Below are 55,870 nucleotides of genomic sequence, written 5' to 3'. Positions count from 1 at the left end.
TGGCCGCGGGCGCAGCGCGCAGGCCGAGCGCGATACGTATCTGCGCGGCCTCATCGAACAGCTGCTGTTCACCGTGCCCGGCGAGCGCGTGAACCGGCCCGACTTTGGCTGCGGCCTCATGCAGCTCGTGTTCGCGCCGAACAGCCCCGAGCTGGCCGTGACCGTGCAGGCGCTGGTGCACGCCTCGCTGCAGCAGTGGCTGGGGCATTTGCTGCAGATCGACGAGGTGAGTGCGCGCAGCGAGGACGCGACGCTGTCGGTGCTGGTGCGCTACACGGTGCTGGAGACGCAGGAGGCGGGGAGTGCGGAGTTCACGCGGGAGGTGGGGCCATGAACAACGTGATCGCTTCTGTGCTCCCTCTCCCTCTGGAAGAGGGCTGGGGTGAGGGCTCCCCCCAGGAGGCTTGCCATGGCCGCTGACCAATACCTCTGCCAGAACCCCGGCCGCGTCGCCGCCGTGCGCGCCGCCGCGCTGGCCTCGCCGCCGCGCCTGTTCAACGGCATCGAATACCTCGAAGTCGTGCACGGCCAGCCGCGGCTGCTGCTGCATTGCGTGCACGACCTGGCGACCGTGCCGCTGGTGCCGCTCACGCCCTCCAACGTCGAGATCCGCGGCGGCGTGCGCGTGCGCGATCCGCAGGTCGTCAACGTGTCGGCCGCGGGCGACGTGCTGACGGTTGAGGTCGACCGCATCGGCGACTTCTCGCGCTACACACTGCGCCTCGTGGCCTCGGCCGGCTCGGACGCGCCGCCCGACGGCATCGACCCGGCGCTGGCGCAGATCGACTTCGGCTTCAAGGTCGATTGCCCGAGCGACTTCGACTGCCGCACCGACACTGCCTGCGCGCCCGCGCCCGAGCCGCACCCCGACATCGACTACCTGGCGCGCGACTACCAAAGCTTTCGCCGCCTGGTGCTGGACCGCCTGTCGGTGCTGATGCCCGACTGGCGCAACCGCAACCCGGCCGACCTGATGGTCACGCTGGCCGAGGCCCTGGCCTTGCGCGCCGACGAGATCGCCTACTACCAGGACGCGGTCGCCACCGAAGCCTACCTGGGCACGGCGCGCCAGCGCGTGTCGGTGCGCCGGCACACGCGGCTGCTCAATTTCACGCTGCACGAGGGCTGCAACGCGCGCGCCTGGGTCGCGTTCGAGGTCGACGCCGCGGCCGACAACCAGACGCTGCCGGCCTGCGACCCCGCGACCGGCCTGGACGGCACGCTGCTGCTCACGCGTGCCAGCGGCGTGCCCACGCGCCTGGGCTCGCCCGAGACCGCGCAGGACCTGATCGCGGCCGGCGCCCAGCCCTTCGAGCTGCTCGCGCCCGTCACGCTGTTCAGCGCGCACAACCGCATCGGCCTGCACACCTGGAGCGACGAGGCCTGCTGCCTGCCGCGCGGCGCCACGCGGGCCTTCCTGCGCGACGACGCGACCAGCCGGTTGCGCCTGCGCGTGGGCGACCTGCTGCTGCTGGAGTCGCGCGCCAGCACCACGACCGGCCTGGCGCAGGACGCCGACGCGCAGCAGCGCTGGGTGGTGCGCCTGACGCGCGTGGACCCTGAGGCCAGCCCCACGCGCGCCGTGCCCGCGCCGCGCAGCGACCCGGTCACCGAGGCCTTGTTCGTCGAGGTGCACTGGCATGCAGACGACGCGCTGCCGTTCGACCTGTGCCTGTCCAAGGTCATCGGCGGCGTGCTGGTCGACGGCATGGCCAGTGCCTGCGCCAACGTGACGCTGGCCGACCATGGCGCCAGCGCGCCGCGGCCCGACCCGCTGCAGCCCGTGCCCGGCGGCCGCGTGCCGCGCTACCGGCCCACGCAAGGCCTGACCACGCCACTCACGCGCCAGGGCCTGGTGCGCGGCGCGGGCGGCCAGCCGCTGCTGGTCGATGCCACGGCCCCGGCCACGGCCGCGCTGCAGCGCGACCTGGCCGACACGCGCGAGGCCATGGACGTGACGAGCCAGGGCGACCGACGGCGCTGGAGCGCGCGGCGCGACCTCCTGGCCAGCGGCGCGCAGGCGGCCGAGTTCGTGGTGGAGACCGACAACGACGGCCAGGTGCAGCTGCGCTTCGGCGACGGCGTGAACGGCCTGTCGCCCGGGGCCGGCGAGAGCCTGCAGGCGCGCATGCGCCGCGGCAACGGCAACGCGGGCAACGTGGGCGCCGAGGCCATCGCCCACGTGCTCGCCGGCTTCGACGGAATCGTGCGCGTGCGCAACCCCCTTCCCGCGCAAGGCGGCGTGGAGCCCATGCCCGTGGCCCGCGCGCGCATGGACGCGCCCCAGGCCTTTCGCCGCCAGGAGCGCGCCGTGACGGCGGCCGACTACGCCGAGGTCACGATGCGCGACGCGCGCGTGCAGCGCGCCGTGGCCACGCGGCGCTGGACGGGCAGCTGGTACACGATGTTCATCACCGTGGACCGGCGCGGCGAGGAGGGCATCGACCCGGTGTTCGAGGACAGCATCACCGCCTTCATCGACCGCTATCGCCTGGCCGGGCATGACGTGGAGATCGACGCGCCGGCCTATGTGCCGCTGGACGTGGCGCTGCACGTGTGCGCCAGGCCGGGCTACTTCCCGGCCGACGTGCAGCGCCGGCTGCTGGCGGTGTTCGCCACGTCCGCGCGCGGCTTCTTCCACCCGGACCGGTTCAGCTTCGGCGAGCCCGTGTACCTGAGCGCATTGGTCGCCGCGGCCATGGCCGTGCCCGGGGTGTCGCATGTGGAGCCGCTGCGCTTCCAGCGGCTGGGGCGGTCGGCGGCGGGCGAGATCGAGGCCGGCAGGATCGCGATGGCACGGCTGGAGATCGCGCGGCTGGACAACGACCCGAATGCGCCGGAGAACGGGCGGATCGCGTTCGAGGTGCATGCGGCGCAGGAGGCGCGATGAGCCACGTCAACGATCAAGGCTGCCGCCCCTCACCCCAACCCTCTCCCCAGGGGGGCGAGGGAGCCAGGCCGCGCTCTTCGCTCCCTCTCCCCCTGGGAGAGGGTTGGGGTGAGGGCCCGCCCGGCCCCGTTGGAGACACACCATGAGCGACACCCCCCTCGACGGCTGCCACTGCTGCGAACCCCTCGCCGCGCCCGACGTCATCCACAACGACGCCGGCCTCGACACCCTCGCCTGGCGCATCGACACCCACCCCGGCTTTTACCAGCGCATGCTGTCCAGCCTGCCGCTGTGGCGCGCGCCGGGCTCGCCGACGACCGCACCGCGCCCGCTCGCCGCGCTGCTCACGCGCGACCCGCAGGACCCCGCCGTCGCACTCACCGACGCCGCGGCCTGCGTGGCCGACGTGCTGACCTTCTACCAGGAGCGCATCGCCAACGAGGGCTTCCTGCGCACCGCCACCGAGCGCCGCTCCATCCTGGAACTGGCGCGCGCCGTGGGCTACGAGCTGCGGCCCGGCGTGGCGGCCAGCGTGCACCTGGTGTTCACGGTGGAGGACGCACCCGGCGCGCCCGGCGTCTGCACGCTGGCGGCGGGCTCACCCGTGCAGAGCGTGCCGCCGCAGGGCAAGCTGCCGCAGGTGTTCGAGACCAGCGAGGAGTTCGTCGCGCGCGCCGAGTGGAACGCGCTGGTGCCGCGCCAGACGCGGCCGGCCGACCTGGCCCTGGTCGAGGTGGCCGGCACGCCGCGCCTGTCGCTGCTGTACCCCGAGGGCAGCGTCGCGCCCGGCACCACCGGCTTGCATGCGGGGCTGGCGAGTGCCGGCCTGTTCCGGCTCGACCCCGGCCTGGCCGTGGACACCACGGTCGACGCACTCGACGTCGCGCGCGTGTACTTCAGCGACCAGGTCACGGGCGTGCAGGCCGGCGACCTGCTGCTGTTCGTCGGCAAGAACGGCAGCACGCTCAAGCACCTGGTGCTGCGCGCCGTGGCCGTGGAGGAAGAGACCGCGCTGCGCCGCGTGCGCGTGGAGCTGGAGCCGCTGCCCGACCCCGTGACGCCGGCCGCGCCGCCGCTGCTGTATTGGCAGGTGCCGTTCATGACGCTGTCGTTCAGCGGCTTCGCGCAAGCGCAGATCACGAGCGTGCCGTTCACGGCCAGCGCCATCGGCAACACGGTGGCCAGCCAGACCTGGCAGGAGACCGAGCTGCAGGCCATGATCTCCATGCAGGGCTGGAGCGCCGTGCAGCTCGTGCAGGCCATCGCCGCGTCGGTGCAGCCCGGCGCGACGCCGGTCGCGCCCGAGGCCGGCGCGTTCACGTTCGGCGCGAAGCTGGGCTTCTTCGGCCACAACGCGCCCAGGTGGGCCTCGCTGCCGACCAGCAACCTCAAGGGCAACGCCTACCCGCAGGGCTGGGACGAGGGCGACATCGGCCCGGTCACCAGCCCGATCCCCGACACGCTGGACGACCCGCGCACGGTCTGGACCGATTCGCAGGGCAACGCCAACATCGCCGCCCGGCTGCGCTGCCATGCCGTGCTCGAACGCCCGGTGCCCAGGCTGTCGCCCGGCAGCTGGATGGTGTTCGATGCGCCGAACGAGGAGGCGACCACCTATGCGCTGTTCGACGCGCGCGAGATCGCCCGCGCCGACTACGGCCTATCCGGCCGCGCGATGGCGCTGCGCCTGGCCGGCAGCAACGGCCTGCCCTTGAGCGGCACGCCGGCCGAAGTCTTCCGCTTCCGCGACAGCACGGCCTATGTGGCGAGCCGGCGCCAGCCTCTGGCCGAGCTGCCGATCGAGGCGCCCGTCGCGGCCGGCAGCACGCGCATCGAGCTGGCCGCCATGGTGCTGGGCCTGGTGGCCGGCCAGCGCCTGGCCTTCGCCGGCCAGCGTGCCGACCTGCCCGGCGTGGACGCGGCCGAGATCGCCGTGCTCGACGAGGTGCTGCACATCGGCGGGCGCAGCGTGCTCGTGCTGCGCGCGCCGCTGTCGCACGGCTACCGGCGCGAGAGCCTGAAGATCCACGCCAACGTGGTCCACGCCACGCACGGCGAGAGCGTGCGCGAGGTGCTGGGCAACGGTGACGCGACGCTGCAGCACCAGCGCTTCGTGCTCAAGAAGCCGCCCTCCACCCATGTGTCGGCCGCCACGGCCAGCGGCGTGGCCAGCACGCTGGAGCTGCGCGTGAACGGCCTGCTGTGGGACGAGCTGCCTTCGCTCCACGGCGCTGCGCCCGACCGGCACGCTTACGCCACGCGTATCGACGACGACGCGCGCATGCACGCGCTGTTCGGCGACGGCCGCCAGGGCGCGCGCCTGCCCAGCGGCACGATGAACGTGTCTGCGCGCTACCGCAGCGGCATCGGCCCGGACGGCGAGGTGGCGGCCCACACGCTGACCATGCTGCGCGCCATGCCGCTGGGCTTGCGCGGCGTGGACAACGTGCTGCCGGCCAGCGGCGCGCAGGGCCCCGAGAAGCTGGCCGACGCGCGGCGCAACGCGCCGCTGACCCTTCTGGCCTTCGAGCGCGTGGTCTCGCTGCCCGACTACCAGGACTTCGCGCGCGCCTTCCCCGGCATCGGCAAGGCGCGCGCCGACCTGGCCTGGGTCGATGGCGCCTCGCGCGTGCTGCTGTCGGTGGCCGGCGCGACCGGCGGTGCGCCGGGCGACGAGGTGCTGGCCAACCTGCGCCAGGCGATCGCGGACCTGAGCGACCCGTCGCAGCCGTTCGTGGTGAAGGCATCCGTGCTGCGCTACTTCCGCTGCGTGGCGCGGGTGCAGGTGGAGGGGCGTTACATCGCCGCCGACGTGCTGGCGGCGGCCTCGGCTCGCGTGCAGCAGGCCTTCGGCTTCGAGGCGCGCGACCTGGGGCAGTCGGTGACGGCGGCGGAGCTGCTGGCGCTGCTGCACCAGGTGCCGGGCGTGGTCGCGGTGGATCTGGAGGTGTTGCAGCCCTTTGGCGAGGGGGCTGCGGCGGCTGCTGCGGCGCAGGCCGTGCCGGCGTTCGGTGGGCGGTGGAATGTGGCGGGCCGCAGCATGTTGCCGGCGGAGTGGTTGCTTGTGAACCCGGCGGCGCTGGATTTGGTGGAGGCCACGCTATGAACAAGCACGCGCTGGACTTTCTCCCTCTCCTTTCGGGAGAGGGCAGGGGTGAGGGACGTGTCTTGCTCCCTCTCCCTCTGGGAGAGGGCAGGGGTGAGGGCGAGCGGCGATCGATGAACCGCGGCCCATGCACAGGCCCGAGCCCCTCACCCCAACCCTCTCCCCAGAGGGGCGAGGGAGCCAGGCCGCGCTTTTCACTCCCTCTCCCCCTGGGAGAGGGCAGGGGTGAGGGCTCCCCATGCCGAGCGCGGCGATGGCCCGTCCATGCCCATTCCCAACCCCGCGCAGCCCCCGCCACCGTTCCAGGAGACACCCCATGAGCCTCCTCACCCCCGAACGCCTCTACCACCTCCTGCCCTCCCTGCACCGCCTGCGCGACGCCGAGCAAGGCGCCCCGCTGCGCGCGCTGCTCGCGGTCATCGAGTCCGAACTCGAAGCCGTCGAGGCCGACACTGCCCGCCTCTACGACAACTGGTTCATCGAGACCTGCGACGAGTGGACCGTGCCCTACATCGGCGATCTGCTGGGCGTGCGGCCGATCCGGCCCGTGCCGTCTGCCGGCGTCAGCATGCGCGGCTTCACGGCCAATGCGCTGGCGTACCGCGCAGGCAAGGGCACGGCGCGCGTGCTCGAACGCCTGGCGCGCGACGTGACCGGCTGGCCGGCCGTGGCCGTGGAGTTCTTCCAGCGCCTGGGCACCACCCAGCACATGAACCACGTGCGCGCGCGCCCGACCGCCACGGCCTCGGTGCGCGACGCGGCCCTGGCCGAGCTGGCCCAGGCTTCGGCCGGCGCCTTCGACCCCTTCGCCCACACGCTGGAAGTGCGGCGCGCCGCCACGCGCGGCGGCCGCTTCAACATTCCCCACGTCGGCATCTACCTGTGGCGCCTGCGCGCACAGCCGCTGGGCAGCGGCAACCCGGCCGACCTGGCGGCCGACTTCATCAGCGCGCGCCCGCAGCCAGGCTACTGGGCCATGCACCCGGCCGGCGTCGATGCGCCCGTGTTCAACCGCCCACGCACGCTCACCGCCCCCACACAGGCCGCGCGCGAGGAGCACGTGCCTGCGCCGCTGCGCCGCCTGGCCCTGCATGCCGAGCTAGAGCGCGCGCGGCTGGGCATCGCCGAGCCCGCGCCGCGCTTCATGACCGAGGCCGACCCGGTGCTGCGCTGCTTCGTGCAGCTCACCGGCGAGACGGTGCCCGTGGAGGTGCCGCGCGAGGACATCTGCATCTGCGACATCCCCGACACCGTGGAGCTGGCCCTGCCCACACCGCGCGTGCTGGCGCTGGACCTGGCGCGCGGGCGCATCGGCTTCCCGGCCGCGCTGCAAGTCGAGCGCGTGTGGCTGCACGCGGCGCATGGCAGCGTGGCCGACATCGGCGGCGGCCCCTACGACCGCGGCGATGCGCTGCGCGCGGCCAGCCGCGGCATCGCCAGCGGCACGGCGGTGGACGAGGACATCGGCGGCTTCTTCGACCCCGGCGTCTGGCAGGTCGGCGTCACGCATCTGCTGCCCACCGACGGCGTGACGCTGTTCCCCACGCTGCGCGCGGCCGCCTCCGCCTGGAACGCAGAGCCTGCCGGCCGCACGGGCGTGATCGTGGTGATGGACAGCCTGTCGGACATCGACACCGCCACGCCGCTGCGCATCGAGGTGGCCGAGGCGTCCAGCCTGCTCGTCGTGGCCGGCCAATGGCCGCTGCTGCCCATCCCGGGCGCGCCGCCGGGCTCCGTCGAACGCGTGCCGGGCCGCGTCGAGGCGCGGCAGGTGCGCGCGCACTGGGCCGGCAGCCTGGAAGTGGTGGGCACGGCCGACGACGATGCGCCGAACGCGGGCGCGCTGTTCCTGCACGGCCTGCTGCTCGAAGGCGCGCTCGACGTGCTGGACGGCAACCTGGGCCAGCTGGAGCTGGCGCACTGCACGCTGCTGCCGGCCGCCAGCGGCACGGGCGCGCTGACCGTGCAGGCGGGCGGCAACACCCGTCTCGCGCTGCGCGTTCTGCAGAGCATCTGCGCGCCCATCGCCGTGAACGGCCCGGTGCGCGGCGTGGCGGTGGCCGACAGCCTGGTCGGCCAGGCGCAGGAGGCCGCGACCCTGCCCGCGCTGGACGCGCCCGACGCCGCGCTGGACCTGCTGCGCAGCAGCTTCTTCGGCGAGGTGCACGCCCTGTCGCTGAACGCCAGCGACTGCATCTTCGACGCGCCTGTGCTGGCCGAACGCCGGCAAATCGGCTGCGTGCGCTTTTGCTACGTGCCGCCCGCCTCGCAGGTGCCGCGCCGCTACCGCTGCCAGCCGCAGCTGGAGACCGAGACGCGCATCGCCGCGCTGCGCGCGCAGGCCCTGGCCGCGGGCAGTGTGGCCACCGCCGCCGAGGAAGACACCGTGCGCGCCGAGGTCGAGGCCGTGGTCCGGCCCATGTTCGTCTCGCGCGTGTACGGCGACCCGGCGCTGGGCCAGCTGGAGCAGCGCTGCGCGGTGCAGATCCGCACGGGCGCGGCGAGCGGCGCCGAGATGGGCGTGTACGCGCACCTGCAACAGCCGCAGCGCGAGGCCAACCTGCGCGACGCGCTCGATGAGTATTTGCGCCTGGGCCTGGAGGCCGGCGTGTTCCTCGTGAATTGATCACCACTGAACGAAAGGAAGGACGACCATGAAAGGCGACCTCTCCCGCGAGACCTTCGACCCCGCGGCGCGCTACAGCGCGGTGCGCATGCAGCAGGGCCGCGTGATCACCGATGCGGACTTCAACGAGCAGGGCGACATCACGCGCCACAAAGCCGAGCGGCTGGCCGAGGACACGATCGGCCCTTGCGGCGCGCCGGCCGAGCACCCGGGCTATGCGCTGACGGCCGGCACACGCGCGCTGGCCGTGCAGGCTTTCGACGCGACCAATGCCTGGGTGGCCGGCGAGGACGGCGTGCTGCTGCGCACGGCCAACAACGGCACGGCGTGGACGCTGGCGCCCACCGGCAGCACGCGCCACCTGCGCGCGCTGGGCCGCGTGGGCAACGTGGGCTGGGCCGTGGGCGACGGCGGCACCGTGCTGCGCACCAACAACGGCGGCGCGGGCTGGACGGCGCAGAGCACCGGCCACCTGGCCCACCTGCGCGGCGTGCACGTGCTGGACGCGAACCGCGCCTGGGCCGTGGGTGACGGCGGCCTGGTGCTGGCCACCACCGACGCCGGCGCAACCTGGGCCGCGCACACCAGCGGCGTGGCGCGCCTGCACGGCGTGGTGTTCGCCGATGCGCTGCGCGGCCTGGCCGTCGGCCCTGGCGGCGCCATCGTGCAGAGCGCCGACGGCGGCCAGAGCTGGACCGCCGTGGACAGCGGCAGCACCGCACACCTGCGCAGCGTGGCCCTGCTCGGCAGCAGCGCCTGGGCCGTGGGCGACACCGGCACCGCGCTGCGCAGCACCGACGGCGGCGCGACCTGGGCCACGGTGGCGACGGGCACGGGCGCCACGCTGCGTGCCGTGCGCTTTCGCGACGCGAACGAGGGCTGGGCCGTGGGCGACGGCGGCACCGTGCTCCACAGCGCCGATGGCGGCGCGAGCTGGGCCGTGTTCAGCACCGGCACCGGCCAGGACCTGGCCAACCTGTCGGTCACGGGCACCGAGCCGGCCTGGGCCGTGGGCGGCGAGGGCCCGGTCTGGCGCCTGACCAACGCGGCGCCCACGGCCGCGCAGAGCGTGGCGCTGCCTTCCACCAGCCTGCTGGTGCAACCGGGCCGCTACTACGTGCAGGGCCAGCTGTGCGAACTGGACGCACCGGCCTCGCTGGCCAACCAGCCCGACGGCGGCGTGCCCGAGCGCCTGCCGGCCGGCACGCACCTGGTCTACCTGCGCGCCTGGCAGCGCCACATCAGCGCGCTGGAGGCGCCCGCCATCCGCGAGCAGGCGCTGGGCGGCCCGGACACGGCCACGCGCGCGCGCCAGATCGCGCAGGTGCGTGCGCTCGCGCTGCCGGCGCCGGGCGAGGGCGAGGCGCCGTGGCACTGCGGCTCGGCCATCGACCCCTGGGACGCGCTGACCAGGGCGCCGCGCCCGCGCCTGGCCGCGCGCTCGGAGCCGCAGCTGGCCACCACTGGCCTGTGCGACATCGCCGCCAGCGCCGGCTACCGGCGGCTGGAGAACCAGCTCTACCGCGTGGAGATCCACAGCGGCGGCGCCACGCCCAGCTTCAAGTGGTCGCGCGAGAACGGCTCAGTGGCCTATGCCGTGCAGGAGGTGCGCATCGACACCGCCACCTCGCGCACCGTGGTGCGTGTGGCCGCGCGCGGGCGCGATGCGAACCTGGACCTGGCACTGCACGACCGCGTGGAGCTGGTGGACGACGACGCCGAGCTGCAGGGCCGCGCCGGCCAGCTGTTCGAGTACCTGAACGACGGCGACGACGCGCTGGAACTGGTGCTGGCCGGCGTGCCCCCCGGCACGCTGGGACAGGACGCCGCGCGCCACCCCGTGCTGCGCCGCTGGGACCACCGCCCCGCCGTGGCCGGCGAGAACGCGCTGCCCATCGTCGAGGGCGTGTGGACCACGCTGGAGGACGGCGTGCAGGTGCGCTTCGAGGCCGGCGGCAGCTACCGGGCCGGCGACTACTGGCAGATCCCGGCGCGCACCGTCAGCGCCGACGTGGAATGGCCGCGCGACGCAGACGGCGAGCCCGTGGCGCGCGAAGCCGCCGGCATCGTCGATGGCTGGTGCCGGCTGGGGTTGGTGGAGGTCGATGCCGGCGGCTTGGTCAGCGTCACCAGCGACTGCCGCGACATCTTCCCGCCGCTCACGCAGATGACGCAGCTGCTCTACGTGGGCGGCGACGGCCAGGACACCACGCCCGGTGGCACCCTGGCCGAGCCGCTGCGCGTGCGCGTGGCGCGCGGTGCGCTGCCCGTGGCGGGCGCGCGCGTTCGCTTCACGGTAGAGGCCGGTGGCGGCCAGGTCGGCAGCCCGGCCGCCAACAGCGTGGTGGTGGCCTGCAACGCGCAGGGCCTGGCGGAATGCGCCTGGCGCCTGGGCACGGTGGCCGCGCAGCGCGTGCGCGCGCAACTGCTGACCAGCGGCGGCGACCCGATCGCCGAGCAGGTGGTGGTGTTTGCGGCCAAGGCCTTCACGCCGGCCACGGGCGGCGGCGGACAGCGCGGCTGCGAGATCACCATCGGCGAAGGCGGCGATTTCCCGGTGCTCAGCACCGAGCTGCTGGCCAAGCTGCTGGCCGACCGGCCCGCACTGTGCATCTGCTTCCTGCCGGGCACGCACACGCTGGAGGGCCTGCAGCTCGCCAGCCAGCGCGGCATGCGGCTGTCGCTGCACGGCTGCGGGCCGACGGCCGTCGTCACGGTGACGGGGCCCATCGTGCTGGGCGGCTTCGCCGCGCTGGAGCTGCGCGACCTGGCACTGCGCATGGGCCCCGAGGCCACGCTGCAGCTGCCGGCCAACACCGACGTGCGGCTGGCCAACCTGCAGATCGCCGGGCGCGGTGAGCGTGGCGGCATGTGGTTGCGCGTGGAGGGCGCGGGCGACCTGCGCATGGCCGGCTGCGAGATCGCGGCGGCCGAGGCCGCGTCGCTGCTGCTGCAGGGCATCAGCGGCCTGTGCGAGCTGGTGGGCAACCGCTTCGGCGGCGACGTGGCGCTGTACGGCGAGCCCAGTGACAACGGCATCGGCCCGGTGGTCGACCGGCTGCTGGGCGGCGGCTTCCAGGTCGACCCGGGCGCGGGCCGCGGCCGGTTCGTGTTCAGCCAGAACCAGGTGCCGCGGCTGCGCATCGGCAAGGAGACGATGGGGCTGCTCATGCAGGGCCAGGTGCGGGACGTGTTCCAGACCGTGCTGCTGCACGGCAACACCTTCACGGGCATCCAGAGCATGTGCGCGGGCCTGCTGGTCAGCGTCACCGGCAACAGCTTCACGGCCGCGCAGGGCGACTACGGCGCCGTCGTCGGCGGGCGCGCCGCAGCCAGCGGCAATGCGGCAACCGTGTTCGGCGATACCACGCGGCTGTTCTTCCTGGTGCCCAAGGGCGACACCTTCCGCGGCGCGGCGAACATGGTGTTCACGCTGCCGCCCTCGACGAGCTGAAGCGCCCGGCGGCCGGGCCGCAGTGGGCCGCGCCCGGCGGGGGTTCGGCGACACTGCGCGCTCCCACAAGACACCGGAGGCGCCATGTCCGACCAACCCACGCTGACCGTCGTCGGCTCCTACATCTCGCCCTACGTGCGCAAGGTGCTCGCCGTGCTCGAGCACAAGGGCCTGCGCTACGAGATCGACCCCATCGTGCCCTTCTTCGGCAACGCAGAGTTCGAGAACCTGAGCCCGGCGCGCCGCGTGCCCGTGCTGCTGCACGGCGACCTGGCCATCGTGGACTCCACGGTGATCTGCGAATACCTGGAAGACAAGTGGCCCGCGCCCGCCATCTGGCCGGCCGGTGCGGCGCTGCGCGCCCGCGCGCGCACGCTGGAGGAGTACGCCGACTCGGTGCTGGGCGAGGTCTTCATCTGGCGCTACTTCAATCAGCTGGTCATCAACCGCTTCGTCTGGAACCAGGCCGTGGACGAAGACGTGCTGGCCAAGGCGCGCGACGTGGAGATCCCCGCGCTGCTGGACCACCTGGAGGGCCAGTTGCCGCCCGAGGGCACGCTGTTCAACACCGGCCTCACGCTGGCCGACATCGCCATCGCCACCCCGTTCCGCAACCTGGGCTTTGCGCGCTACACCGTGGACGCGACACGCTGGCCGCGCACGGCCGGCTTCGTGGGCCGCGTGCTGGGCGCGCCCTGCTTCAGCGCGCTGGCCCCGTTCGAGCAGATCTGCGTGCGCACGCCGATCCCGCAGCAGCGCGAGGCGCTGATCGCGGCGGGCGCACCGGTGAGTGCGCGGACGCTGGGGAGGGAGCGGCCGGTGAAGGGGGTGCTGAGCAAGTAGCTCAATCCAGCACGCGCAAGGCCACCAGCGCCTGCGTCAGCTCGTTTTCCAGGGCCTCGAAGGCTTGCAAGCCGCGCAACCGGTCCAGTGCGACCTGTTCACCAAGCGCCCCGAATGTTTCGTGGACCGAGCGCGATTGCCGTCGTCGCATCCCTGCATGGCTTGCCGCAAAAGCGTCATGCAGGCATTGCTTCGGATCGGCCAGGCGTTCCACCGCCCTGGCATTGGCCGGCAACCGAAGCGCCTGGTCGTTCAGCGTGCTGCCAAAGACGCTGCGCAATGCATCACCATCGCAGATCGCCCACGCTTCGGTTTCGCGCACCGGGATGACGGCGACGCCTTGCCCGAGCGCCGCGAACTCGTCACGCAGCCGGTCGAGCGCAGGCTGAGCACGCTCCTGCCTGGCCCGCGCGGCATCACCATCGGCGTCCGCATGCACGAAAAGGATTGACCATGCGCCCAAGGCCTGCTGTGCAGCGGCGGCGACGCGCTCCTCACGGGGCGCGTCGGCCAGACCAGTCGGATGTCTCAGGACCAGTACCTCGTCGTTGATCTCGACCATCTGCCGTGATGCGCGATTACAGATGTCCACGCACAGCCGGAGCAGCAACGGGCCAAGGAAGCGCTCGTCCGTCGGACCCTCCGCATAGAGGGCCAATCCCAGGTAGTGCATCGGTCAGCCCTCGGCGCTCACGGTGCCCAGCACGTTGTTGACTTCCAGCATCGAGACACGGCCCTGTGGAACATGCGCCTCATCGAACAGGTCCGCTTGCACCTTCGACTCGGGCCGCACCACAGGCCGCAGGCGGGTCTTGCGGCGCATTTCCTGGCGCACCGGATCACTGACGGTGGCGGCATCCGCAAACAGGATCTCCACATCGAGCGGCTGCTGGTTGTCTCCATCGTCGAGCAAGGCGGAAAGCACCACAGGCGAATGGCTGTTGAGCAGCAACTGGCTCAGGGGCGGCGTCACATCCTCGCCTCCCTGATAGGTAGAAGGCGTCGACACCATGTCATGCAGGCGCCGCACCAGTTGCCGAACCCGCCCGGGATGCACACCGTTCTCGGGCTCCTCGAAGCAGATGAGGCCACGATGCTTGGGGTCGTTCAACAAGGTCAACAGGGCCAGAACACGCAAGGTTCCATCCGACATCACGCGAGAGGAATAAGGCAAGCCATCGCGCATCGTCAGCTCGATGCGGTACTCGCGGCTGGCATCGTGCAGCCTGGCTTCCAGCCGGACCACGCCGGGGATCAGGTTGTTGAGCTCGGCGGCGATGTCGCTCAACACGCCACCGGGGCGCTGCTCGGTGACGGTTTCGGCTTTCAGCCGGGCCAGCACGGCGGCCAGATTGGCACCGTCGATGTCCAGCACGTCCGACGCGGTCACCGGAACCGGCTTGCGCAAAAGAGCGGGGTCGAGCTGCAGCATCCGCCAGTTGCGCATCTCCTCACGCAGGGCGAACAGATGCGGGAATTCGGCGTTCGTGACGCTGTAGAGCACCGTCGCCTCGGCGGCGCTCGCCGGTCGATTGCGCCCCTGCTTGCCGTCCTGGTGGATGCTGAAGGACAGGCCTTCTTCCAGCTTCTCCGTCGTCAGCCAGGGCTTTTGCCGGGTGTACTTGAGGTACGCATCGCGGAAAGCGCGGGTGGCCGCATGGGGCGGCTTGGCCGGGACCTGCGCGTCTGCCCACCGGTCGTCCTTGCGCAGGATCGGCGTCATCGCCTCACGCGCGACCTGGATGCGTTCCAGGCCAGCCTTGACCTCGCGCCGTTCCAGCGTCACTTCGTAGCGCATGCGCGTGTGGGTGAGCGTCACCTCGCTGCCCCAGGGGTCGCGCACGATGGGATCGACCAACACCTCGGCGGCCAGCACGATCTGCTTCACACGTCCGCCCTTGGGCGTCTGGCGAAACAGCTCCAAAGGCTCACCCCGCATGTCTTTCAAGGCCTCGGCCACGTCGCGGGTTGCCAGGTTCGACAGCAGCCGGATGGCATCGAACAGGTTGCTCTTGCCCGCCGCATTGCTGCCGAGCACCACGGTGAACGGGCTGAAGCTGATGTCGAGTTGCTCGAACGTTTTGAAACCGTCGATTTCGAGTCGGGTCAGCATGGAGAAATCCTTGTCGTCGCGGGTTGAGCCAGCAGGCACCAGCAGATCGAGCCATCGGGGCGACGCCGTGGCGGGCCCGGCTTCTCAGCAGCGGCCATGTCCCGGTCGATGTGGAGTTGGTCGGATGTCATGCCTGGATTGCGCGTGGAGCGGCGATTCTGTCTCACCGTGCTGTGCGCCCCGCCAGACCGGTTCTGGCTCGCACTGCGCACCGCCCCGATCTGCTCCTACCATCGCAACCATCTACCGCACGTCGCCGAAGACCCACACATGCCCCTCACAACTCCACCCTCTGCGACACCTGCCCCGAAGCCCCGGCCTGCGCGCTGCCGCTGCGGCCTCGGCCGCCGCCGGACGCCCGACCACCGGCTGGTGGTCGACGAGGACGGCGTGATCGTGCTGCCGGCCGGGTTGCACGAACGCGACATCACCGTGGCCGACGCGCTGGCCGCGACCGCCGCCCATGCGGCAGACTTGGGCCAGAAAGGACCACCATGAGCGAACCCGTCTTCACCAACAACATCGCCGGCCACCGCTACGAGGCGCGCCTGGACGGCGAGGTCGCGGCCTTTGCCGAATACAACCTGCTGGCCGGCGCCATCATGTTCACGCACACCGAGGTGCTGCCCGCGCACGAGGGCAAGGGCCTGGGCTCGGCGATCGCGCGGCACGTGCTGGACGAAGCGCGAGGGCGGCAGCTGAACGTAATCCCCGTGTGCCAGTTCATCGCGGGCTACATCCGCAAGCACCGCGAGTACGTGGACCTGGTGCAGCCGCACGTGCGCACGGCGTTCCAGATCTGACCTGCGGCACCAGGAGGCACGACATGCAGGAAACCACCTTGGCGTTCGACTCGCGTGACGGCATCGCGATCCAGACCTGGCGCTGGGCGCCCGCGGGCATGCCTCGCGCCGCCGTGCAGTTGCAGCACGGCCTGGGCGAGCACGCGGGGCGCTACCGGCGCTTCGGCCAGGCGCTGACCGCGGCGGGCTATGTGGTCTATGCGCCGGACGGGCGCGGTTCGGGCCGCACGGCCGCCGGGGCCTACGGGCGCTGGGGCCGCGACGGCTGGCCCGGCTGGGTGGACGACCTGCACCAGTTGAACCAGCGCATACGCGCGGAGCATCCGCACCTGCCCATCGCGCTAGTCGGCCACAGCATGGGCTCGTTCGCGAGCCAGCAGTATCTGCTGGACCACTCGGCCGATGTGGCGGCCGCGGTGCTGATCGGCTCCAGCGAGCCCGCCGGCATCGCCGACGTGCTGGCCGCCGAGGGCCCGACGGACCTCAGCGCCTTCAACAAGCCCTTCGTGCACCGCACCGGCTTCGAGTGGCTGAGCCGCGACGAGGCCGAGGTCGACAAGTACTGCGCCGACCCGGCCTGCGGCTTCCTGCCCGAGCCCTTCACGGGCATCGCCACGCTGCGCCGCGCGGCCGACCCGGCAGAGATCGCCAAGGTGCGGGCGGACCTGCCTGTGCTCATCGTGTCGGGCGACGCCGACCCGCTGGCCGGGGGCGGCGCGGCGCTGGAACTGCTCGCCCAGCGCTACCGCGCTGCCGGCCTGCGCGATGTGCAGTTGCAGCTGTACCCGGGCGCGCGCCACGAGGTGCTGAACGAGACCAACCGCGACGAGGTGACGGGCGACATCCTCGCGTTCCTGGGCCGGGCCCTCTCAAGCTGAAGACGCCAGCCCCTCGAACAGCAGGTCCTTGACCGAGCGCAGCCCGAGCCGGCGCAACGCGCGGTACTGCAAGGTGCGCACGGTCGCCACCGAGATGCCGAGCCGGCTGGCGGCCTCCTTAGCCGTGCGCCCGGCGCCGAGCAGCTGCACCACCTCGCGCTCGCGCGGGCTCAGTTGCAACAGGCGCTCGGCCGAGGCGGCGCGCGCCGACGACGCCACCACCAGGCGGCCATGCGCCACCGTGGCCTCGGCCAGCAGCGCCGCGTGGGCGCCGAGCAGCGCGAAGTCGGCCGCGCCGAACGAGGGCTGCGCCAGGCTGCGGTAGAAGCTGATGGCCGTGCGCCGCCCGCCCGGCAGCAGTTGCAGCACGGAGGCGCGCTCGCGGATGCCGACCTCGGTGTAGCAGGCGGCCCGGTAATCGGCATCGGCCAGATCCTCGCCCAGGTGGTGGCCCAGCCACAGCTGTGCGCGTGCCGGGTGCTTGCGCGCGGCCAGCCAGCACAGGTGCGGGTCGACGCGGTCGTAACGCTGCGCCACATAGCGCTGGGCCGTGCGCTCGGCCGTCTGGCCGTAGCTGCTGGCGGCCGAGACGGTCTCGACGCGTCCGCTGGCGCCCACGGCGAACACGGTGCAGAAGGTCACGGGCAGCAGGTTCTGCATGGCGCGCAGGTAGTGCGCAGCCAGCCCCGGCGTGCCGATGCCGGCCAGCACCTGGCCCACCACGCCGGCGGCCAGCGGGGTGTCGTGCGGGGGGATTCGCCAGCGCTGCATCTCTCTTTGCCTTGTCATCAGAAGTTATGACACACCGGGCGCTGGCGCATCCGCACAATCCCGTTGCACACGCAGCCCAAGGAGACCACATGCCGCAGAGCACCCCGCCGCCGGTCGGCCAGTTCCACTACACGCGCCATGCGCCGCGCCTGCCGCCGCTGGCGCAGGGCGCGGAAGCACGGAGCCATGCGGTGGTGATCGCTGGCGGCGGGCCGGTCGGCATGGCGCTGGCGCTGGGCCTGGCGCGCCAGGGCGTGGCCAGCGTGCTGCTCGAGGCGGACGACACGGTCTGCACCGGCAGCCGTGCGATCTGCGTGTCGCGGCGCAGCCTGCAGATCCTGCAGCGGCTGGGCGCGCTGGACGCGTTCCTGGCCAAGGGCCTGCCATGGACGGCCGGACGCAGCTTCTACAAGACCACCGAGGTGCTGCGCTTCGAGATGCCGCACGACGCGGCGCAGCCGCTGCCGCCCATGCTGAACCTGTCGCAGTACTACATCGAACAGTTCCTGCTGGACGCCATCACGCGCTGCAACACCGCCACGCCGGGGCTGATCGACCTGCGCTGGGGCACGGCGCTGGAAGGCCTCACGCCCCAGGCAGGCGGCGTGGCGCTGCAGGCGCGCAATGCGCTGGGCGGCTACACGCTGCACGCCGACTGGCTGGTGGCCTGCGATGGCGGCCAGAGCTTCGTGCGCAAGGCCCTGGGCCTGGAGCTGCACGGCGCGGCCTACGAGGGCAGCTACGTGATCATCGACATCGAGTTGCCCAGCCGGCACCCGGCCGAGCGCCGCGCCTGGTTCGACCCACCCTGGAACCGCGGCTCCACCGTGCTGATGCACCCGCAGCCCGACGACATCTGGCGTATCGACTACCAGCTGCGCCCGGGCCAGAGCACCGCGGACGCGCTGCAGCCCGAGGCCGTGCGCGCCTTCGTGCAACGGCACCTGGACGCGATCGGCGAAGGCCATCTGCCGTGGAAGCCGGTCTGGACCTCGGTCTACCGCGCCGGCGCGATGACGTTGCAGAGCTACCGCCACGGCCGCGTGCTGTTCGCCGGCAATGCCGCGCATGCCATGCCGATCTTCGGCGTGCGCGGGTTGAACTCGGGCTTCGACGATGCCGACAACCTGGCCTGGAAGCTGGCGCTGGTGGCGCAGCGCCAGGCCGGCACGGCGCTGCTGGACAGCTATTCGCACGAGCGCATCGCCGCCTTCCACATCAACGCCGAGAGCGCGATGCGCAGCACCGAATTCATGTCGCCGCCCTCGCGCGGCTTCGACCTGCTGCGCGAGGCCGCGCTGTCGCTGGCCGAGCGCCACCGCGGCATTGCCCAGCTGGTGAACCCGCGCCAGACCGAGGCCGTGCGCTACGCGGGCTCGCCCCTGTCCACGCCCGACGCGCAGCCCATGCCCGGCCCCGGCCCTGGCGAGGCCATGCCCGACCGGCCGCTGGCCGCGGGCCATCTGCTCGACGCACTGGGCACGGGCTTCAGCCTGCTGTGCGACGCGCAGGACGCTGCACTGGTCGCCGAGATCGCCGATGCCGAACGCCGCAGCGGGCTGCGGCTGGCCCGCATCCGGCCGCAGGCGCCCGGCTGCACGCTGCTGCGCCCGGACGGCCATGTCGCGGCGCGCTGGCCCGGCCTGCCACCACCCGGCGCGCTGGCCGCCGCACTGTGCCGCGCCGCCTGCATCCACCACGAGGAGACCACCGCATGAACACCGTCTACGACCCCCTGCCTGCGGCACTGGCCGCGTGCCCGCCGCACATCGGCGCGCCCGAATGGCAGGCCCGGCTGCAACTGGCCGCCTGCTACCGCATCTTCGACCTGTGGGGCTGGAGCGAGGGCATCTACAACCACATCTCGCTGCGCGTGCCGGGGCCGGCGCACCACTTCCTGATCAACCCCTTCGGCCTGCACTACAGCGAGGTCACGGCCAGCAACCTTGTGAAGTTGGACCTGGACGGCCGCGTGCTCAGCGACAGCGCCTGGCCCGTGAACCCGGCCGGCTTCACGCCGCACGCCACGCTGCACCGGCACCTGCCCGGCGCGCTGTGCGTGATGCACACGCACACCACGGCGGGCATGGCGGTGGCCTGCAGCGCCGAGGGCCTGTCGATCAGCAACTTCTACGCGGCCCAGCTCAGCGACCGCGTCGCTTACCACGACTTCGAGGGCATCACGCTGCATGCCGACGAAGGCCCGCGCCTGCTGGCCAGCGTGGGCGCCTGCCAGGCCGTGGTCCTGCGCAACCATGGCCTGCTGGTGTGGAGCGAGACGCTGCCCAAGGCGCTGTACACGCTGTGGGCGCTGCAGCGTGCCTGCGAGGTGCAGGTGGCCGGCGCCGCGCTGGGCCCGCGCCAGCCGATCTCCGAGGCCGTGCGCCAAGGCTGCGTGGAGGATGCGCGCCGCTTCCTGCGCGGCGATGCCATGGGGCAGGACCTGTTCGCCGCCATGCTGCGGCGCATCGACCGGATGGACCCCTCATGGAAGCAATGAACACCGTCGCCCTGCAGGCCGATGCGCGCGACCGCCTGTACGCGGCCTGCGCCCAGGCCATCACCGCAGCCGGCCCGGCGCGCGAGTCGCTGTTCCTGGCGCGGCTGGCACTGCTGCTGATGGAGCAGGTGGGCGACGAGGCGCGCTGCCGCCAGGCGCTGGACGAAGCCCTGCACGCGCTGCCCCAGCCATCGCTGTCCGCGCTGGACCCGGGCGGCTGAGGGCTTCGTCCAGCCCGAGGAACGCCTGCATGCGTGCCAGTTCTTCGGCCAGCCCGGCGCGATACGCCGCACTGCGCGGCGCGCTGCCCGCGGTGTAGCCGAAGCTGGCCACCAGTTCCCCGCCCACCACCGACAGGTTGCCCCAGCCGATGACCTGTTCGTGCCACAGCAGCGGCAGCGCGTAGTAGCCCAGCACGCGCTTGGGCGCGGGGGTGTAGGCCTCGAAGCGGTAGGCCCAGTTCCAAAACAGCTCGAAGCGGCGACGGTCCCAGACCACGGGGTCGAAGGGGGTGAGCAGGCGCACGGCGGCGTCGGGCTGCCAGCGCCTGGCGGCCGGGTTGTCGGCGGCCGGCCAGTACCAGTCCACGCCGTCGACGCGGGCCATAGCCAGGCGTTGCCGCGCGCGCGCCAGCGCGGCTGCGCGCTCGGCCGACCACTGCGGCGTGCCGCCGCGCAGCAGATGGCTCAGCAACTGGCCCAGGCTGGCGGCCGGCAGGGGCGCGTACTTGGCGACGATCAGGTCCAGCAAGGCATCGACGCGCGCGGCCGGCAGCGGCGCCAGCGCCTCGGCCGCCACGCCGTCGCGCGCCGCGTAGACGCGCGTGCCGCCGTCGCGCCGCACCACGCGCAGCAGGCCGCCGTAGTGCATGGCGTCCAGCAGCTGCGTGCTGGCGTTGGAGCTGCCGCCGAACCAGTTCCTGGCCTTGCCGTGCGCGAAGTGCGCGTCGACCTCGCGCGGGTGCACGGCGCCGCGTGCGCGCACGAACTCCAGCACGGCCGCGGCCTGCCGTGTGCGCTCGGCCGTCCAGGCCTGGCGCGGCGTGCGCGGGTGCATCAGCGCCGCATGCGCGCGCGGCAGGAAGCCGTAGTTGACGAAGAAATCCTCCTCGATGCCGAGCCGGCCGTAGCGCCGCTCCAGGTCGCCCGCGCGGTAGCCGGCCACGCGGTGGCGCAGCGTGAGGTCCTGCGCGCGCGCCGGGGCGCGGATCGGGTCGGCCTGCACGAAGCCCAGCCGGGTGATGGCGCGCGGCAGCGTGGTGGGCTTGAACAGGGTGCGCGCGATGGCGTAGCGGCGCAGGGTGGCAAGGGTCAAAGGCGCGGGCATGGCGCCATCATCCCAGGCCGGCCTGTGGATGCGCGCTCGGCTGGCACGGCTTGCCGCGCACGGCCGGCGCGCCGCGCATCAGATTGCCTTCATCTTCGGCCTGTCCAATGCAGCCATGCAGCGACAGGCGCTGCACTTTCATCTCAACCCCAAGGAGTTTCACCATGCGTTCCATCCGCCTCATCGCCCTGCCCCTCGCCGTCGCCACGGCCTTCGCGCTGCCTCTGGCCTATGCCCAACCCGCCCCCGGCTACACCGGCCCCAGCGCCGCCGCGGCCACCCCGGCGCCGGCCCAGGGCCAGGCCAGCGGCTACACCGGCCCTAGCTCGGTGCAGCTCGTGACCGTCAAGCAGCTGCTGGACACCGGCAAGGACGACCAGCACGCCCGCCTGCAGGGCCGCATCGTCTCGCACGACGGCGACGACAAGTACACGTTTGCCGACGACACGGGCCGCATCACGGTGGAGGTCGACGCCAAGCGCTTCCCGGCCGGCCAGACGGTCAGCGCCGAGCAGCGCGTGGAGCTGCTCGGCGAGTTCGACAAGGGCCTGCGCAAGACCGAGTTCGAAGTGGACCGGCTGACGCTGGTGCGCTGAGCGGCACCATCGCCGCCGCGCGCACGGACGCGGCGGCGGCTGACAGGCAAGGCCGCTGCACCGCGTCACCATGCCGCACCCCCTTCCAGAAAGACCCAGATGCACAAAATCCTGATCGCCCTTGCCACGTCGCTCACGCTGCTGGCCGCCGTCCCCGCCAGTGCCCAGGTCGGCAAGGCCGCCTCGGAGGCCACGGACGCGGCCAAGCACAAGCTCGACGAGAAGCGCGCCGACAGCGAGGCCAAGAAGAGCGGGCCGGTCGGCAAGGCGGTGAACAACGTGAAGTCGGGCTACCACAAGAACCGCGCCAAGGCCTCGGCCAACAAGGCCAAGAAGTCGCTGAAGAACGCGGTCTGACGCGTTGACCCCGCCGCGCACGGCCGCCGCACGGCCGGCCCGTGCGAGCATCGCGCGCTTGCCCGACCTGCGCCAGCTCACCCGCCAGTTTCCGCGCACCGGCCGCGTGCAGGCCATCCTGCTGCGGCCGGGCCGCGACATCCCCGTGCGCAGCGTCGACCATGCCGTGGCGGTGCAGGACCGCGGGCTGGAGGGCGACCGCAGCGCCAAGGCGGCTGCCACGCGGCCGGGCGGGCACAAGCGCCAGGTCACGCTGCTGCAGGCCGAGCACCTGCCGCTGATCGCTGCCTGGACCGGGCGCGACGCGCTCGATGCGGCCGTCCTGCGCCGCAATCTCGTGATCTCCGGGCTGAACCTCCTGGCCGCACGCACGCTGTTCGCGGACCAACCGCTGCACATCCACATCGGCCCGCAGGTGGTGCTGCTGGCCACCGGGCCCTGCGATCCCTGCTCCAAGATGGAGGCGGCCCTGGGGCCGGGCGCCTACAACGCGCTGCGCGGCCATGGCGGGCTCACGGCGCGCGTGGTGGCCGGCGGCGACATCCAGGTCGGCGATGCGGTCCACGTGGCAGTCGCAGGCGCCTGAAACACACCCACGGGCGCCCCGGAATGGCAGCGGCGACAAAATCGGCTGCATGCACTCCATGACACCGTTCCCCGCACGCCGCGCCAGCCTGCTGGCCCTGGTGGCCGCCGCGCTCGCAGGCTGTGCCAGCGCACCGCCCACACCCCCCGCGCCCACGGCTGCAGCCCCTACCGCACGACCGGCACCACCGGCAGCGCCCGTGGCGCCCGCCGCGGCTGCGCCTGCGGTGGCGCCCTTGCCGGCCGAAGCCGCCGTCGCGCAGGACTTCGCGCGCTGGATCGCCGAGTTCTCCACCAGCGCGCGCGCCGCCGGCATCAGCGACGCCACGCTGCACAGCGCGTTCGACGGCGTGCAGTACCGCCCGCGCGTGGTCGACTCCGACCGCGCCCAGCCCGAGTTCACACGCACGGTGTGGGAATACCTGGACACGGCCGTCTCGCCGCAGCGCGTGGCGCGCGGGCAGGACAAGCTGCTCGAGGTGCGCCGCGAGGCCGACGCCGCCGCCGCGCGCTACGGCGTGCCGGCCGGCATCCTGGCCGCGATCTGGGGCATGGAGAGCAACTACGGCACGCACTACGGCGACATCCCGACCATCGACGCGCTGGCCACGCTGGGCTTCGAGGGCCGGCGCGCCGACTGGGCGCGCGGGCAGCTGCTGGCGGCGCTGAGGATCCTGCAGAACGGCGACATCGCCCGCGCGCGCATGGTGGGCTCGTGGGCTGGCGCGATGGGCCAGACGCAGTTCCTGCCGTCCAACTTCCTGGCCTACGCGGTGGACGCCGATGGCGACGGCCGGCGCGACATCTGGGGCAGCATGGCCGACGTGATGGCCTCGACCGCGAACTTCCTGGCGCGCTCGGGCTGGCAGGCCGGCGAGCCCTGGGGCACCGAGGTGCAGCTGCCGGCCGGCTTCGACTACGGGCGCGCCGACGAGGCGCTGCGCCAGCCCAGCGCGCAGTGGGCGGCCGAAGGCGTGCAGGGGCTGAACGGTGCGCCGCTGCCCAGCCTGGCCGAGGCCACCATCTTGCTGCCGGCCGGCGCCCGTGGGCCGGCCTTCCTGGTCGGCGCCAACTTCCGCACCATCCTGCGCTACAACAATTCGACCAGCTACGCGCTGGCCGTGAGCCTGCTGTCGCAGGCCCTGACCGGCGGCCCGGGCGTGCAGGCGCCCTGGCCGCGCGAGATGCCGGCCATGGGGCGCAGCCAGCTGCGCGCGCTGCAGGAGGCGCTGAACGTGCGCGGCTTTGCCAGCGGCACGCCCGACGGCGTGATGGGGCCGGCCACGCGCAGCGCGATCCGCAACTACCAGCGCAGCGCCGGGCTGCCGGCCGACGGCTACCCCACGCCCGAGCTGCTGCGCGGGCTGCAGGCGCCGTAGCGCCAGGCGCTGTCCGAAACCAACCAGCGATCCGGGCGATCCGCACATTCCGCGGCGCCGGGCGTCTTGCGAGCCGCATGAGGGGGGGCCAGAACCTGGGAGGCCCGGCCTTCGGCGTGGCCGAGCTGCGCACGGCCTCCATGACGCACGAGGCGATCGCGACGCGGCTGGGCTACAGCGACGCGGCGAATTTCCGCCACGCGTTCATCCGCCGGACGGGCAGGAACCCGTCGGAATTGCGGGGCATGCGGGTCTTACGGCGCCGGCTGGCGCGCCGCCAGCGTGTCGAAGTCCGCCGCGTCGTGCCGCTCGGGCAACTGGCTGGCCGGCTGGCCCCAGGTGCGGTTGACCATGCGGCCGCGCTGGGCGGCCGGGCGTTGCGCGATGGCGGCCGTCCAGCGCTGCACGTGCGCATAGTCCTGCACCTGCAGGAACTCGCCGGCTTCGTACAGCAGGCCCTGGGCCAGCGCGCCGTACCAGGGCCAGATGGCCATGTCGGCGATGGTGTAGTCGTCGCCGACCAGGTAGCGGTGGTCGGCCAGGTGCCGGTCCAGCACGTCGAGCTGGCGCTTGGCCTCCATCGCGTAGCGGTCGATCGCGTATTCGATCTTGGTCGGCGCGTAGGCGTAGAAATGGCCGAAGCCGCCGCCCACGAACGGCGCGCTGCCCATCTGCCAGAACAGCCAGGACAGGCACTCGGCGCGCGCCGCGCCGCCGGCCGGCACGAAGGCGCCGAACTTCTCGGCCAGGTACAAGAGGATGGCGCCGGACTCGAACACGCGCACGGGCGTGGCGCCGCTGCGGTCCCACAGCGCGGGAATCTTGGAGTTCGGGTTGGCCGCGACGAAGCCGCTGCCGAACTGCTCGCCCTCGTTGATCTTGATGAGCCAGGCGTCGTACTCGGCGCCCGCGTGGCCCAGCGCCAGCAGCTCTTCGAGCAGCACCGTGACCTTGACGCCGTTCGGCGTGGCCAGCGAATACAGCTGCAGCGGGTGGCGGCCGACCGGCAGGTCCTTCTCGTGCGTGGCGCCGGCAATGGGCCGGTTGATGTTGGCGAAGCGGCCGCCGCTGGCCTTGTTCCAGGTCCAGGCCGAGGGCGGTGTGTAGGGGGAAGCGTCCGTCATGCAGGGATCTCCAGGGGTGTGTGCGGGCCAGGGCGCGAGGGCCGGGCGACTATACGGGCGGGTCGTTTTCCGTGCAGGCGCAGGCCTGCCTCCCGCACAATGCCGCACCCCCCACGACACGGCACGACCACCCGCATGACCCAGCTCAGCCAGCACCAGAACGACTTCGACTCCGCGCCCGTGCAGCGCCTGCGCGACGACCTGGCCCTGGCGCTGCGCGCGGCCGCGCACCACGGCCTGGCCGAGGGCGTGTGCAACCACTTCAGCATCGAGCTGCCGGACGGCACGGGCCGCTTCCTGCTGAACCCGCGCGGCCTGCTGTGGAGCGAGGTGCAGGGCGACGACATCGTGCTGGTCGACGGCGAAGGCAACGCGCTGGCCGGCCGCCATGCGGTCGAGCCCACGGCCATGTTCATCCACGCCGCCATCCACCGGCTGTGCGGCCAGGCCTGCGTGCTGCACACCCACATGCCCTATGCCACGGCGCTCACGCTGACGAGCGACCGGCTGCTGGACACCACGCTGTCGCAGAACGCGATGCGCTTTCACGGCCGCGCCGCAGCCGACACGCACTACAACGGCCTGGCGCTCGACGCGTCCGAAGGCGAGCGCATCGCGCGGGCCATGGGTGGCGCCGACGTGGCCTTCCTCGGCAACCACGGCGTGGTGGTCTGCGGCGCGCGCATCGACCACGCCTACGACGACCTGTACTACCTGGAGCGTGCCTGCATGGCCCAGGTCATCGCCCAGTCCACGGGCCGCGCGCTGGTGCCGGTGGACGCCGCGATCGCGCTGCAGGTGCGCGACCAGACGCTGGGCGAGCGGTTGCAGTCCGAGCTGTTCTTCGAAGCCTTGCGGCGCACGCTGTGAGCTATTCTCGCCGGCCGCTTGCGGCGCCCGCGCGCCGCTCCTTTCCAGTTCTCACTTGTTGGATGCCCCCATGACCCGCCCCACGCTTCTCGCCCTGGCCGCCGCCGCCCTCGTCACCAGCCTGGCCCTGGCCCCTGCCGCACAGGCCGGCCCGCGGCTGGACAGGATCATGGACAGCAAGCTGATCCGCGTCGGCACGCCGGGCGACTACCGGCCGTTCGCGATCAAGACCGATGCGGGCTATTCGGGCCACGACGTCGACGTGGTGGAAGCCATGGCCAAGGAGCTGGGTGTGAAGGTCCAATGGGTGCCCACGAGCTGGCCCAACCTCATGAAGGACCTGCAGGCCGACAAATTCGACGTGGCCGTGGGCGGCATCACGCGCAACGTGAACCGCATCCGGCTGGTCGGCATGCTGCCGGGCTACGCGCCCTTCGGCAAGGTCGCACTGGTGCGCAGCGCCGACAAGGCGAAATTCGCGACGGCCGCCGACCTGAACAAGCCCGAGGTGCGCGTGATCAAGAACCCGGGCGGCACCAACGAAGCCTATGTGCTGGAGAACCTGAAGGCCGCCCAGGTCGCCACGCACGACAAGAACGCCGAGATCCCGGCGCTGATCGCCGAGGGCAAGGGCGACGTGATGATCACCGAGACCTTCGAGGCGCTGCATTACAGCCGCGTCGACCCACGCCTGCACGCGGCCTTCATCGACGCACCGCTCACGCCACGCAGCACGCTGGGCTTCATGCTGCCCGTGGACGATGCCGACTACACGCGCGTGATGGGCTTCGTGTGGGGCCAGGTCGACGCACGCGGCGGGCTCCAGCAGGCTGCCGACAAGTGGCTCAAATAGCGCCTGCCCACGTCGTCATCATTGGCTGCGGCTTCGCCGGTACCAGCGCGCTGTGGCAGCTGGTGGACCGCCACCCCGTGCGGCGCATCACGGTCTTCGAGGCCAGCGGCGTGTTCGGCCCGGGCTACCCCTACCGGCTCGACGACTGCGCCGACTACCTGATCAACAACACCACGGGCACCATGTGCCTGGTGCCCGGCCACCGGCGCGCGTTCCTGGACTGGCTGGCCGGCCAGCAGCGCGCCATCGACCCGCGAGGCCACCTGCCGCGCCGCGAGTTCGGCCGTTTTCTGGCCGACACGGTGCGGGCCGCGCAGACCAGCGCGGCCATCAAGGGCATCCAGGTCGAGCTGATCGGTGCCGAGGTGACGGGCCTGCAGGAGCCGGCGCACGGCGGCGTGCGCGTGCAATGGCACGGTGGCGAGGTGGCCGCCGATGCGGCCATCCTGACCACAGGCCGCTGCCCGGACCGCCAGGCCGCGCCCAGAGCGCCGGCCGGCGCGGGCGCCGTCTACGTGCTTGCGCACATCGGCGGCGATGCGCTCGATGACTTGCCGCTGGACGCCACCTGCCATGTGCTGGGCGCATCGCTGAGCGCCTACGACATCGTGAACCGCCTGTTCGCGCCGCGCACGGGCTGCAGCTTCGTGCGCGATGCGGCCGGCGTGCTGCAGTACCGGGCCGGTCCCAACGCGCGGCAGGTGGTGCTGTGCTCGCGCTCGGGCCGGCTCAAGAAGATGCACAGCCGCACGCCGCTGCCGATCCGGCGCACGCGGCTGGTGGCGCCGGTGCTGGCCGGCCTGGCCCGCCAGGGCGGGCTGACGCTGGCCGCGATCCAGGCCCTGGTCGACGAGGAGGCTGCGGCCCACGGCCAGGCCGTGGACTGGCCGCAGGTGCTGGCGCCCTACGCGAACTGCGACAGCGCCGAGGCCGTGAACCGGCATGCCGGCGCCCTGCTGGCCGCCGACATCGCGGCGGCCAGTGGTGGCGACGGCGCGAACTTCCTGGCCGACCTGGCGGACAACGCGCAAGACCTGCTGTGGCAGGTGTTCGCGCAGGGCTGGCTGCGCCCCGACCAGCAGCGCCTGTACCGCACGCACGTGGAGTCGGCCGTGTTGACCTATGCCGCCACCTGCCCGATCCCGACCGCCGAACGCCTGCTGGCCCTGCACCGTGCGGGCCGGCTCGTGGTGCGCACCGGCGTGCACGGCGTGGCGCTGCAGCCCGATGGCAGCGCCTACACCATCGCCCACCGCTTCGGCCTGGAGCAGGCGCGGGTGCTGGTCAACGCCACGGGCGCCGTGGACCGCCGTGTCGCCAGCCCGCACCAGGGCGCGCTGCTCGCATCGCTGCACGCACAGGGGCTGGCGCAGCCCTATCGGCTGGACGGCGAGGTGTCCGACGGCGTCGCGGTCGACCTGCAGACGTTCCGCCTGGACGGCAGCCGCTGCACCTATGCCGCCAACATGCTGCTGTGGGGCCCGGCGTTCTTCACGAGCTCGGCGTTCACGATGGCCAGCGTGGTCGAACAGTTGCTGGCGGGCCTGTTCGCCGCGCATCCGGTCAGCCCTTCATCAGCGCCACCGCTCCCGAGAAACTGAAGAACGCCGCCGCCGTCGACCACAGGATGATGCGCGCGACGCGGCCGGTATCGGCGCCGAAGCGCTCGGACAGCAGCGACACGTTGCTGGCGCTCGGCAAGGCCGCGGTCAGCACGATGACCACCAGCGCGAACGGCGTGAGCGGCAGGCCGAGCTGGATCGCCGAGGCGCCGACCAGCAGCACCAGCAGCGGGTGCAGCACCAGCTTGACCAGGGCGACCGGCACCACGTCGCGCAACGGCGGCGCCGCGTGGTGGCCGCGCGCGGCCAGCATCTGCGAGCGCGCCAGCACCGTGCCGATGGTGAACAGCGCCACAGGCGAGGCCGCGTCGGCCAGCAGGCCCAGCGTGGCGCCCAGCGGCGGCCACAGCGTGAGCCCCATGGCCTGGCTGGCGATGCCCAGCACGATGGCCCACGGCATGGGGTTCACCACGATGCCGCGCAGCGCCTTGCCGGCCGCCTGGCGCGCGCCGGCACTGCCCGCGCCGTCCAGCCGCGACAGCGCGATGCACAGCGACGAGATCACCAGCATGTCCACCAGCAGCGTCACGATCATCGGCCCGGCGGCCGAGGGGCCCAGCAGCTCCACCAGCAGCGGCACGCCCATGAAGCCGGTGTTGGGGAACGCGCCGACCAGGGCGCCGAAAGCCGCGTCGTTCCAGCGCACGCGCCGGTTCAGGCTGGCCGCCACGATGAAGGCCACCATGACCAGGCCGCACAGCAGGTAGACCGTGGCCACGCTCAGGTCCAGCAGCAGCGCCAGCGGCGTGTTGGCGCCGAAGCGGTACAGCATGCAGGGCAGCGCGAAGAACAGCACGAAGCCGTTCAGGCCGGGGATCGCCTCCAGCGGCAGCATGCGCCGCCGCGCGGCCAGGTAGCCGGCCAGGATCAGTGCGAAGAAGGGGAAGGTGACGGACAGGATGGCGAGCACGGGGCGCATTGTCCCCGCGCCATGCGGCCACCCGGGTCGTCGTCAGGCCGCCGGTGCCGCCAGCCTGGGCGCCCAGCCCGCGGCATCGAGCTTGAAGATCGCCATGGCCTGCACCAGGGTCTGGGCCTGCTCGTTCAGACTGGCCGCCGCCGCCGCGCTCTGCTCGACCAGTGCCGCGTTCTGCTGCGTGGCCTGGTCCATCTGCATGACGGCGGTGCCGATCTGCGCGACGCCCTCGCTCTGCTCGGCACTGGCGCTGCTGATCTCTCCCATGATGTCGGTCACGCGCCGGATGGCGGAGACGATCTCGTCCATGGTCGTGCCGGCCCGGGCCACCAGCACCGTGCCCTGCTCCACGCGCTGCACGCTGGCCTCGATGAGCGACTTGATCTCCTTGGCCGCGTCGGCCGAGCGGCCGGCCAGGTTGCGCACCTCGCTGGCCACCACCGCGAAGCCGCGGCCCTGCTCACCGGCCCGCGCCGCTTCCACGGCGGCGTTCAGCGCCAGGATGTTGGTCTGGAAGGCGATGCTGTCGATGACGCTGATGATGTCGGCGATCCGGCGCGAGCTGTCGTTGATGCCCTGCATCGTGTCCACGACCTCGCGCACGACGCTGCCGCCCTGGGACGCCACGGCGCTGGCGCCCTGGGCCAGTTCGTTGGCCTGGCGGGCGCTGTCGGCGTTCTGCCGCACGGTGGAGCTGAGCTGGTCCATCGATGCGGCGGTGGTCTGCAGCGTGCTGGCCTGCTGCTCGGTGCGTTGGCTCAGGTCGGAGTTCCCCTGCGCGATCTCCCCGCTGGCGCTGGCCACGCTCACGGCACTGGCCCGCACGCCGGAGACGACCCGGCCCAGTGCCTGCTGCATGTCGCCCAGGGCGGTCAGCAGCGGCGTGAACTCGTCGCGCTGCCCGTCGTGGGTGTGCGCGCTGAGATCGCCATCGCGCACCCGCTCGGCCACCCCGCGTGACTGCGCGACGCGGCGCTGCAGCACGGCCGAGATGTACCCGGCGAACACGACCAGGCCCACGATGGCGGCGACCACCAGCGAGACCAGCACGCGCGTGGTGGTGGCCGCCTGCGTGCGCACCTGCGCCAGGTCGCCACGCAGTGCTTCTTCCTGCAGCCCGACCAGTTCGGCCACTGCCGCGAGCAGGGCGTTGCGCGCCGGGATGGTGCGGTCGACGAGAAATTCGAAGGCCTCGGCCTTGCGGCCGGCCTGGATCAACTGGAGGTTGGCCTCGCCGGTCTGCCAGAAGCCGGCCACCAGGTCGGTGACCCGCGCGAACTTGGCCTGGTCATCCGGCGACATGGCCCCTGCGTAGGCGGCCAGCGTCTGGTCCATCAGCTTGCGCTTCTCGCCGATGTCGGCAATGGCGGCCGCCATCTCCTGCGGCGTGCGCGCCAGGATGGCATGGCGCAGCTGCAGCGAGACGCGCGTGACGTTGAGCTCGGTTGCCGCCATGCGCCGCAATTGCGGCACCCGCATGCTCTCGGTCCGGGAGGCCAGCTCGGACACGGCCGACATCTTCAGGTGCGCGAACCAGGCGACCGCGGCAAGCGCGGCGGCCAGCACGAAGGCCAGCAGGTACAGGCGACGACCGATGCCGAAGGATGCGCGTGACATGGTGGAAATCCTTGGAGTTCATCCGGGGGAGGAATGTATTCATTTGTCCTGATTTCTGTCAAATGAATTCTTGCATACGTTCAATTTCTGCAATAAGCCTCACGTAAGCCTACCGGTATGATCCCCCGGCCCCGCGCGCAAGCCTTGCGCGCCGCCTTCCCGCCGCAGCCACTCCTTCCCCATGTCATCAGGTCTGAACGTCGCCCAGCAGGAGGCCGTGAACTACGTGCACGGCCCTTGCCTGGTGCTGGCCGGCGCCGGCTCGGGAAAGACGCGCGTGATCACGCTGAAGATCGGCGCGCTGATCAACGCCGGGTTGGAAGCCAAGCGCATCGCCGCCATCACCTTCACGAACAAGGCCGCCGCCGAGATGCGCGAGCGCGCCAAGCACCTGATCGGCCGCGCCGCCAAGGACGTGACGATCTGCACCTTCCACGCCCTGGGCGTGCGCATGGTGCGCGAGGACGGCCACCGCGTGGGCCTCAAGCCCCAGTTCAGCATCCTGGACACCGACGACGTGACCAGCATCCTGAAGGACGCCGGCGGCACCACCGACGCGGCCACGGCCCGCATCTGGCAGTGGACCATCAGCAAGTGGAAGAACATGGGCCTGACGGCCGAGCAGGCCGAGGCGCAGGCCGTGGACGACAACGAGCGCATCACGGCGCGCATCATGGGCCGCTACGAAGAGCGGCTCACGGCCTACCAGAGCGTGGACTTCGACGACCTGATCGGCATGCCGCTGCGCCTGCTGCGCGACCACGCCGAAGTGCGCGAGAAATGGCAGCGCCTGCTGGGCCATGTGCTGGTCGACGAGTACCAGGACACCAACGCCACGCAGTACGAGGTGCTCAAGCTGCTGGTGGGCGAACGCGCGCGCTTCACGGCCGTGGGCGACGACGACCAGTCCATCTACGGCTGGCGCGGCGCCACGCTGGACAACCTGAAGAAGCTGCCGGTCGACTACCCGAACTTGAAGGTCATCAAGCTGGAGCAGAACTACCGCTCCACCAGCGCCATCCTGCGCGCGGCCAACAACGTGATCGGGCCGAATCCCAAGCTGTTCCCCAAGACGCTGTTCTCCGAGCTGGGCGAGGGCGAGCCGGTGCGCGTGATCGATGCCGACAACGAGGAGCACGAGGCCGAGCGCGTGGTGGCGCGCATCCAGTCGCTGCGGGCCAATTCGCAGCACCAGGAGTTCCGCCATTTCGCGGTGCTGTACCGCGCCAACCACCAGGCCAAGCCCTTCGAGAAGGCGCTGCGCAAGGCGCAGATCCCGTACAAGGTGTCGGGCGGACAGAGCTTCTTCGACCGGGCCGAGATCAAGGATTTGTGCGCGTGGTTCCGGCTGTGGGTCAACAACGACGACGACCCGGCCTTTTTGCGCGCCATCACCACGCCCAAGCGCGGCATTGGCCACACCACGCTCGGGCAGATGGGCGTGTACGCCACGCAGTACAAGCTCTCGCTGTTCGCCTCGCTGTTCTCGGCCTCGCTGGGCAGTTTGCTGCCGCGCCGCGCGTTCGAGAGCCTGCAGGAGTTCGGCCGCTACATCAACCACCTGGAGTACAGCGCGCGCCGCACCATGGGCGCCGAGGATGCGCGCGCCTTCATGATGGAGTGGCTCAAAGAGATCGGCTATGAGCAGCACATCTACGACGGCGAGGAGAGCGAGCAGGCCGCGGCCTCGCGCTGGTCCAACGTGATGGACTTCGTGGACTGGATGTCGGCGCGCTGCGGCGGCGAGCTGGACGACGGCGCGGGCGTGTCCAGCAGCACCGAAACCAAGTCGCTCATGGAAGTGGCGCAGACCGTGTCGCTGATCTCCACCATGAGCGAGCGCGAGAAGGACCAGGACCTGGTCGTGCTGTCCACGCTGCACGCCTCCAAGGGCCTGGAGTGGCCGCACGTGATGCTGGTGGGCGTGAACGAGGGCATGCTGCCCTTCAAGCTCGAAGACGACAACGGCCGCCAGCAGGTGGTCAGCGACGAGACCGCGCAGCGCCTGCAGGAAGAGCGCCGCCTCATGTACGTGGGCATCACGCGCGCCCAGCGCACGCTGGCCGTGACCTGGACGCGCAAGCGCAAGAAGGGCCGCGAGATGGTGGCCGCCCTGCCCAGCCGCTTCATCGCCGAGATGGGGCTGGACAAGACCACGGTGAAGGAAGACCCGCGCGAGAAGCTGCGCGCGCTGCGGGCGGAGTTTGCGAAGAAGGCGGCCAGCGCGGCGGCGGCCAACCTGCCATGAAGGCCTTCGCCACCGCGCTGCTGGCGCTGGCCGCGGGCGCCACCCACGCGCAGGACACCCCACCCGCCTGCCCCGCACCGCACGAGCTGCGCGCTGCCCATCTCTACGGCGCCTGGCGTGCCCAGTGGCCCGATGCCCCCGACCGGCCCACCGCCACGCTGCGGCTGGAGCGCCACGAGGAACTGACCGACAGCGTGCGCGGCCGCGTCGAGCGCGACGGCGTCTCGGCCCAGGTGGTCGGCGATGCCAACGACGGCGATTTCACGCTGGAGGAATCGCTGGACGGCCAGCGCATCTCGGCCAACTGGATCGGCGAAGTGGTCGAAGGCTCCTGCGGCAAGGAGATCCGCGGAGTGTGGACGGATGGCAACACCGGCACACAACGCGCGTTCATCCTGCGCCGACAAGGCGGTTGGCAATGAACAATCGCGCCCGCCCGAATTCCCCCATCCACGCACGAGGACACCGCATGCCCCTGCTCCGCATTCCCTTCCTGCTCTCGCCGCTGGCCCTGCTGTTGGGCTGGGCCAGCCAGGCGCAGGCCCAGACCGCCGTGCCGGCCCCTGGCTCCGTGCCGTCGTGGCAGACCTGCGCCGCACAGGCCGGCGACGACGCCGCGCGCCTGCGCTGCTTCGACGCCTGGGCCAGGCAGCAGGCCACGGAGGCCGCGGCCGTCAACGCCCAGGCCGCCGCGCGCACGCCGCAGCAGGGCGCAACGACCAACAAGCCGGCATCCACCGGCGGCACGGCGACCACCGCCGTCGTGGCCGACACGCCGCTGGCCGCGCCCGAGGCGCCCGTGGTCGAGCGCTGCCACGACACGCGCTACTCGGTGCTGTCGCGCGTCTGGGAGCTCGAATCGGGCACCGACTGCGGCGTGCTGAGCCTGCGCGGCTACCGCCCGGTCAGCCTGTCGCTGGCGCAGTCCAGCAGCGTGAACCGCACGCCGGGCACGCCCAACCCGGAAAACCAGTCCACCGAGGTGGAGGGCTACCGCCGCACCGAGGCGCGCATCCAGCTCTCGGTGCGCACCAAGCTGGCCCAGGGCCTGCTCACGCCGCGCGAAGGCGACCGCGTGGACTCGCTGTGGCTGGGCTATTCGCAGCAATCGTTCTGGCAGGTGTTCTCGCCCGAGCTGTCGCGGCCGTTCCGCGCCACCGACCACGAGCCCGAGCTGATCTACGTCTACCCGACCTACGCCGAGCTGGGCAGCTGGCGCCTGCGCTACAGCGGCCTGGGCATCGTGCACCAGTCCAACGGGCAGAACCTGCCACTGTCCCGCAGCTGGAACCGCGTCTACCTGATGGCCGGCGCCGAGAGCAAGGACGAGCGCTTCCGCGTCACGGGCCGCGTCTGGCACCGCCTGAGCGAAGACGCCAAGAGCGACGACAACCCGGACATCACGGACTACATCGGCCGCGCCGAGATCACCGGCGGCTGGACGCTGTCCAACCGCGACAACCTGAGCCTCACGCTGCGCCACCCGCTCAAGACCAACGGCAAGGGCTCGGCCCGCTTCGAGTGGCAGCATGCCCTGGGGCCGCAGGGCGAGGGCTGGCTGCGCAGCGGGCTGCGCCTGCACACGCAGATCTTCCACGGCTACGGCGACAGCCTGATCGACTACAACGTGCGCAAGACCGTCTTCAGTGTGGGCCTGAGCCTGATGGACTTCTGAGGCCGGCGAGCGCCTGGGCAGCCGCGCAGCGCCGCTGCAACTGCTGCACCAGCGAGCGCGCCTGCACCGCCTCGGCCCATTTGCCGCCCTGCAGCATCGGCACGGGCGCCGCATCCGCCGCGCCGGCCGGGCGCAGCAGCACCTGCCAGTCCTCCTCGCCGTCGGCCGTGCGGATCTGCACCTCGGCCCCGGCCAGCGGCAGCTGCGCCGTCGCCTCGGCGCCGCGCCGGCCGGCCGTGACCTGCAGCACGCAGTCGCCGGCCATCGCGTAGCGATAGTGCGCCGCAAGATGCGGCCGGCCGCCCACGCCGTTCAGCGTGGCCAGCAGCTGGGCCACGCTCATGGCCGACTCGTCCAGCAACGGCGCGTCCTCGGTCGGGTAGCCGTCCACGCAGGCGGTCAGCGCCAGCGCGCCGGCCAGCACGAAGGCATGGAGCATCAGGCGCGCGCCTCGGGCTCGGCCGCGGCCTCGACGGCCGGGCCGGTGCCCACCTCCAGCCGCATGGCCAGCACCTTGTCGATGGTCTTGCCGTCCATGTCGACGATCTCCAGGCGCCAGCCTTCCCACTCGGCGGTGTCGGCCACCTTGGGCAGCCGGCCCGACAGCAGCATCAGCATGCCCGACAGCGTGTGGTAGCGGCCGCGCTCCTCCTCGGGCACGGCGGCCAGGTTCAGCCGGTCCTTCAGCTCCGGCACGGGAATGTGGCCGTCCAGCAGCCAGCTGCCGTCCTCGCGCTGCACGGCCCAGGACGTTTGCGGGTCGCGCGGCTGGAACTCGCCGGTGATGGCCTCGATCAGGTCCTGCAGCGTGACGATGCCCTGCACCTCGCCGTACTCGTCGATCACGAAGGCCATGTGCATGTCGGTGGAGCGGAAGTTGTCCAGCAGCTCCATGCCGGTCAGCGTCTCGGGCACGTACAGCGGCTCCTGCATGGCCTGCAGGCCCAGGTCGCGGTTGCCGTCGCGCAGCGCGCGCGACAGCCACTGGCGCGCGTTGAGGATGCCCACGACGTCGTCCAGCCCGCCGCGCACCACCGGGAAGCGCGCATGGTCGCTGGCCTCGATGCGCGCCAGGTTCTCCTCGAACGGCAGGTTCACGTCCAGCGTGACGACGTCGCTGCGCGGCACCATCAGCGACACGATCTGCCGGTCGTCGAGCCGGAACACGTTGCGCACCATGTCGTGCTCGTGCGACTCGATGACGCCGGCCGTCGTGCCCTCGGCCAGCATGGCGTGGATCTCCTCGGCCGTCACGGGGTTGGGGTTGCCGTCCTTCACGCCCAGCATGCGCAGCAGGCCCTGGGTGGAGATGGTCAGCAGCCGCACGAAGGGCTTGGTGGCCGTGGCCAGCAAATCGATCGGCCGGGCGATCAGGCGCGCCAGGGTTTCCGGGTGCGTCTGGCCCAGGCGCTTGGGCACGAGCTCGCCCGCGACGATGGAGACGTAGGTGATCAGCACGACCACCAGGCCGGTCGCGCCATAGCCGCTGTAGGGCGCGGGCACGCCCAGCTCGGTCAGCCAGGCGGCCAGCGGCTGGGCCAGTGCGGCCTCGCCGACGATGCCGTTCAGCACGCCGATGGAGGTGATGCCGATCTGGATCGTGGACAAAAAGCGCGTCGGGTCTTCGCCGAGCTTGATGGCGGCCGCGGCCGCCGCATCGCCTTCGTCCACGAGCTTTTGCAATCGCGCGCGGCGCGCAGTGACCAGTGCGATCTCCGACATCGCGAACATGCCATTGATCAGGACCAAGGCCAGGAGAACAAGAATTTCCACAGAACACCCGAAGGAAAGAAAAGAAGGTCGCGCTGCATGCAGCGGCCCCGGCCGCCATGGCAGGGGAAAGGAAGGCGCAAAGGCCCGCGCAGGGCGCGCGGCAGGGGGCGGCTCAGGCGCCCAGGATGGGAGGGCGGCGCAGCCCGTCCAGATAGGGCGGCGGCCCGGCCTGGGCCAGCGGCACGTCGGGCCGGATCGGCAGGCCGGCCGCGCCGGTGGCGCCGGGCTGGCACAACAGGCCGACCAGGTCGGCCAGCAGCTGGATCGGGAGGTCGTCGAGGTGGTGGTCGTCCAGCGAGCCGCCGGCGCTGGCGCGTGCGTCTGCCAGCGCAGTGCCGGCCTGTGCGGCGAGCACGTGTTCGGCCAGGCTTTCCGAGGTGAGGGAGGCGGCCTCGGTCTGTGCCGCGAAGCCCATCCAGGCCATCACGATGGCAAGGAAGAAGGCAAGGGCCCGGGAACGCATAAGGGCGCGATTCTAGGTGCGGGCCGCAAACCCCTGTGCCGGCGGGCCTTGCGCGGCCCTGTCAGCCGCGCGCCGGGGCGCCGAACTTGCCGTGCGGCAGGCTGTCCAGTCGCGCGAACATGCGCCGGCAGTAGCCGCGCACGGACAGGCACTTGTTGATCTCGTCCACCGGCAGCGGGCCGGAGACGACCACGATGTCGTTGGCGCTCTCCTGCGCGCCGGCGGCCCGCAGCCGGCGCCGCGCACCCATGGCCCAGGAGTGGATGCGCGCCGGGTTGCCGTGCTGGTGCAGGTGGCCGGTGCTGGCGTCGAAGGCCAGCGCCACGGTGTCGGTCTTCAGCTTGAGCTGGTGTTCACCGGTGAGCTGGCTGGCTGGCGTGCCCATGTCGTACAGGTAGTAGCTGCCGGCCTTCAACTGGTACTGGAGATCCATGCGGTGTCCTTTCGGGGAGCATCTTGCAAGGGCTTGCTGCCTGCAAAAGCCGCGCAACGGCGGCCATCGCGTCCAGTTCGCGATTCTGCGCCGCAATGTGCGCGCTGTTCAGCGGGGCAGACCCCGACAATCGCCACATGCCTGCATCCAATCCTTCGGACACCGACTTCGCGCGGTTGCCCCTGTCCCCCGCCGACCTGCACAACCTGGCCCAGCTGGGCTACGAGCGCATGACGCCCATCCAGGCGGCCAGCCTGCCCCCCGCGCTGGAGGGCCGCGACCTGATCGCCCAGGCCGAAACCGGCAGCGGCAAGACCGCCGCCTTCGGCCTGGCGCTGCTGGCCCGGCTCAACCCGCGCTTCTTCGGCGTGCAGGCCATGGTGCTGTGCCCCACGCGCGAGCTGGCCGACCAGGTCACGACCGAGCTGCGCCGCCTGGCCCGTGCGCAGGACAACATCAAGACCGTGACCCTGTGCGGCGGCGTGCCGCTGCGCAACCAGACCGCCAGCCTGGAACACGGCGCCCACATCGTGGTCGGCACGCCGGGCCGCATCATGGACCACCTGGACCGCGGCCATTTGCAGCTCGAAGGCCTGCGCACGCTGGTGCTCGACGAGGCCGACCGCATGCTGGACATGGGCTTCAACGACGACATCGTGAAGGTGGCCAGGCAATGCCCGGCCGACCGCCAGACACTGCTGTTCTCGGCCACGTATCCCGAGGGCATCGCGCAGTTGTCCAAGCAGTTCCTGCGCAACCCGCTGACCATCAAGATCGAGGCCAAACAGGACCTGCGCCACATCACACAGCAGTGGTACGAGGTGAAGGAGGACGACCGGCTGGACGCCGTGGTGCGCCTCTTGCGCCACCACAAGCCCGACAGCGCGCTGGCCTTTTGCAACACCAAGCAGCAGTGCCGCGACCTCCTGGCCGTGCTGCGGGGCCACGGCTTCGCCGCACTGGCGCTGTACGGCGAGCTCGAGCAGGTCGAGCGCGACCAGGTGCTGGTGCGCTTTGCCAACCGCAGCGCCACCGTGCTGGTGGCAACAGACGTGGCCGCACGCGGGCTGGACATCGCGCGCCTGGCGGCCGTGGTCACAGTCGAGGTGACGCCCGACCCCGAGGTCCACGTGCACCGCATCGGCCGCACCGGCCGCGCCGGCGAGAAGGGCCTGGCCCTGAACCTGGCCAGCATGGACGAGATGGGCCGCGTGGGCCGCATCGAGCTGCTGCAAGGCCAGCCGACGAAATGGGACAAGCTCGATGCCTTGACGGACGACGGCCAGCCGCCCGCCCTGCCCCCGATGGCCACGCTGCAGATCCTGGGTGGCCGCAAGGAGAAGATCCGCGCCGGCGACGTGCTGGGCGCGCTGACCGGCGAGGCCGGCTTCACGCGCGAGCAGATCGGCAAGATCGATGTGAACGAGTTCTCCACCTACGTGGCGGTGCAGCGCCAGCTGGCCCACGACGCCGTGCGCCGGCTCAACGCCGGGCGCATCAAGGGCAAGAGCGTGAAGGTGCGGCTGCTCGAAGACTGAAGCTCACGCCGCCAGGCCGGCCAGCACCGAGTCCAGCCGCTCGACCAGCAGGTCGGCGTGTTCCCGCGTGAACACCAGCGGCGGGCGGATCTTCAGCACATGGGCCTGCGGGCCGGTGGCGCTCAGCAGCACCTGGCGCTGGCGCAGGCCGTTGACCACCTGGGCAGCCTGGGCCGTGGCCGGCGCGCGCGTCGCGCGGTCGGTGACGAGTTCCACGCCGATGAACAGGCCGGCCCCGCGCACCTCGCCGACCAGCGCGTGGCGCTGGCCCAGCGCGGCCAGGCGTTCGCGCAGGTAGGCGCCCACGTGCAGGGCGTTGCGCTGCAGGTCGTGTTGCTGGATCACGTCGAGCACGGCCGCGGCCGCCGCCATCGAGACCGGGTTGCCGCCGAAGGTGTTGAAGTAGCGGCACGCCTTGCCGAAGGCCTGCATCACCTCGGGCCGCACGGCCAGGCCGGCGACCGGGTGGCCGTTGCCCATGGGCTTGCCCAGGGTCACGATGTCGGGCACCACGCCATGGCGCGCAAAGCCCCAGAAGGCCTCGCCCGTGCGGCCGAAGCCGGGCTGCACCTCGTCGGCGATGAACACGCCCCCGGCCGCGCGGATGGCGTCCACAGCCTCGCCCAGCAAGCCGGCCGGGCCGGTGAAGATGCCGTCGCTGGAGAACACGGTATCGACCAGCAGCGCGGCGGGCTGCAGGCCATGGGCCTGCAGGTCGGCGATGGCTGCGCGCACGCCGTCGGCGAAGCGGCGGCCGGCCTCGGCATCGCCGCCCGCGGGCGCGTCCACCAGGCGCACGTGCTCGCCGATGCGCACGAACTGCCCGAGCGAGGGCGAGGCGCAGGCGATGGCCGCGGTCACGCCGTGGTAGGCGAAGCGCGTGACGATGAGGCCGGTGCCGCCCGTGTGCGCGGTGGCGATGCGCATGGCCAGGTCGTTGGCCTCGCTGCCCGTGCAGGTGAAGGTGGCATGGCCGAGCGCGGCCGGCATGGTGGCCAGCAGCCGCTCGGCGTAGTCGAGGATGCCGTCGTGCAGATAGCGCGTGTGCGTGTTGAGCACGGCCGCCTGGCGCGCAATGGCCTGGACCACCTCGGGCCGGGCATGGCCCAGCGGCACCACGTTGTTGTAGGCGTCCAGCCAGGGCGTGCCGGCTGCGTCGAAGAGCCACACGCCCTCGCCGCGCACGGGGTGGAAGGGCTCGTCGTAGAACAGCCGGTAGGCCGGGCCCAGCAGGCGGGCGCGGCGGGCCAGGAGGTCGGCGGTGTCAGGCATCGAGGGGCTCCGGTGTGCGGCAGGCGGCGTGGATGGCGTCCTGCACCTGCTCGGGCGTGAGGGCGGCGCAGGCCTGCAGCCGCGCCCAGGAGACGGCGTTGTTGCGCATCAGGTAGTCGGCATTGCCCGGTTGGCGCGCGGCGCGCCAGCCGCTGATGGCGACCACCATCGCCAGGCGGGCGCGCACCAGGTCGAGCAGGGCGAAGGTCTCGGCCTGCGTCAAGGGCGCCACCGCGTGGTAGTCGGCTGCGAAGCGGGCGATGGTGGCCAGTGCGTCGCCCTGCGCGTCGAGGTGGTAGGAGGCGGCGACGGCCAGGTCGTCCACGAGCGGTGCGTGCACCATGTCGCCGAAGTCCAGGATGCCGGCCACGCACGCCGGCTCGGCGGGGTCGACCAGCAGGTTGTAGAGGTTGAAGTCGTTGTGGATGGCCTGGCGGCGCAGCCCCGCGAGCATGGGCCTGGTGCGCCGCGCGAAGCCGTCGAGCGCGGCCTCGGCCAGCGCGCGGCGCGCCGGGTCGGCCACGTGCACGAGCAGCGGGCGCACGCGGTCGGCGCGCTGGATGTCCCAGGGCAGCTCGCGCGCGGCGGCCGGGTGCTCCAGGCCGGCCAGCGCGCCGTCGAGCCGCGCCAGCATGCGGGCCACGCTGCGGCGCTGCGCGGTCGAGCGCGGCGCCTGCGGCATGGGCAGGCCTTCGAGGTAGCTGAACACGCGGGCCACGCGCGTGCGGCCCTCGGCATCCTCGATCTGCACCGAGGGCGCGCCGTGCCGGTCGGGCAGCAGGCGCTGCACGGGCAGCGTGGCGTCGCTGCGCGCGACATGCAGCAGCGCCTGGGTCTGGAAGTCCGCGACCAGCGGGTCTTCGTCGGGGTGCGAGAGCTTGAGCATGCAGCGCGCGCCGCCACCGGCAGGCTGCAGCAGGAAGTTGGCGTCGCGCTCGCCCGTGAGCGGCTCGAGCCGGCCCGTCAGGCCATACAGGCGCTGCAGCGCTGCGGCTGCCCAGTCGATGGCCACGGGCGCGGGCGGCGCGGTCAGCACGGCCGCCTCGGGCAGGGCTGCGCGGATGGCGGCGTCCAGGTCGTCCATGCTCAGGCCGCCTTCTCGAAGCCGCCCAGCGCGCTGGCCAGGTTCGGCCCCAGGTCTTGCGACAGGTAGCCGCCCTCCTGCACCAGCACGGTCGGCAGGCCCAGCCGCGCGATCTCGCCCAGGATGCGCGCAAAGCCCGGCGTGCTGACGGCCAGCGCCTGGTAGGGGTCGTTCTCGTGTGCGTCCAGGCCCAGGGCCACGACCAGCGCGCCGGGGGCGAAGGCGCGGATGGTGGCGTTCGCCGTCGCCAACGCGGTGAGGAAGCCCTCGTCCTCGGTGCCGCGCGCCAGCGGCAGGTTCAGGTTGTAGCCCAGGCCTTCGCCCTCGCCCATCTCGTGCGCATGGCCCGTGAAGAAGGGCGTGCAGAAATGCGGGTCGCCGTGCAGCGAGATGGTCAGCACGTCCTTGCGGCGCCAGAAGATGCCCTGCGTGCCATTGCCATGGTGCACGTCGATGTCCAGGATGGCCACGCGCGCGTGCCGCTGGCGCAGGTGCTGGGCGGCGATGGCGGCGTTGTTCAGGTAGGTGAAGCCGTTGGCGCGGTCGGCATAGGCGTGGTGGCCGGGCGGGCGGCACAGCGCGTAGGCCGCGCGCTCGCCGTCCAGCACCAGCTGGGCCGCGTGCGTTGCGACATGGGCCGACCAGGTCGCGGCATGCCAGGTGTGGCGGCCGATGGCGCAGGCCATGTCGCCCATGTGGTAGCCGGCCTGCCCGACCAGGCTGTCGGGGTAGGTGAAGGGCTGGCCGGGGAAGGGATGGACGTTGGGCATCACCTCCTCGGACGCGCCGTCCAGCTGCTGCCAGCGCTCCCACACCGTCTCCAGGAAGCGCAGGTACTGCGGCGTGTGGATGGCCGCGCGCGGGCCGGGGCCGTGGTCCTCGGGCGAGACGATCTCGTGGCCCTGGGCGCGCGCCGCGTTCAGCAGCAGCGTGCCGCGCTCGGGCTGCTCGTTGCTGCGCTTCATGCGGCCGCGCACGATGAACTGCTGCGGGTCGTGGCCGACGTGCTGGTCGCTGTAGATGACTTTCATGGGGGCGCTTTCAATACTGAGGTTCGACGGTCCAGCTGATGGGGATCTCGGCCACGCTGGCCGACGCGGGGAGTTCGAGCACGGTGCGGGCGATGCGGGCGATGTCCTCGGGCCGGGTGGCCTGCCGGCGCTGCTCCTCGGGCAGCCAGGCCGCCATGTCGGTGGCCACGAAGCCGGGGCACAGCGCCGTGCAGCGCACGCGCGCCTCGGCCCCGCAGTGGCGGATGCCGTGCGCCAGCGACAGCACGGCGGCCTTGCTCAGCGCATAGAGCGAGGCGTCGGCCGTGCGCACGCGCTTGGCTGCGAGCGAGGCCATGACCAGCACCTTGCCTTCGCGCGCCGCCAGCAGATGCGGCCAGGCCTTGCGCGTGAGGCGCAGCGGCGACTTCACGTTGACTTCCAGCAGGCGGTCGACCTCGTCGTCGTCCGCCTCGATGACCGAGCGCGTGCTGAGCGTGCCGGCGTTGTGCACCAGCGCGTCGATGCCGCCGAAGTCGCGCACGGTGCCGGCCACCCAGTCGGTCTCGCTCTGTTTGTCTTCGGCGTCGAAGCGGTAGACGCGCAGCCGCCCGTCGGCGATGTCCACCGCGCCGCTGCGCGCGCCCAGGCTCACGCGCCAGCCGTGCGCCAGCAGTTCGCGAGCTATTGCCAGGCCGATGCCGCGGTTACCGCCGCTGACCATGGCGACCTTGGCGACAGGGGTCATGGTTTGAACAGGCCGCAGGCGTGGGCCTTGGCGTCTTCGAGATGAAAGCGCAGCGCGTGCTGCACCGCGGCCACGTCGCGCCGCGCCAGGGCATGGGCGATCGGCCGGTGGGTCTCGGCCAGCAGCTTGAGGTCGCCATAGCTGTCCTCGCTGAGCGCGAGGAACATGCGCACCTCGGTCTGCATGTTGTCGAACAGGCGGTGCAGGTAGTCGTTGCCCGACAGCGCGCTGATGGCCAGGTGGAAGTCCAGGTCCAGCGCCACGCGCTCGGCCGTGGCCAGCGTCTCGGCGCGCGCCACCATATCGTCCACGCGCGCATCGAGCGCGGCCAGCTCGGCGTCGCTGGCGTGCTGGCAGGCCAGCGCGGCGCCCAGCAGTTCGAGCTGGATGCGCACCTCGTACAGGTCGTTCACCTGCTTGGCCGAGACCGTGCGCACGGCAAAGCCATGGCGCGGGCGCGACACCAGCAGGCCCAGGCTTTCGAGCCGGCGCGCGGCCTCGCGCACGGGGGCGCGGCTCACACCCATCTGGCGCGCGAGTTCGGCCTCGACGATGCGCTCGCCCGGCGCGATGCGGCCCGCCAGGATGGCCTGCTGCAACTGCGCCTCGACCACGCCGACCAGGTCGGGCACCTGGATCGAGGAGAAGGCGGGGGCGGGCGCGGCTTCCGCGCGGCTGGTGATCATGGTGTCTTTCCTTTGTCTCTCGGGGCACGCGCCAGGTACACGCCGGCCACGGCGATCAGCGCCATGCCGGCCAATGCCATCGCATCGGGCGGGCGCTGGAACCATAGCGTGCTGATCAGCACCGCCAGCAGCAGCTGCACGTAGTTGAGCGGCGCCAGCGTGGCCGCGCCGACACGGCGGAACGCGGCCAGCAACAGCAGCTGGGCGCTGCCGCTCACGGCGCCGCCGGCGATCAGCAGTGCCATCTCGGGCCAGGGCGGCAAGGTGATGTGCGGCATGAACAGCACGGGGATGTTGGTGACGATCAGGCAGGCCAGCGCCATGTGGGCGAACTGCACGGGCGCCGGCACCAGGCCGGACAGCCGGCGCGTGAGCACCTGGAACAGCGCATAGCAGACGGCCGAGACCGCCATCAGCAGCGTGCCCGCCAGCGGCAGGCTGCCGCCGGGCCGCACGATGCACAGCATGCCGGCGAAGCCCAGCAGCACGGCCGTCCATTGCGCGCGGCCCACGCGCTCGCCCAGCAGCCAGGGCGACAGCGCCACCATGATCAGCGGCGCCGTGAAGTAGATGGCCGTGGCCTCGGCCAGCGGCATGGTGACCAGCGCCGTCATGAAGCAGGTGGCCACGACAGCCAGCGCCACGCTGCGCGCGGTGAGCAGCTTCTGGTGCGGCTGGCGCCACAGGCGCAGGTCGCCGTGGCGCAGCAGCAGCACGAAGGCCAGCACGCCGATGGCGGTGTAGCGGCCCAGGTTGACCACGGCCGGCGCATGGCGGGCCACCATCTGCTTGGCGAAGGCGTCGTAGGCCGCGAACAACACCAGCGCGCACAGGAACAACGCGATGCCGGTGGCCGCCCCGTCGCGCACGGCAGGGCCGGGCAGCGCACGCGCCAGGGTCACGCCTGCAGGCCCTCCAGGAACGCATCCAGCGCGGCGCCGATGGCCCCGACCATGTAGCCGCCCTCCTGCACCACCACGGTGGGCACGCCCAGCGCGCGCACGCGCGCGCCGGCCAGGCGGAAGCTGTCCATGTCGAACTGCAGCACGCTGATCGGGTCGTCCTTGTAGGTGTCGAAGCCCAGCGGCAGCACCAGGGCCTGCGGCCCGAAGCGCTCGATGGCGGCCATGGCCTGGTCCAGCGCCAGCGCGAACGCGGCCGTGCCGCTGCCGTGGGCCAGTGGCAGGTTCAGGTTGCAGCCTTCGCCCTCGCCCGCGCCGCGCTCGTGCGCGTAGCCCGTGTACCAGGGGTAGTAGTTGGCCGGGTCGGCGTGCGTGGAGATGGTGAGCACGTCGGCGCGCTCGTAGAAGATCTGCTGCGTGCCGTCGCCGTGGTGGGCGTCGATGTCGAGCACCGCCACGCGCCCATGCGCCTGGCGCAGCGTGGCGGCGGCGATCGCGCTGTTGTTCACGTAGCAAAAGCCCGCGGCGCGTGCGCGCTGCGCATGGTGGCCCGAGGGCCGGCACAGCGCGTAGGCCACGCCGCCGGCATCGCGCACGGTCTCGGCCGCGGCCAGCGCGGCATGCGCCGAGCGCAACACCGAGCGCCAGGTGTTCGGCCCGATCGGGCAGGACAGGTCGCCGACGTACCAGCCCGTCTGCGCCAGCACCGCGGGCGAGGGGCAGGGCCCCTGGCGCACGCCGTGCGGCGACATGTTGGGCAGCACCTCGATGCCGGGCTCCAGCCCGAACGACTCGATCTTCTGCCAGCGCGCGTACGCCGTCTCCAGGTAGTCCAGGTAGTCGGTGCTGTGCACCAGCTCCAGCGCCTGGCGGCCTGCCTCGCGCGGCACGCTGACGCTGATGCCGCGCTGGGCCAGCGTGGCCTGCAAGGCCTCGGCCCGCGTGGGCAGGTCGGCGGGCTTGCAGATGCGGCCCACGCGCATGTACTGCTGTGGGTCGTGCAGCAGCTGGTCGTCGGAGAAGAAGGCTTGCATGGCGTGTCCCCTTAGTTCTGGCTCAGCTCGGCTTCGAAGCGGTCCATGGCGCGTGTGAGGCGCGCGAACAGGTCGTCGAGCTCGGCGGCGGTGATGATCAGCGGCGGGCACAGGCCGATGGTGTCGCCCATGGCACGCACGATCAGGCCCTCCTGCAGCGCCAGCGCGGCGAAGCTGTAGCCGGCCTTGTGGCTGGCCGCGAAGGGCGCGCGCCGGGCCTTGTCGGCCATGAGCTCGATGGCGCCTATCAGGCCCACGCCGCGCACGTTGCCGACCCATTTGCGGTCGGCGAAGGACTGCAGGCCGGCCTGGAACGCAGGCGCCAGGGCGCGCACGTGCGCGACGATCTGCTCGTCCTCGTAGACCTGCAGCGTCTCCAGCGCCACGGCGCAGGCCACGGGGTGGCCCGAGTAGGTGTAGCCATGGCCGAAGCTGCCGATCTTGCCGCTGTTGGCGGCGATGGCGCGGTGCACCTTGTCGTTGACCATCACGGCCGAGATCGGCACGTAGCCCGATGACAGCGCCTTGGCGCAGCACAGGATGTCGGGCGCCAGGCCGAAGGTGGTGCTGCCGAACATGTTGCCCGTGCGGCCGAAGCCGCAGATCACCTCGTCGGCGATCAGCAGCACCTCGTACTTGCGCAGCACGGCCTGCACCTTCTCAAAGTAGCCGGCGGGTGGCACCAGCACGCCGCCCGCGCCCATCACGGGCTCGGCGATGAAGGCTGCCACGGTGTCGGGGCCCTCGGCCAGGATGCGCTCTTCCAGCTGCCGGGCCAGGCGCGTGGAGAAGTCCTGCTCGCTCTCGCCGGGCTCGGCGTAGCGGTAGTGGTGCGGGCAATCGACGTGCAGGAAGCGATCGATCGGCAGGTCGAAGTCGCGGTGGTTGCCGTCCAGCCCGCCCAGGCTGGCGGCGGCCACCGTCACGCCGTGGTAGGCGTTGCGCCGCGCGATGATCTTCTTCTTGGCCGGCTTGCCAATGGCGTTGTGGTAGTACCAGACCATCTTCACCGCGCTGTCGTTGGCCTCGGAACCGGAGTTGGCGAAGAACACGCGGGCCATGGGCACGGGCGCCAGCGCGAGCAGCTTCTCGGCCAGGTCGGCCACGGCCACGTTGGTGCGCTGGTTGAACGTGTGGTAGTAGGGCAGCGTCTGCAGGGCCTTGGCCCCGGCAGCGGCCAGGCGCTGGTTCGAGAAGCCCAGCGAGGCGCACCACAGGCCGGACATGGCCTCGACGTAGCGCTTGCCCTGCTCGTCGACGACGTGGATGCCGTCGCCCCCCACGATCACGAGCGGCGGCGTCTGCGGCAGCGTGGCCAGGTTGGTGTAGGAATGCAGGTGGGTGGCGACATCCTTCTCGCCGGTGCTCAGGTCTTTGGCCATGGGGCTCCTCTTGGTGTCAGGCGTGTGTCGGTGTGGACAAGCGCTTCAGGTGGTCTTCGGTCTGCCGCGCGATGGCCTCGGGGCCGGTGCGCGTGGCGATGTGTGGCGTGACGGTGATGCGCGGGTGGTGCCAGAACGCATGATCGCGCGGCAGCGGCTCCTCGATGAAGGCGTCCAGCACGGCCGAGGCGAGCTGGCCGCTGTCCAGCGCCGCCAGCAGGTCATCTTGCACCAGCTGGGCGCCGCGGCCGGCGTTCACCAGCCGGGCGCCGCGCGGCAGCTGCGCGAAGAGCTCGGCGTTGAGGATGCCGTGGGTGTCCTCGGTCAGCGGCAGCAGGCACACCAGCGTGTCGCAGCCGGCCAGGAACGCGGCGCGCCCGGCCTCGCCATGGAAGGCCTCCACGCCCTCGGGCAGGCCGCTCTTGGGGCTGCGGCTCCAGCCGCGCACCTGGTAGCCGATGGCCGCGAGCGCGCGCGCGGCGGACTGGCCCAGCACGCCCAGCCCGGCGATGCCCACGCGGTGCCGGCCCGGTGGCACGACAGGCGATTCCTCCCACGCGGCGCGGCGCTGGCTCTCGATGTAGCCGGCCATGTGGCGCTGGCCGTGCACCACGGCCCAGGCCACGTAGGCGTTCATGCCCGCCGCCATCTCGGGGTCGACGATGCGGCGGATGGGCACGTCGGGCAAGGACGGGTCGCGCGTGATGTGGTCGGTGCCCGCGCCGACGGACTGGATCAGGCGCAGCCGCGGCATGCGCGCCAGCAGGCCGGTGGGGGGCGACCAGCAGACGACGGTGTCGATGTCGGCCAGGGCGTCCAGCTCCTGCACCTGGGTGTCGATGCGGTGCAGCCTGGCCTGCGGGAAGCGCGCGCGAAACGCCGGCAGCAGGTAATCCATGGCGATCTGGTCGGAGACCAATGCGATGTGGTGGTTCAGCGGCATGCCTGGCCCCCTTTGCCGCGCGCGGGAGAGGGTGGGGGTGAGGGTGTGATTGGAAAGAGGGCGATGCGTTCAGCGCCGCTGGCCCTCACCCCAGCCCTCTCCCAGAGGGAGAGGGAGCGAAGAAGCTGCCTCACGCCGCCACCAGCTCAGCCGCTGCCGTCAGCCGCGGCTGCGCCTCGATCAGCGTGCGCGTGTAGGCGTGCTGCGGGTTGGCCAGCACCTTGGCGGTCTCGCCGTATTCGACGATGGCGCCGCGCTGCATCACGGCGATGTGGTCGCACATCTCGCCGGCCACGCGCAGGTCGTGCGTGATGAAGACCATGGCCAGCTGGAAGCGCTGGCGCACCTCGGCGAACAGCTTCAGGACCTGGGCCTGCACCGACACGTCGAGCGCGGAGACGGGCTCGTCGGCCACCAGCAGCTCGGGCTCCAGCGCGAGCGCGCGGGCGATGCCGATGCGCTGGCGCTGGCCGCCCGAGAACTCGTGCGGGAAGCGCTCGGCCGCCTCGGGCCCCAGGCCCACGAGCTGCAGCAGCTCCACGGCGCGGGCCATGGCCTGGTCCTTGGGCAGGCCCTGCGCGATCGGGCCCTGGGCGATGGCCGCGCCAACGCGGTGGCGCGGGTTGAGCGAGGCGTACGGGTCCTGGAACACCATCTGGATCTTGCCCTGCGACTGGGCGCGGAACTGCGCGCCCGACTGCAGCGCGCGGCCCTTGAACAGCACGCGCCCGCTGTCGAACGGCGCCAGGCCGACGATGCAGCGGCCCACTGTGGACTTGCCCGAGCCGGACTCGCCGACCAGCCCCAGCGTCTCGCCGCGCCGCAGGTCGAACGACAGGCCCTTGGCAGCCTCGACACGCCGGCCCTGCTTGAACAGGCTGCCGCCCGTGACATAGGTCTTGCGCAGGTCTTGCACCTGCAGCACATGGTTCACATCGCGCTCGGCGGCACGCTCGCGCATGCGGCCCTGCGGGATCGCGCCGATCAGCTTGCGCGTGTAGGCATGCTGCGGCCGCGCGAGCACGGCGCCGGCCGGGCCGGCCTCGACGATCTGGCCGGTCTGCATCACCACGACGTGGTCGGCGATCTCGGACACCACGCCGAAGTCGTGCGTGATGAACAGCACGGCCGTGCCCTTGCGCTGCTGCAGCTCGCGGATGAGCTTGAGGATCTGGGCCTGCGTGGTCACGTCCAGCGCGGTGGTGGGCTCGTCGCAGATCAGCAGCGCCGGCTCCATGATCAGCGCGCAGGCGATGACCACGCGCTGGCGCTGGCCGCCGGACAGGCGGAAGGGGTAGGCGTCGATCAGCAGCTCCGGCTCGGGCAGGCCGACGTCCTGCAGCGCGGCCAGGATGCGCTGGCGCTTCTCGCTGGCGGACAGGCGCACATGGGCGTCGAACACCTCGGCGATCTGCTCGCCGATGCGCATGACGGGGTTCAGCGCGGTCATGGGCTCCTGGAACACCATGCCCATGCGCCGGCCGCGCAGCGTGCGCAGGCGCTGCTCGTCGAGCTGCAGCAGGTCCTGGCCGTCGAACAGGATGCGGCCGGCCACCGGCTCCACGTGCGGGCGGGGCAGCAATCCCATGATGGCGTTGGCGATCATGGACTTGCCCGAGCCCGATTCGCCCACCACGCACAGGGTCTGGCCCGGCATCAATTGCAGCGAGGCGCCCTGCACGGCGAGCCGCCGGTCCGCGCCCGCGGGCAGGCGGATGTCCAGGCCGTGGATCTCGAGTACCGGTGTCGGCAGGTGTTCCATCTTCATTTGCCCCTCCCGTCGGCGCGTGCGTTCAATCCGTCGTTCAGGCCTTCGCCCACCAGGTTCAGCGCCAGCACGGTCAGCAAGATGGCGACGCCGGGGAACACGGCCATCCACCAGGCCTGGCGCAGCACCGAGCGTGCCGAGCCGACCATGTAGCCCCAGCTCATCTGGTTCGGGTCGCCCAGGCCCAGGAAGCTCAGGCTGGATTCGAGCAGGATGGCGGTGGCGATCATCAGCGAGGCCATGACCACGATGGGCGAGGCCGCGTTGGGCAGGATCTGCGTGAGGATGATGCGCGGCGTGGACTGGCCGGCCAGCTCGGCGGCGGCCACGAAGTCGCGCTGGCGCAGCGTGAGGAACTCGCTGCGCACCAGCCGCGCCACGGGGGGCCAGGAGACGATGGCGATGGCCACGACGATGGAGCCGACCGAGGGCTGGAAGATGGCCACGAGCACGATGGCCAGCGCGAAGCTGGGGATGGCCTGGAACAGCTCGGTGAAGCGCATCAGCGTGGCGTCGACCCAGCCGCCGAAGTAGCCCGCGATGGCGCCCACGCCCACGCCGATCAGCAGCGACACGACAGTGGAGACCACGCCGATCAGCAGCGAGACGCGGGCTCCGGCCACGATGCCCGACAGGATGTCGCGGCCCATGGTGTCGGTGCCCAGCGGCATGCCCTGCTCGGCCAGCGGCGCCGCGAACGGCATGCCGACCATGTCCCAGGGGTTGTGCTGCGCGACGAAGGGGCCGAGCGCGGTGACCAGGGCCACCAGCAGCAGCACGATGAGGCCGAACACGGCACCCTTGTTGCGGCGAAAGCGCCGCCAGAAGTTGCTTTTCATGAATCTTCCTATCAGTCGTTGATCGCGCGACGCACGACCCGCAGCCCACGACAGCGGGTCGCATCCAAAGAGTCCGAAGGCCGCGGAGCAGGCCATGTCAGCAGACGCCGCGGAACGGGCTCTGCCCGGCCGCTGGCGGCGCCCCTGGAGGGGGATGGGATGTCTACACGCAGTGAGACATCCAAACGGGGTGGTCTCATGTCAGTTCGATGCGGGGATCGACGAGCGTGTAGACGAAATCGGTGATCAGGTTGAACAGCACGGCCATGGCCGCGGTGAACAGGAAGCAGCCGAGCAGCAGGTTGTAGTCGCGCTGCAGCAGCGCGTCGAACATCAGGCGGCCGATGCCGGGCCAGGCGAACACGGTCTCGGTCAGCACGGCGCCGCCGATCATGCCGCCGGCCTGGATGCCGGCCAGCGTGACCACGGGCAGCAGGGCGTTGCGCAGGATGTGCTTGCGCTGGATGCGGCCGGGCGGCACGCCCTTGGCGCGCGCGGTCTTCACGAAGTCCATCTGCGCGACCTCGAGCATGGAGGCGCGCGTCATGCGGGCGTAGACGGCCATGTAGAACAGGCCCAGCGTGCCGGCCGGCAGGATCAGGTGCCTGGCGATGTCGAGCACGCGGTCCAGGCCCTGCAGGTCGGCGCCCACGGTGAAGAAGCCGAAGGCGGGCAGCAGGTCCATCTGCACCGTGAACACCAGCACGGCCATCATGGCCAGCCAATACAGCGGCGTGGCGTAGAACACCAGCGCCACCACGGTGATGGCGCTGTCGACCCATTTGCCGGCGTGGCGGCTGGCCAGCGCGCCCAGGCCGATGCCCATGGCCAGCGACAGCACGAAGGCCGTGCCGGTCAGCAGCAGCGTGGCGGGCAGGCGGTCCAGGATCAGGTCGACCACGGGCTGCTGCTGGCGGTACGAGAAGCCCAGGTCGAGCTGGACCACATGGCGCAGGTAGCTGGCCAGCTGCGTGGGCAGCGGCTGGTCCAGCCCGAATTGCTGGCGCAGCTGGGCCACGAACTGCGGGTCGGACGCGCCGGCCTCGCCCGCCATGATGGACACCGGGTCGCCCGGCGCCGCGCGCACCAGCATGAAGTTGACGGTGGCGATCACCAGCAGGGCCAGCAGGCCTTGCACGATGCGCACGGACATGAACTGCAGACGTTTCATGGCGGCTCTGCGCTCAGGCGAGCGTGATGCGGCCCAGGCTGTCGTTCAGCCCGATGCCCGAGCTCACGATGTTCTGGATCTTGTTGCGGTACAGCGTGGGGAAGTTGATCTCGTGCAGCCAAGCCACGGGCACTTCGTCGACCAGGATCTTCTGCGCCTCCAGGTAGATGGCCTTGCGCTTGGCCGGGTCGCCCTCCTTGGCACCGGCGGCGAACAACTCGTCGATCTTGGGGTTGGTGTAGCCGGCCACGTTGTTGAACGGCGAGCCCTTGGCGATGTTGCTGCTGGTGTAGTTGCGGCCCACGCCCAGTGCCGGGTCGCCGTACTGGTAGACGTAGGTGAAGGCCAGGTCGAAGTCCCACTCGTTGCAGCGCTGGTTCCAGCCGGCCACGTCGGTGGCCACCATCTCGATCTTGATGCCGGCCTGCGTGAGGTTCTGGCGCACGATCTCGGCCTGGCGCTGCCAGGACTCGCCGTAGGGCAGCGGCAACAGGCGCAGCGTCTCGCCCTTGTAGCCGGACTCGGCCAGCAGCGCCTTGGCCTTGGCCAGGTCGCGCGGGTACTTGGTGACGGCATCGCTGGCGAAGGCGATGTGGCTGTTGAAGGGGCCGGTGGCCGGCTTGGCGAAGCCGTACCAGGCGATCTTGGCCATGGCCTCGCGGTCGATGGCGGTCCACACGGCCTGGCGGAACTTCACGTTGTCCATGGGCTTGGTGCGGTTGTTGAGCCACAGCCAGCTGTGCGGCGCGAAGAACTCCCAGCCCTTGGTGGTGACGGCTGCGCCCGGCAGCTTGGCCAGGCGGCCGACGTCGAAGTATTCGACCGTGCCGCCCGGCGCGATGTCGACCTTGCCCGACTCGAAGGCCGCGGCACGCGCGGCAGCGTCGGGGATCACGTGGAAGTACACGCTCTCCACGCTGACGGCGCCGGCCACGTGGTACTGCTCGTTGGCCACGAGCTGGATGTACGAGCCCTTGACCCATTCCTTGAACTTGAGCGGGCCGGTGCCGACGGGGGTGGCGTTGGCCGGGTTGGTCAGGAAGTCCGTGCCTTCGTAGAGGTGCTTGGGCACCATGGGCATGGTGCCGTTCTCGAAGATGCCCATGAAGGGGCCGAAGGGCTGCTTGAGCTTGAACTCGACGGTGAGCGGGTCCAGCGCCTTGATGGACTCGACCTGCTCCAGGCTGGCGCGAAAGCGCGCATGCGTCTTGCGCAGGAACACGTCGCACGAGAATACCACGTCGGCCGCGGTGAAGGGCTTGCCGTCGTGCCACTTCACGTTGGGCTTGAGCTTGAAGACGTAGGTCCTGGCGTCGGGGCTGACGGTCCAGGACGTGGCCAGCTGCGGCTGGGGCTCGAGCTTGTCGTTGTAGCGCAGCAGGCCTTCGTAGATGTTGCCGGCGATCAGCTGCGTGGGGCCGTTCTGCACGATGCCCATCATCAGGCCGGGCGGCTCGGGCTGGACCAGCACGTTGACCACGCCCTTCCTGGCCTGGGACAGGGCGTGCAGGGGCACCCCGGCGATCGACAGGCCGAGGGCGGCGGAGCTGGCTTGGAGCAGTTGGCGGCGTTGCATCGTGGCGGTCCTTTCAGGGGGAGGTGGGGTCAGTCGCGGTAGGCGGCGGTAGTGGGAGGTGCCAGCCGCTGCAGCAGCGCCCGCCATTCGCGGGCATAGGGGTCGGTCGGCTGGGACGCGAGGCGGTTGGTGTCGCCGCTGGCGTATTGCTGCGCGGTGAGCTCGCAGACCTCCTCGGGCACGGGGTAGGTGGGCTGGCCCGTGCTCTGCACGGCGACCTGCACGCGGCAGGCGCGCTCCAGGTTGTGCATGAGGATGAAGGCCTCGGCCACGCTGCGGCCCAGCGTCACCAGGCCGTGGTTGCGCAGGATCATGGCGCGGTGCTCGGGCCCCAGGTCGGCCACCAGGCGCTCGCGCTCGGCACGGTTCAGCGCGATGCCTTCGTAGTCGTGGTAGGCCACGCGCTGGTGGAACTGCAGCGCCCACTGGTTGCACGGCGCCAGGCCGCCGGCCAGCGACGACACGGCCACGCCGGCCACGGTGTGGGTGTGCAGCACGCAGACGGCGTCGTGCCGGGCCGCGTGCACGGCGCTGTGGATCGTGAAGCCGGCGGGGTTCACGTCCCATGCGCTGGGCTCCACGAGGCGGCCCTGCAGGTCGATCTTGACCAGCGAGGAGGCCGTGATGTCGCGAAACAGCATGCCGAAGGGGTTGATCAGGAACTGGTCGTCCGTGCCGGGCACGCGCGCCGAGATGTGCGTGTAGATGCTGTCGTCCATGCCATACAGCGCTACCAGCCGGTAGGCGGCGGCCAGGTCTTCACGGACCTGGCGCTCGGCGGCCGACATGGCCGGGCCGGTGGAGGCGAGCGCATGCAAGGGGGTGCTTCGTTGGGTGGATGTCACGGGGTTCTGCTCCTGGGCCGGGCCGCTCAGGCCTCGAAATTGGTTTCTGTCATCTGTCGACAGAATGCATCTTGCAGATAGCGTGCCAGCGTCGACATCGGCAAAAACCCCCTGCTGAACCAAAATTCGGCTGGAATTGGCTGTTTGGCGCACCAATCAAGTGCAAAACCGCCCAGATGGCGTGCATCCGGCCCGCGCGCGGGGCCATGCGGACTGCACCGACAATCCCGCACGCGCCGCGTTTGGCGCCCAGCCAGCCCAGAAAGTCACGACCGATGCCCATCCAATGGTTCCCGGGCCACATGCACAGCACGCGCAAGGCCATCGCCGAGCGCATGCCCGAGATCGACGTGGTGATCGAATTGCTGGACGCGCGGCTGCCCGGCTCCAGCGCCAACCCCATGCTGGCCGAGCTCACGCGCGGCAAGCCCGCGCTCAAGGTGCTGAACAAGCAGGACCTGGCCGACCCGGCCGCCACGGCGCTGTGGCTGGCGCACTACCAGGCCCAGCCGGGCACCCACGCCTTGGCACTGGACGCCAGCGCCACGGCGCCCGCGCGCCGCCTGATCCAGGCCTGCCGCGACCTGGCGCCGCTGCGGGGCGGCATGGTCAAGCCGATGCGCGTGCTGATCTGCGGCATCCCGAACGTGGGCAAGTCCACGCTGGTCAACACCTTGCGCGGCAAGCGCGCGGCCAAGACCGGCGACGAGGCCGGCATCACCAAGGCCGAGCAGCGCATCGTGCTGGAGGACGACTTCTACCTGTACGACACGCCCGGCATGCTGTGGCCGCGCATCGCCATCGAGCACAGCGGCTACCACCTGGCCGCCAGTGGCGCCGTGGGCCGCAATGCCTACGACGACGAGGAGGTGGCGCTGGCCCTGCTGGACCGCATGCTCGCGCGGCACCCGGACCGCCTGCAATCGCGCTACAAGCTGGGCGACCTGTCGGGCCTGAACGACGAAGCCGTGCTGGCCGAGATCGGCCGCAAGCGCGCGCCTCTGCTGGCCGGCGGGCGGCCCAACCTGCACAAGGCGGCCGAGATCGCGATGCACGATTTCCGCAGTGCCGCCTGGGGCGCGGTCACGCTGGAGTCACCCGAAGAGTTCGCGCAGTGGGCCGCGGCGGCCCAGGCGCTGGACGCCGAGCGGGCGGCCAAGCAGCTCGCGCGCAAGCAGAAGAAGGTGCCGCAGCGCGGCGGCGACCACCCCTAGCGCACGCTATACAGGCGCAGGCCTTTCGCTCTGCACACCACCATCGGCGCGGGGCGGC

50 protein-coding genes (2 of these 50 only partly in view) are annotated in these 55,870 nt (G+C 71.6%); 23 read left to right on the top strand and 27 right to left on the bottom strand.

Features of this window, described 5'->3' with window-relative positions; translation table 11 throughout:
- From ASF43_RS28015 to ASF43_RS27990, 6 genes are all read left to right on the top strand, one after another.
- Positions 1-334: the 3' portion of a GPW/gp25 family protein gene (locus ASF43_RS28015; protein ID WP_056189060.1), read on the top strand. The gene continues 35 nt to the left of window position 1, outside the view; only the last 334 of its 369 coding nucleotides appear in the window; the start codon falls outside the window, past its left edge; its stop codon occupies positions 332-334.
- A gap of 75 nt (positions 335-409) precedes the next feature.
- Positions 410-2,890, top strand: a complete 2,481-nt coding sequence (locus ASF43_RS28010) for a putative baseplate assembly protein (RefSeq protein WP_056189058.1) — start codon at positions 410-412, stop codon at positions 2,888-2,890.
- 142 nt (positions 2,891-3,032) lie between these two features.
- Positions 3,033-5,996, top strand: a complete 2,964-nt coding sequence (locus tag ASF43_RS28005; RefSeq protein ID WP_056189054.1) for a putative baseplate assembly protein — start codon at positions 3,033-3,035, stop codon at positions 5,994-5,996.
- 316 nt (positions 5,997-6,312) lie between these two features.
- A complete protein-coding gene (locus tag ASF43_RS28000) occupies positions 6,313-8,622 on the top strand; it encodes a hypothetical protein (protein ID WP_056189051.1) in 2,310 nt (769 codons plus the stop codon).
- Positions 8,623-8,650: 28 nt separating this feature from the next.
- Positions 8,651-12,076, top strand: coding sequence for a DUF6519 domain-containing protein (locus ASF43_RS27995; RefSeq protein WP_056189048.1), 3,426 nt, complete (start codon positions 8,651-8,653; stop codon positions 12,074-12,076).
- Between the two features lie 84 nt (positions 12,077-12,160).
- Positions 12,161-12,919 (top strand): glutathione S-transferase family protein, encoded by a 759-nt coding sequence (locus tag ASF43_RS27990; RefSeq protein ID WP_056189045.1) that lies wholly within the window; start codon positions 12,161-12,163, stop codon positions 12,917-12,919.
- A 1-nt stretch (position 12,920) separates the two neighbouring features.
- Here the strand turns inward: ASF43_RS27990 and ASF43_RS27985 are convergent, their stop codons facing one another.
- The gene (locus ASF43_RS27985; RefSeq protein WP_056189042.1) at positions 12,921-13,592 is read right to left on the bottom strand and encodes a DUF4276 family protein; all 672 of its coding nucleotides are present in this window, start codon (positions 13,590-13,592) and stop codon (positions 12,921-12,923) included.
- Between the two features lie 3 nt (positions 13,593-13,595).
- The gene (locus ASF43_RS27980) at positions 13,596-15,032 is read right to left on the bottom strand and encodes an AAA family ATPase (RefSeq protein WP_056189039.1); all 1,437 of its coding nucleotides are present in this window, start codon (positions 15,030-15,032) and stop codon (positions 13,596-13,598) included.
- 270 nt (positions 15,033-15,302) lie between these two features.
- On the opposite strand from ASF43_RS27980, the gene ASF43_RS31060 reads away from it, so the two are divergent.
- From ASF43_RS31060 to ASF43_RS27970, 3 genes are read left to right on the top strand one after another with little or no spacing between them, the layout of a single operon-like run.
- Entirely contained in the window at positions 15,303-15,530 is a 228-nt protein-coding gene (locus tag ASF43_RS31060; RefSeq protein WP_156373555.1) for a hypothetical protein, read from the top strand.
- Entirely contained in the window at positions 15,527-15,835 is a 309-nt protein-coding gene (locus ASF43_RS27975; RefSeq protein WP_056189036.1) for a GNAT family N-acetyltransferase, read from the top strand. The genes ASF43_RS31060 and ASF43_RS27975 overlap by 4 nt, the downstream gene beginning before the upstream one ends.
- Before the next feature lie 23 nt (positions 15,836-15,858).
- Entirely contained in the window at positions 15,859-16,713 is an 855-nt protein-coding gene (locus tag ASF43_RS27970) for an alpha/beta fold hydrolase (protein ID WP_056189034.1), read from the top strand.
- Here the strand turns inward: ASF43_RS27970 and ASF43_RS27965 are convergent.
- Positions 16,705-17,484 (bottom strand): LuxR family transcriptional regulator, encoded by a 780-nt coding sequence (locus ASF43_RS27965; protein ID WP_056189032.1) that lies wholly within the window; start codon positions 17,482-17,484, stop codon positions 16,705-16,707. The genes ASF43_RS27970 and ASF43_RS27965 overlap by 9 nt on opposite strands.
- Positions 17,485-17,573: 89 nt before the next feature.
- Here ASF43_RS27965 and ASF43_RS27960 point away from each other — a divergent pair, with 89 nt between their 5' ends.
- Together ASF43_RS27960 and ASF43_RS27955 are read left to right on the top strand one after the other, a co-directional pair.
- Positions 17,574-19,202 (top strand): FAD-dependent monooxygenase, encoded by a 1,629-nt coding sequence (locus ASF43_RS27960; protein WP_056189030.1) that lies wholly within the window; start codon positions 17,574-17,576, stop codon positions 19,200-19,202.
- Positions 19,199-19,984: a class II aldolase/adducin family protein gene (locus tag ASF43_RS27955; protein WP_056189026.1), complete on the top strand. Its 786-nt coding sequence runs from the start codon at positions 19,199-19,201 to the stop codon at positions 19,982-19,984. The genes ASF43_RS27960 and ASF43_RS27955 overlap by 4 nt, the downstream gene beginning before the upstream one ends.
- A gap of 60 nt (positions 19,985-20,044) precedes the next feature.
- Here ASF43_RS27955 and ASF43_RS27950 read toward each other — a convergent pair whose 3' ends face one another.
- The gene (locus tag ASF43_RS27950; RefSeq protein ID WP_235578395.1) at positions 20,045-21,310 is read right to left on the bottom strand and encodes a DNA glycosylase AlkZ-like family protein; all 1,266 of its coding nucleotides are present in this window, start codon (positions 21,308-21,310) and stop codon (positions 20,045-20,047) included.
- A gap of 7 nt (positions 21,311-21,317) precedes the next feature.
- Positions 21,318-21,476, bottom strand: a complete 159-nt coding sequence (locus ASF43_RS31055; RefSeq protein WP_156373554.1) for a hypothetical protein — start codon at positions 21,474-21,476, stop codon at positions 21,318-21,320.
- Here ASF43_RS31055 and ASF43_RS27945 point away from each other — a divergent pair.
- The 4 genes from ASF43_RS27945 to ASF43_RS27930 all read left to right on the top strand — a co-directional run bounded on the left by ASF43_RS27945 (position 21,475) and on the right by ASF43_RS27930 (position 24,227).
- On the top strand, positions 21,475-21,906 hold the full coding sequence (locus ASF43_RS27945; RefSeq protein ID WP_082498216.1) for a YgiW/YdeI family stress tolerance OB fold protein: 432 nt from the start codon (positions 21,475-21,477) through the stop codon (positions 21,904-21,906). The genes ASF43_RS31055 and ASF43_RS27945 overlap by 2 nt on opposite strands.
- A 99-nt stretch (positions 21,907-22,005) precedes the next feature.
- Positions 22,006-22,263: a hypothetical protein gene (locus ASF43_RS27940; protein ID WP_056189025.1), complete on the top strand. Its 258-nt coding sequence runs from the start codon at positions 22,006-22,008 to the stop codon at positions 22,261-22,263.
- A gap of 4 nt (positions 22,264-22,267) precedes the next feature.
- Complete coding sequence (locus ASF43_RS27935) at positions 22,268-22,849, top strand: MOSC domain-containing protein (RefSeq protein ID WP_235578394.1); 582 nt, start codon at positions 22,268-22,270, stop codon at positions 22,847-22,849.
- Between the two features lie 49 nt (positions 22,850-22,898).
- Positions 22,899-24,227 carry a lytic murein transglycosylase gene (locus tag ASF43_RS27930; protein ID WP_056189022.1) on the top strand — a complete coding sequence of 443 codons (1,329 nt, stop codon included), beginning with the start codon at positions 22,899-22,901 and terminating at the stop codon, positions 24,225-24,227.
- A 254-nt stretch (positions 24,228-24,481) separates the two neighbouring features.
- Here the strand turns inward: ASF43_RS27930 and yghU are convergent, their stop codons facing one another.
- Positions 24,482-25,351 (bottom strand): glutathione-dependent disulfide-bond oxidoreductase, encoded by an 870-nt coding sequence (gene yghU, locus ASF43_RS27925; RefSeq protein ID WP_056189018.1) that lies wholly within the window; start codon positions 25,349-25,351, stop codon positions 24,482-24,484.
- A 135-nt stretch (positions 25,352-25,486) separates the two neighbouring features.
- Between yghU and ASF43_RS27920 the strand changes: the two genes are divergently transcribed.
- From ASF43_RS27920 to ASF43_RS27910, 3 genes are all read left to right on the top strand, one after another.
- Positions 25,487-26,221 (top strand): aldolase, encoded by a 735-nt coding sequence (locus tag ASF43_RS27920; protein ID WP_056189015.1) that lies wholly within the window; start codon positions 25,487-25,489, stop codon positions 26,219-26,221.
- A gap of 70 nt (positions 26,222-26,291) precedes the next feature.
- Positions 26,292-27,074, top strand: coding sequence for a transporter substrate-binding domain-containing protein (locus ASF43_RS27915; protein WP_056189012.1), 783 nt, complete (start codon positions 26,292-26,294; stop codon positions 27,072-27,074).
- On the top strand, positions 27,062-28,675 hold the full coding sequence (locus ASF43_RS27910) for an FAD/NAD(P)-binding protein (protein WP_056189009.1): 1,614 nt from the start codon (positions 27,062-27,064) through the stop codon (positions 28,673-28,675). The genes ASF43_RS27915 and ASF43_RS27910 overlap by 13 nt, the downstream gene beginning before the upstream one ends.
- On the opposite strand, the gene ASF43_RS27905 is transcribed toward ASF43_RS27910, so the two are convergent.
- The gene (locus ASF43_RS27905) at positions 28,638-29,606 is read right to left on the bottom strand and encodes an AEC family transporter (protein WP_056189267.1); all 969 of its coding nucleotides are present in this window, start codon (positions 29,604-29,606) and stop codon (positions 28,638-28,640) included. The genes ASF43_RS27910 and ASF43_RS27905 overlap by 38 nt on opposite strands.
- 42 nt (positions 29,607-29,648) lie before the next feature.
- Positions 29,649-31,229: a methyl-accepting chemotaxis protein gene (locus ASF43_RS27900; protein ID WP_056189006.1), complete on the bottom strand. Its 1,581-nt coding sequence runs from the start codon at positions 31,227-31,229 to the stop codon at positions 29,649-29,651.
- Between the two features lie 181 nt (positions 31,230-31,410).
- Here ASF43_RS27900 and ASF43_RS27895 point away from each other — a divergent pair, with 181 nt between their 5' ends.
- The 3 genes from ASF43_RS27895 to ASF43_RS27885 are packed head-to-tail and all read left to right on the top strand — an operon-like array spanning position 31,411 to position 35,152.
- Positions 31,411-33,477: an ATP-dependent helicase gene (locus ASF43_RS27895; protein ID WP_056189003.1), complete on the top strand. Its 2,067-nt coding sequence runs from the start codon at positions 31,411-31,413 to the stop codon at positions 33,475-33,477.
- The gene (locus ASF43_RS27890; RefSeq protein ID WP_056189000.1) at positions 33,474-33,899 is read left to right on the top strand and encodes a hypothetical protein; all 426 of its coding nucleotides are present in this window, start codon (positions 33,474-33,476) and stop codon (positions 33,897-33,899) included. The genes ASF43_RS27895 and ASF43_RS27890 overlap by 4 nt, the downstream gene beginning before the upstream one ends.
- A gap of 47 nt (positions 33,900-33,946) precedes the next feature.
- Positions 33,947-35,152: a phospholipase A gene (locus ASF43_RS27885; protein WP_235578393.1), complete on the top strand. Its 1,206-nt coding sequence runs from the start codon at positions 33,947-33,949 to the stop codon at positions 35,150-35,152.
- On the opposite strand, the gene ASF43_RS27880 is transcribed toward ASF43_RS27885, so the two are convergent.
- The 4 genes from ASF43_RS27880 to ASF43_RS27865 all read right to left on the bottom strand — a co-directional run bounded on the left by ASF43_RS27880 (position 35,121) and on the right by ASF43_RS27865 (position 37,821).
- Positions 35,121-35,591 (bottom strand): hypothetical protein, encoded by a 471-nt coding sequence (locus ASF43_RS27880; RefSeq protein ID WP_056188997.1) that lies wholly within the window; start codon positions 35,589-35,591, stop codon positions 35,121-35,123. The genes ASF43_RS27885 and ASF43_RS27880 overlap by 32 nt on opposite strands.
- Positions 35,591-36,925, bottom strand: coding sequence for a hemolysin family protein (locus tag ASF43_RS27875; protein WP_056188994.1), 1,335 nt, complete (start codon positions 36,923-36,925; stop codon positions 35,591-35,593). The genes ASF43_RS27880 and ASF43_RS27875 overlap by 1 nt, the downstream gene beginning before the upstream one ends.
- Before the next feature lie 112 nt (positions 36,926-37,037).
- On the bottom strand, positions 37,038-37,388 hold the full coding sequence (locus ASF43_RS27870) for a hypothetical protein (RefSeq protein ID WP_056188991.1): 351 nt from the start codon (positions 37,386-37,388) through the stop codon (positions 37,038-37,040).
- Between the two features lie 61 nt (positions 37,389-37,449).
- Complete coding sequence (locus ASF43_RS27865; RefSeq protein ID WP_056188988.1) at positions 37,450-37,821, bottom strand: hypothetical protein; 372 nt, start codon at positions 37,819-37,821, stop codon at positions 37,450-37,452.
- A gap of 137 nt (positions 37,822-37,958) precedes the next feature.
- Between ASF43_RS27865 and dbpA the strand changes: the two genes are divergently transcribed.
- Complete coding sequence (gene dbpA, locus ASF43_RS27860) at positions 37,959-39,359, top strand: ATP-dependent RNA helicase DbpA (protein ID WP_056189262.1); 1,401 nt, start codon at positions 37,959-37,961, stop codon at positions 39,357-39,359.
- A 3-nt stretch (positions 39,360-39,362) separates the two neighbouring features.
- Here dbpA and ASF43_RS27855 read toward each other — a convergent pair whose 3' ends face one another.
- The 14 genes from ASF43_RS27855 to ASF43_RS27790 form a co-directional block, all read right to left on the bottom strand.
- On the bottom strand, positions 39,363-40,631 hold the full coding sequence (locus tag ASF43_RS27855) for an aspartate aminotransferase family protein (protein ID WP_056188985.1): 1,269 nt from the start codon (positions 40,629-40,631) through the stop codon (positions 39,363-39,365).
- On the bottom strand, positions 40,624-41,715 hold the full coding sequence (locus tag ASF43_RS27850; protein WP_056188981.1) for a phosphotransferase: 1,092 nt from the start codon (positions 41,713-41,715) through the stop codon (positions 40,624-40,626). The genes ASF43_RS27855 and ASF43_RS27850 overlap by 8 nt, the downstream gene beginning before the upstream one ends.
- A 2-nt stretch (positions 41,716-41,717) precedes the next feature.
- Entirely contained in the window at positions 41,718-42,746 is a 1,029-nt protein-coding gene (locus tag ASF43_RS27845; RefSeq protein WP_056188978.1) for a histone deacetylase family protein, read from the bottom strand.
- Positions 42,747-42,756: 10 nt separating this feature from the next.
- Positions 42,757-43,452 (bottom strand): SDR family oxidoreductase, encoded by a 696-nt coding sequence (locus ASF43_RS27840; RefSeq protein WP_056188976.1) that lies wholly within the window; start codon positions 43,450-43,452, stop codon positions 42,757-42,759.
- Positions 43,449-44,138 carry a GntR family transcriptional regulator gene (locus ASF43_RS27835; protein ID WP_056188973.1) on the bottom strand — a complete coding sequence of 230 codons (690 nt, stop codon included), beginning with the start codon at positions 44,136-44,138 and terminating at the stop codon, positions 43,449-43,451. The genes ASF43_RS27840 and ASF43_RS27835 overlap by 4 nt, the downstream gene beginning before the upstream one ends.
- Positions 44,135-45,040 (bottom strand): DMT family transporter, encoded by a 906-nt coding sequence (locus ASF43_RS27830; protein WP_056188970.1) that lies wholly within the window; start codon positions 45,038-45,040, stop codon positions 44,135-44,137. The genes ASF43_RS27835 and ASF43_RS27830 overlap by 4 nt, the downstream gene beginning before the upstream one ends.
- A complete protein-coding gene (locus ASF43_RS27825) occupies positions 45,037-46,074 on the bottom strand; it encodes a histone deacetylase family protein (protein ID WP_056188967.1) in 1,038 nt (345 codons plus the stop codon). The genes ASF43_RS27830 and ASF43_RS27825 overlap by 4 nt, the downstream gene beginning before the upstream one ends.
- An 11-nt stretch (positions 46,075-46,085) precedes the next feature.
- Positions 46,086-47,456 carry an aspartate aminotransferase family protein gene (locus ASF43_RS27820; RefSeq protein ID WP_056188965.1) on the bottom strand — a complete coding sequence of 457 codons (1,371 nt, stop codon included), beginning with the start codon at positions 47,454-47,456 and terminating at the stop codon, positions 46,086-46,088.
- A gap of 16 nt (positions 47,457-47,472) precedes the next feature.
- Positions 47,473-48,399 (bottom strand): glyoxylate/hydroxypyruvate reductase A, encoded by a 927-nt coding sequence (locus ASF43_RS27815; RefSeq protein ID WP_056188962.1) that lies wholly within the window; start codon positions 48,397-48,399, stop codon positions 47,473-47,475.
- 130 nt (positions 48,400-48,529) lie between these two features.
- The gene (locus tag ASF43_RS27810; RefSeq protein ID WP_056188959.1) at positions 48,530-50,161 is read right to left on the bottom strand and encodes an ABC transporter ATP-binding protein; all 1,632 of its coding nucleotides are present in this window, start codon (positions 50,159-50,161) and stop codon (positions 48,530-48,532) included.
- 2 nt (positions 50,162-50,163) lie between these two features.
- Complete coding sequence (locus tag ASF43_RS27805; RefSeq protein WP_056188956.1) at positions 50,164-51,006, bottom strand: ABC transporter permease; 843 nt, start codon at positions 51,004-51,006, stop codon at positions 50,164-50,166.
- A 196-nt stretch (positions 51,007-51,202) separates the two neighbouring features.
- Complete coding sequence (locus ASF43_RS27800) at positions 51,203-52,177, bottom strand: ABC transporter permease (protein WP_056188953.1); 975 nt, start codon at positions 52,175-52,177, stop codon at positions 51,203-51,205.
- 13 nt (positions 52,178-52,190) lie between these two features.
- Positions 52,191-53,753: an ABC transporter substrate-binding protein gene (locus tag ASF43_RS27795; protein ID WP_056188950.1), complete on the bottom strand. Its 1,563-nt coding sequence runs from the start codon at positions 53,751-53,753 to the stop codon at positions 52,191-52,193.
- A gap of 29 nt (positions 53,754-53,782) precedes the next feature.
- Complete coding sequence (locus ASF43_RS27790) at positions 53,783-54,541, bottom strand: class II aldolase/adducin family protein (protein ID WP_082498225.1); 759 nt, start codon at positions 54,539-54,541, stop codon at positions 53,783-53,785.
- Between the two features lie 332 nt (positions 54,542-54,873).
- On the opposite strand from ASF43_RS27790, the gene ylqF reads away from it, so the two are divergent.
- On the top strand, positions 54,874-55,812 hold the full coding sequence (gene ylqF / locus ASF43_RS27785; RefSeq protein ID WP_056188945.1) for a ribosome biogenesis GTPase YlqF: 939 nt from the start codon (positions 54,874-54,876) through the stop codon (positions 55,810-55,812).
- A gap of 6 nt (positions 55,813-55,818) precedes the next feature.
- On the opposite strand, the gene ASF43_RS27780 is transcribed toward ylqF, so the two are convergent.
- A protein-coding gene (locus tag ASF43_RS27780) for an acyltransferase (protein ID WP_056188942.1) crosses the window boundary here: on the bottom strand, positions 55,819-55,870 show its 3' portion. Its footprint extends 1,100 nt past the window's final position; only the last 52 of its 1,152 coding nucleotides appear in the window; its start codon lies beyond the right edge, outside the window — the gene reads right to left on this strand; it ends in the stop codon at positions 55,819-55,821.

Origin of the sequence: Pseudorhodoferax sp. Leaf267 (genome assembly GCF_001422405.1) — a bacterium.
GTDB lineage: Bacteria > Pseudomonadota > Gammaproteobacteria > Burkholderiales > Burkholderiaceae_C > Pseudorhodoferax.
This window is presented reverse-complemented; position numbering and strand designations above follow the sequence as displayed.

What these genes read in the sequence shown, in the direction of transcription:
- ASF43_RS28010 (WP_056189058.1), top strand. Translation starts at nt 410, where the DNA reads ATGGCCGCTGACCAATACCTCTGCCAGAACCCCGGCCGCGTCGCCGCC.
- ASF43_RS28005 (WP_056189054.1), top strand. Translation starts at nt 3,033, where the DNA reads ATGAGCGACACCCCCCTCGACGGCTGCCACTGCTGCGAACCCCTCGCC.
- ASF43_RS28000 (WP_056189051.1), top strand. Translation starts at nt 6,313, where the DNA reads ATGAGCCTCCTCACCCCCGAACGCCTCTACCACCTCCTGCCCTCCCTG.
- ASF43_RS27995 (WP_056189048.1), top strand. Translation starts at nt 8,651, where the DNA reads ATGAAAGGCGACCTCTCCCGCGAGACCTTCGACCCCGCGGCGCGCTAC.
- ASF43_RS27990 (WP_056189045.1), top strand. Translation starts at nt 12,161, where the DNA reads ATGTCCGACCAACCCACGCTGACCGTCGTCGGCTCCTACATCTCGCCC.
- ASF43_RS27985 (WP_056189042.1), bottom strand. Translation starts at nt 13,592, where the DNA reads ATGCACTACCTGGGATTGGCCCTCTATGCGGAGGGTCCGACGGACGAG.
- ASF43_RS27980 (WP_056189039.1), bottom strand. Translation starts at nt 15,032, where the DNA reads ATGCTGACCCGACTCGAAATCGACGGTTTCAAAACGTTCGAGCAACTC.
- ASF43_RS31060 (WP_156373555.1), top strand. Translation starts at nt 15,303, where the DNA reads ATGCCCCTCACAACTCCACCCTCTGCGACACCTGCCCCGAAGCCCCGG.
- ASF43_RS27975 (WP_056189036.1), top strand. Translation starts at nt 15,527, where the DNA reads ATGAGCGAACCCGTCTTCACCAACAACATCGCCGGCCACCGCTACGAG.
- ASF43_RS27970 (WP_056189034.1), top strand. Translation starts at nt 15,859, where the DNA reads ATGCAGGAAACCACCTTGGCGTTCGACTCGCGTGACGGCATCGCGATC.
- ASF43_RS27965 (WP_056189032.1), bottom strand. Translation starts at nt 17,484, where the DNA reads ATGCAGCGCTGGCGAATCCCCCCGCACGACACCCCGCTGGCCGCCGGC.
- ASF43_RS27960 (WP_056189030.1), top strand. Translation starts at nt 17,574, where the DNA reads ATGCCGCAGAGCACCCCGCCGCCGGTCGGCCAGTTCCACTACACGCGC.
- ASF43_RS27955 (WP_056189026.1), top strand. Translation starts at nt 19,199, where the DNA reads ATGAACACCGTCTACGACCCCCTGCCTGCGGCACTGGCCGCGTGCCCG.
- ASF43_RS27950 (WP_235578395.1), bottom strand. Translation starts at nt 21,310, where the DNA reads ATGCCCGCGCCTTTGACCCTTGCCACCCTGCGCCGCTACGCCATCGCG.
- ASF43_RS27945 (WP_082498216.1), top strand. Translation starts at nt 21,475, where the DNA reads ATGCGTTCCATCCGCCTCATCGCCCTGCCCCTCGCCGTCGCCACGGCC.
- ASF43_RS31055 (WP_156373554.1), bottom strand. Translation starts at nt 21,476, where the DNA reads ATGGTGAAACTCCTTGGGGTTGAGATGAAAGTGCAGCGCCTGTCGCTG.
- ASF43_RS27940 (WP_056189025.1), top strand. Translation starts at nt 22,006, where the DNA reads ATGCACAAAATCCTGATCGCCCTTGCCACGTCGCTCACGCTGCTGGCC.
- ASF43_RS27930 (WP_056189022.1), top strand. Translation starts at nt 22,899, where the DNA reads ATGCACTCCATGACACCGTTCCCCGCACGCCGCGCCAGCCTGCTGGCC.
- yghU (WP_056189018.1), bottom strand. Translation starts at nt 25,351, where the DNA reads ATGACGGACGCTTCCCCCTACACACCGCCCTCGGCCTGGACCTGGAAC.
- ASF43_RS27920 (WP_056189015.1), top strand. Translation starts at nt 25,487, where the DNA reads ATGACCCAGCTCAGCCAGCACCAGAACGACTTCGACTCCGCGCCCGTG.
- ASF43_RS27915 (WP_056189012.1), top strand. Translation starts at nt 26,292, where the DNA reads ATGACCCGCCCCACGCTTCTCGCCCTGGCCGCCGCCGCCCTCGTCACC.
- ASF43_RS27900 (WP_056189006.1), bottom strand. Translation starts at nt 31,229, where the DNA reads ATGTCACGCGCATCCTTCGGCATCGGTCGTCGCCTGTACCTGCTGGCC.
- ASF43_RS27895 (WP_056189003.1), top strand. Translation starts at nt 31,411, where the DNA reads ATGTCATCAGGTCTGAACGTCGCCCAGCAGGAGGCCGTGAACTACGTG.
- ASF43_RS27890 (WP_056189000.1), top strand. Translation starts at nt 33,474, where the DNA reads ATGAAGGCCTTCGCCACCGCGCTGCTGGCGCTGGCCGCGGGCGCCACC.
- ASF43_RS27885 (WP_235578393.1), top strand. Translation starts at nt 33,947, where the DNA reads ATGCCCCTGCTCCGCATTCCCTTCCTGCTCTCGCCGCTGGCCCTGCTG.
- ASF43_RS27880 (WP_056188997.1), bottom strand. Translation starts at nt 35,591, where the DNA reads ATGCTCCATGCCTTCGTGCTGGCCGGCGCGCTGGCGCTGACCGCCTGC.
- ASF43_RS27870 (WP_056188991.1), bottom strand. Translation starts at nt 37,388, where the DNA reads ATGCGTTCCCGGGCCCTTGCCTTCTTCCTTGCCATCGTGATGGCCTGG.
- ASF43_RS27865 (WP_056188988.1), bottom strand. Translation starts at nt 37,821, where the DNA reads ATGGATCTCCAGTACCAGTTGAAGGCCGGCAGCTACTACCTGTACGAC.
- dbpA (WP_056189262.1), top strand. Translation starts at nt 37,959, where the DNA reads ATGCCTGCATCCAATCCTTCGGACACCGACTTCGCGCGGTTGCCCCTG.
- ASF43_RS27855 (WP_056188985.1), bottom strand. Translation starts at nt 40,631, where the DNA reads ATGCCTGACACCGCCGACCTCCTGGCCCGCCGCGCCCGCCTGCTGGGC.
- ASF43_RS27850 (WP_056188981.1), bottom strand. Translation starts at nt 41,715, where the DNA reads ATGGACGACCTGGACGCCGCCATCCGCGCAGCCCTGCCCGAGGCGGCC.
- ASF43_RS27845 (WP_056188978.1), bottom strand. Translation starts at nt 42,746, where the DNA reads ATGAAAGTCATCTACAGCGACCAGCACGTCGGCCACGACCCGCAGCAG.
- ASF43_RS27840 (WP_056188976.1), bottom strand. Translation starts at nt 43,452, where the DNA reads ATGACCCCTGTCGCCAAGGTCGCCATGGTCAGCGGCGGTAACCGCGGC.
- ASF43_RS27835 (WP_056188973.1), bottom strand. Translation starts at nt 44,138, where the DNA reads ATGATCACCAGCCGCGCGGAAGCCGCGCCCGCCCCCGCCTTCTCCTCG.
- ASF43_RS27825 (WP_056188967.1), bottom strand. Translation starts at nt 46,074, where the DNA reads ATGCAAGCCTTCTTCTCCGACGACCAGCTGCTGCACGACCCACAGCAG.
- ASF43_RS27820 (WP_056188965.1), bottom strand. Translation starts at nt 47,456, where the DNA reads ATGGCCAAAGACCTGAGCACCGGCGAGAAGGATGTCGCCACCCACCTG.
- ASF43_RS27815 (WP_056188962.1), bottom strand. Translation starts at nt 48,399, where the DNA reads ATGCCGCTGAACCACCACATCGCATTGGTCTCCGACCAGATCGCCATG.
- ASF43_RS27810 (WP_056188959.1), bottom strand. Translation starts at nt 50,161, where the DNA reads ATGGAACACCTGCCGACACCGGTACTCGAGATCCACGGCCTGGACATC.
- ASF43_RS27805 (WP_056188956.1), bottom strand. Translation starts at nt 51,006, where the DNA reads ATGAAAAGCAACTTCTGGCGGCGCTTTCGCCGCAACAAGGGTGCCGTG.
- ASF43_RS27800 (WP_056188953.1), bottom strand. Translation starts at nt 52,177, where the DNA reads ATGAAACGTCTGCAGTTCATGTCCGTGCGCATCGTGCAAGGCCTGCTG.
- ASF43_RS27795 (WP_056188950.1), bottom strand. Translation starts at nt 53,753, where the DNA reads ATGCAACGCCGCCAACTGCTCCAAGCCAGCTCCGCCGCCCTCGGCCTG.
- ASF43_RS27790 (WP_082498225.1), bottom strand. Translation starts at nt 54,541, where the DNA reads ATGTCGGCCGCCGAGCGCCAGGTCCGTGAAGACCTGGCCGCCGCCTAC.
- ylqF (WP_056188945.1), top strand. Translation starts at nt 54,874, where the DNA reads ATGCCCATCCAATGGTTCCCGGGCCACATGCACAGCACGCGCAAGGCC.